Genomic DNA, 55,820 nt, shown 5'->3' on the forward strand with positions numbered 1-55,820 from the left:
GAACGCGGCAGAGCCAACCCCACCAACGACTCCGGACCCACCCCACGCCCCACCAGCACACGCGCCAAACGGTTCGCCCGAGCGTTCAACTCCCCGTACGACAACACCACATCCCCGCACACCACCGCCACCGCCCCCGGATCCACCGCCACCCGCTCCTCCACCAGAGCCGCCAACGACACCCCCGGCACCGGCACACCCGTCTCATTCACCCCCCGCACCAACCACGCACGCTCACCGGCCCCCAGCACCTCCACCCCACCCACACGACACCCCGGATCCGCCACCACCTGACGCAACACCCGAACGAACCGGCCCACCAGAGCCTCCACACTGCCCCGGTCGAACAGATCCGTCGCGTACTCGAGGGTGGCGGACAGGCCGTGGCCGGAGGCGTCCAGGCCGAAACTGAAGTCCAGGTCGAACTTGGCGGTGTGGGTGGGTACCGGCTCCAGTTCGGCCCGTACGCCGGGCAGTTCGAAGGGGATGCGGGAGGTGTCCTGCCAGGCGAACATCACCTGGAACAGCGGGTGGTAGGCGCTGGACCGTTCCGGGTTCAGGGCCTCGACGAGCAGGTCGAAGGGTGCGTCCTGGTGGTCGTAGGCGGCCAGGGCCTTGCTCCGCACCCGGCCCAGCACCTCGCGGAACGTCGGGTTTCCCGACAGGTCGACGCGCAGCACCCAGGTGTTGACGAAGAAGCCGACCAGATCGGCCAGTTCCTCGTCGGTGCGCCCGGCGATCGGGGACCCGATGGAGATGTCCTCACCGCAGCCCAGCCGGCCCAGCAGCACGGCGAGCACCGCCTGGAGCACCATCGGCGCCGACGCGTCATGGGCCCGGGCCAGCTCCTGCACGGCGGCCCAGTCCGCGGGCTCGACGCCGAACTCCACCAGGCCGCCGTCGTGGGTGGGGACGGGCGGCCGGGGCCGGTCGGCAGGCAGGTTCAGGGGCTGTGGCGCTCCTGCCAGTTCCTGTGTCCAGTAGGCGAGTTGCGCCGACAGTTCGCTCTCGGGGTCGTTCTCGTCGCCCAGTACTTCCCGCTGCCAGAGGGTGTAGTCGGCGTACTGGACCGGCAGTTCGTCCCAGGCCGGCTCGCGGCCCGCCAGCCGCGCGGCGTAGGCGGTCGACAGGTCCCGCACGAGGGGTCCCATGGACTCGCCGTCGGCGGCGCTGTGGTGCAGGGTCAGCGCGAGTACGTGCTCCTCGGCGCCGCAGCGCAGGAGCTCCGCGCGGACCGGTGCCTCGGCGGACAGGTCGAAGCGGTGGCCCGCCGCCCGGGCCACCGCTTCGGGCAGGTCGTCCGGCGCCACGTCGGCGATCGGTATGCCGAAGGCCAGTTCGCCGGCCGGTATCACCCGCTGGAACGCCTCGCCGCCGGCCTCCTCCACGAACACCGTCCGCAGGCTCTCGTGCCGCACCAGTACATCCCGTACGGCCGTCACCAACGCATTCACATCCAGCGGGCCCGCGAACCGGAGCGCCACGGGAATGTTGTACGTCGCGGACGGACCCTCGAACCGGTACAGGAACCACAGGCGACGCTGCGCAAACGACAACGGGATCATTTCGTCTCTACTCCCCTGCTCAAATCTTCGCGGGCGAGTCACTTCGGGAATTCACCCCGAGACCCGTTCGATATCCGCTGCTGTATCAGGAAAACAGAATTGTTCCGCCCGGTATTTTCGGCTTCGGTTCCGGTGCGGGGCCGTCCTGTCGACGGGACACGTTATGGGCCGGGGTCACACCCTCCATTGGCCGCTGTCGAACACTACGGTATAACGATCTGCGTATCCATAGCGGACGTCCTTTCCCGCGCCGTCTTCCAGGGGATCTCCCGGTATATCGAAGAGCGCGATCCGGTCGACGTCGGCCCACTGGCGTGTGTTCCGTTCGTGAGAGGAGCAGGAAAGTGAACCGTGCCCCCTGCCGGGACACCTCGGAACCGGAGGTCGCGCCGGTGCTGATGCCGACGGACCGACCGCGGGGGCCGGGGCTGCCGCCCCGGCGCCCCGCGGTGGAGCGCGCCGGACCCGCGGGCGAGACCGCGGCTTCCGGCGCCCGCCGGGAGGACCTGCTCCTCGCCGCTTTCGCGGCGCTGCTGCACCGCTGCACCGGTCACGAGCGCGTCGTCGTCGACCGGACGGACCGGGCCGGCCGCACCGAGCGGACCCGTCTCGTCGTCACCGGCGGGTCGACGCTGCGCGAGGTGGCGGACAGCGCGGAATCCACGGATACCGGCGGGGCCCCGCCGGTCGGCGTGCGCTTCGCGGGCCCCGGTGCGGCGCCGGGCGGTGACGGGACGTCACCGTACGAACTCCTGCTGGTCGTGGGGTCCGAGAGCCGCGGACGCCGGTCCCTGGAACTCCACTACGACGCCGCCCTGTTCGACCGCGCCACGGCCGCGCGGCTGCTCGCACACTATGGGACGCTGGTCGAGGACGCGACCCGGTTCCCGGACCGTCCGGTGGGCCGGCTGCGGCTGCTGACCGACGCGCAGCAGCGGCGCATGCTCGTGGAGTGGAACAGGACCGAGGCCGATCTGCCGCACGGCACCTGTCTGCACGAGGCGTTCGAGGACCGTGCGCGCCGCGCCCCCGACGCCATCGCCGTCGTACACGGCGCCGAACGGTGGAGCTACGGCCGGATCGACACGGCCGCCAACCGCGTCGCCCACCACCTGCGGGCGCTCGGGGTCGGCCCGGACGTGCGGGTCGGGCTGTGCCTCGACCGCTCGCCCGCCCTGCTGGTGGCCGTGCTCGGCATCCTGAAGGCCGGTGGCGCCTATGTGCCGATCGACCCGGACTATCCGGCGGAGCGGATCGCCGCGATGGTCGACGGGACCTCCTGCGCCCTGATGATCAGCCGTCGGGCGCTGACCGCCAACCTGCCCGCGGCGGGCGCCGGGATCCCGTCGCTGCTGCTCGACCGGGACGCCGGTGTGCTCGCCGCCCGGCCCGGGCACGCCCCGGACGGCACCGCGGGGCCCGACAACCTGTGCTATGTCATCCACACCTCCGGCTCCACCGGTGCGCCCAAGCCGATCGCCCTGCGTCACCGCGGGGTCATGAACAACCTCGCGGACCTCAACGGCCGGTTCGGGGTGGGCCCGGGGGACGCGGTGCTCGCGCTGTCCTCGCCGAGCTTCGACATGTCCGTCTACGAGTTCCTCGGCATGACCCTCGCGGGCGGCACCGTGGTGGTCCCCGAGGCGGAGCGCGCCAAGGATCCCGCCCACTGGACGGATCTGCTCACCGGCCACGGTGTCACGGTGTGGAACTCCGCCCCGGCCCTGCTGGGTCTGCTGACCGACCATCTGGAGCAGTCCGGTGTCCGGGAACTGCCCGGTCTGCGGCTCGCGATGCTCGGCGGCGACTGGGTGCCGGTGACGCTGCCCGACCGGGTGCGGGCGTTCGCGCCGGGGCTGCGTTTCATCGTCATGGGCGGGGCCACCGAGGCATCCATCCACTCGACCGTCTACGAGGTCGGCGCGGTCGACCCCGGCTGGGCGAGCATCCCGTACGGCCGCCCGATGGCCAACCAGCGCGCGTACATCCTCGACGAGGCGCGCCGGCCGGTGCCGCCCGGTGTGCCGGGCGAGCTGTATCTCGCGGGGATCGGTCTCGCCCGCGGCTACCTCGGCCGGCCCGAGCACACCGCGGAGCGGTTCGTGGACTGGTCGTACGGCGAGGTACGGGGCGAGCGCCTGTACCGCACGGGGGACCTGGCCCGGTTCGGCGAGGACGGTCTGATCGAGCTGCTGGGCCGGATGGACTTCCAGGTCAAGATCAACGGGCTGCGGGTGGAGCTCGGGGAGGTCGAGGCCGCCGTGCGCGCGCATCCCGGCGTGCGGGAGACGGTGGTGGCGGCCCGCGACGGGCGCCTGATCGCCTACGTCGTTCCCGTCGGGCCGGGCCGGGTGGCCGAAGGAGAGCTGCGCGCCGTTGTGGCCGGGCGGCTGCCGGAGTACATGGTGCCGCGGGCGTTCGTGACGCTCGACGAGCTGCCGCTCACCCCGAACGGCAAGCTGGACCGCGCGCACCTGCCCGAACCCGACTTCACCGGCGCCCCCTACCGGGCGCCGCGGTCGGCGGCGGAACGGTTGCTCGCCGAGGTCGTCGCGGAGGTGCTGGGCCGGGAGCGGGTCGGGGTGGACGACGACTTCCTGACGGTGGGTGGTGACAGCGTGCGCGCCGTCCAGGTGGTGACGCGGGCCCGGTCCCGGGGGTGGGAGATCACCGCCCGGCAGGTGCTCGAGCACCGGACCGTCGCCGCGCTCGCCCCGCTCGCGACCGGCACGGACACGGCCGGGGACGGCTCCGAGGACGCCCCCGGGCCGCTGCCGGCCGCGGACCGGGCCGATGTCGAGGCGTGGCGGCGGCGCCTGCCCGGGCTGTCGGACGTATGGCCGCTGACGCCGATGCAGTCGGGGATGCTGGTCGAGTCGATGCGCAACGACACCGGCGACGACACGTACCTGGTGCAGACGGTCTACCACCTGTCCGGCCGGGTCGACGCCGCCCGGCTGCGCGCGGCCGGCCAGGCCCTGCTGGAGCGGTACGCCAGTCTGCGCGTGGCCTTCGTCCCGGACGCCGCCGACAACGTGGCGCAGGTCGTGGTGGACGGCGTGGAGCTGCCGTGGCGGGAGTTCGACCTCGGCGGGGCGGCGGAAGGAGAGCGGGCTGTGGCGCTGCGGCGGTTCCTCGCCGCGGACCGGGCCGTGCGTTTCGACCCGGCCACCCCGCCGCTGCTGCGGATGGCTTTGGTGCGGCTGGGTCCCGACCGCGCCGACCTGGTCCTCACCGCGCACCACGCGCTCATCGACGGCTGGTCGGAGCAGGTGCTCGCGCGGGACCTGCTCCGGCTGTACGCCGCCGGCGGGGACGCGTCGGCGCTGGAACCGGTGCGCGGCTTCCGGGACTTCCTGGTGTGGCTGTCGCGGCGCGACCACGAGGAGAGCGCCCGGGCCTGGTCCGAGGAACTGGCCGGGCTGGACGGGCCCACCCTGGTGACCCCGCCCGGGGCGGCGCCGGATGCGGCCGCGGGGGTGGGTGAGATCGCCGTGCCGCTGTCGTCGGCGCAGGTGCGGCGCCTGGCCGGGTCCTGCGCCCGGCTGGGTGTGACGGTCAACTCGTTGGTGCAGGGGGCGTGGGCGGTGCTGCTCTCCGCGCTGACCGGCCGCACGGACGTCGTGTTCGGCGCCACCGTCTCCGGGCGGCCCGGCGCGCTGCGGGACGTGGAGTCGATGGTCGGGCTGTTCATCAACACCGTCCCGGTGCGCGTGCGTTGCGCGCCGGGCGAGACGGCGGCCGGGCTGCTGACCGGGCTGCGGGACCGGCAGACCGCGCTGCTGGACCATCACCACCTCGGGCTGGCCGAGATCCACCGGGCCACCGGACTGGACGCGCTGTTCGACACGCTGGTGGTGTTCCAGTCGTACCCGGCGGGCCGCGCCGGCGCCGGGACGGGCGCGGCGGCCGGGGTCGAGGTCACCGGCGTCGATTCACTGGGAACCGTGAACTATCCGCTGGCCCTGTTCGTGGAACCGGACCGGTTGGCCTTGCAGTACCACCGGGGCGTGTACGACGAGGAGACGGCCGGTGCCCTCATGGCCCGGTTCCGTTCGGTCATGGACCAGCTGGCCTCGGCACCCGGCGGGCGGCTGGCCGCGGTGGAGCTGCTGCTGGACACCGAACGCCGGGAGTACCCGGACCGGCCGGATGACATCACGAGGGCGGTCGCGCACCCCGGCGGCACCGTGCCCGAGCTGTTCGAGCGGCAGACGGCGGCCCGGCCGGACGCGGTCGCCGTGGTCGGTGGCGGGCACACGACGACGTACGGAGAGCTTCGGGCCCGGGCCGAGCGGCTGGCCCGCGCGCTGGCCGGCGAGGGCATCGGCCCCGAGTCGCTGGTCGCGCTCGCGGTGCCGCGCTCCGCGCAGCTGGCGGTGGCGCTGCTCGGGACGCTGATGTCCGGCGCCGCGTACGTGCCGGCCGGCACCGGCGGTGCCGGCCGGGAAGCGGAGCCCAGGGCGTCGCGAACGCTCACCCTGACGGACGTCGACACCCTGACGGACGTCGACACTCGGACGGGCATCGATGCTCTGCCGGACATCGGCACTCCGACGGACGGGGACCGAGCCGATCGGTTCGGCGGGGGGCACCTCCGGCCCCCGCGGGACGGGCACCTGGCGTGCCTGCGTCGTCCGCCCGGATCCCGGGCCGGCACGGCCGGCGCGGCGGTCGGGCACGGCGCGCTCGCGGAGGGCGTGCTGCGCTTCGCGTCCGGCGCGGGCCTGACCCGGGGGACGCGGATGCTGGCCGCCTCGCCGCACCCGGACGCGGCCGCCTTCGAGATCCTCGCCGCGCTGTGCGCGGGCGCCGGCGTCGAGTTGGCCGACGACCTCGGGGCGCTCGGCCGGCGAGGCGGCTGGAAGGGGGAGGTGATCAGCACGGCCGCGCCGCTCTTCGCCGGAGTGCTGGACCGCGCCCCGGGCACGTTCGAGGCGGGCACGGTGGTGTTCACCGGGGACGCGCTGTCCGGTCCTTTCGTGCGGCGCGTCCGCGAGGCGATGCCGGGGGCGCGGGTCGTCGGTGTGTACGGGCCCGCCGAAACGGCCGGCGCCACCGTGTCCGCCGCCCCCGCGGACGGGACCGGCGCCGGCGGCCCCGTGCTCGGCGCCCCGCTCGGCGGCGTACGGTGCCATGTGCTGAGCCCCGCGCTGCGGCCCCTCCCCGTGGGCATGACGGGGGAGCTGTACGTGGCGGGAGCGGTGGCGCACGGCTACCCGGACGACCCCGCTCTGACGGCACGGCGGTTCGTCGCCGACCCCTGCGGCCCGCCCGGCGCCCGGATGTACCGCACCGGCGACCTGGCCCGGTGGAACGCCGACGGACTGCTGGAGTACGCGGGGCCCGCCGACGCCCCGGCGACGGTGCGCGGCCGCCCGGTCCGCACGGGCGACGTCGAGCGCGTCCTGGCCGCGCATCCCGGGGTGGCGCGGGCGGTGGTCGTCGCGTACGGGCCCGCGGAGACCGGCGGTGACGACCGGCTCGTCGGCTATGTCGTGCCCCTGCCGGGCGACGGCGGCGCGACGCCCGGCGAGCTGCGCGAGTTCGTGGCCCGGCGGCTGCCGGACCACATGGTGCCCCCGGTCGTGGTGACGGTGGCCGAGCCGCCGGTGACGGCGGAGGGGACCGTGGACCGCGACGCCCTGCCCGACCCGGGGGCCGAGGCCGCCGGCGTCGCGTACCGGGCGGGGCGCACCCCGCGGGAGGAGGCGCTCTGCGCGATGCTGGCCGAGCTGACCGGCGCGGACCGGGTGGGGATCGACGACAACTTCCTCGCCCTCGGCGTCAATTCGCTGCTGGCCGCCAAGATCGTCGGCCGGCTGCACAGGACGCTCGGCGTCAAGGCGTCGATACGGCTGATCTACCGGTACCCGACGGTCGCGAAGCTCGCCGGCCGGCTCGACACGGCACCCGCCAAGGACCGTCCCCGTCTGCGCAGGATGCCCGGGCGGCAGGCGTGACGCCTGCCGCCCCGCGGACGGGGACGCGGAGCGGCCCCGGTGACCGTGGTCACCGGGGCCGCTCCCGTTCCGTCTCCCCGCCCGCTAGGGCCCGTCTCAGACGAGGAGCGAGGCGTCCTGGTAGAGCGTGGGGAAGCGCCCGCAGACCTCGGCGACCCGCTCGCGGATCTCCGCGCGGGTCCGCGGTGCCAGGACGTAGTCCCGGTCTCCGGCGGGCTCCACCGCGCCGAGGACCCGGTCGAGCAGGTCGGCGCAGGTCTCCATGTCCTCCTCCCGCATGCCCCGCTGGGCGGCGATGTTGGTGCCCAGCCGCAGGCCGCTGGTGACCAGGGCGGGCTTGCGGTCCCCGGGGATCCGGTTGCGGTTGGCGAGGATGCCGCAGCTCTCCAGGGCGGATTCGGCGACCGCACCGGTGATGCCGCGCCGGTAGGTGTCCAGCAGCACCATGTGGTTGTCGGTGCCGCCCGTCAGCACCGGCCATCCCCGCTTGTCCAGGGCGACGGCCAGCGCCGCCGCGTCCGCCGCGATGGTGCGGGCGGTCTCGGTGAACTCCGGCTGCGCCACGAGGGCCAGTGCCCGGGCCTTCGCGGCGATGCCGACCGGGTTGGGGGTGCCCTGCGACTGGGGGAACACACCGCGCTGCATCAGCTTGGCGAGGGGCGTGCCGTCGGGGCCCGGCCGCTCGAATTCCTCGCCGCTGAGGATGAGCCCGCCGCGCGGCCCCCCGAGCTGCTTGTAGGTACTGGCCGTGGTGAGGTGGGCCAGGTCGATCGGGCTGGGGTGCACGCCCGCGGCCACGAGTCCCGCGATGTGCGAGATGTCGGCGAGCAGATACGCCCCGACGGAGTCGCTGATCGTACGGAACCGCGCGTAGTCGGGTGTCCGGGGGTAGGCGCTGGCGCCGACGATGACCAGCCGGGGCCGGTGCTTCTCGGCGAGCCTGGCGACGGCGCTCTCGTCGATGTACCCGTCCCGGTCCAGGCCGTAGTGCACCACGTCGAAGTAGCGTCCCGTGACCGACGCCCGGGCGCCGTGGGTGAGGTGGCCGCCCGAGTCCAGGTCCAGGCTCAGGATGGTGTCGCCCGGGGAGAGCAGCGCGAAGATGACGGCCAGGTTGGCCGACGAGCACGAGTGCGGCTGGACGTTGGCGTAGCGCGCGCCGAACGCCGTCTTGGCGCGCTCCACCGCCAGCCGCTCCACGTCGTCGAACTGCGCGGCCCCCGGGTGGTAGCGGGCGCCCGGGTAGCCCTCGGCGGTGGTGTTGGCGAGCGCGGACCCCGCGGCGGACAGCACCGAGGGCGCGGCCAGGCTCGCGTGGGCGACGAGTTGCAGGGTGTCGTTCTGGTACGACACCTCGCGGTCGAGCAGGAAGGACAGTGCGGGGTCCTCGTTGCGGAGCTCCTCGCTGCCCCGGGCCAGCAGGTCCGCGTGGTGTGCGGCCGGGCCGTGGTTCCCCGCCCGGTTCCTGGTCAGAGCCACGTGTACTCCTCACGGTGGTGATGGGGTTCGGCCGGCGCCGGGGCGGCGGCCGGCCCGCTGAGGCGCCCCGGCTCACGCGACGGGGACAAGGGCCTCCGCCGATGCCACCTGGATGGTGGGCAGGATCTCCCGTGAGCGCAGCACCATGCCGTGGCAGTAGTTGGCGTTGTGCTCCAGGCTGCGCTGCGGCATGTACGGCATCTTCTGCCGGCCGCGGTGGTCGATGTGCAGGGTGACCCGCTCCGCTCCCGTGTCGTCGGCCTGCAGCATCTCCCGTCCCACCAGCAGGCGCAGCAGCTCCGCCGACACCTCGGCCGCGAAGCCCTGCGGGTGCGGCTGGTCGCGCAGGACGATCTCGGTGAACGCGTAGTCCGGAGTGCGCACCGGTTCCCGGTAGATGTAGGCCCGCGTGAGGAGGTCCATCTCGAACGCCTGGCGGGCCATCGGGTCGGCCCACCAGTCCTGGGCGGTGACGAAGTCGGCCAGCAGCCGGTCGAACTCGTCGCGGTGCGAGCTGAGGATCATGTGGGCGGTCTTGCCGGTGTTCAGCAGGTCGTAGTTGGCGAGGTCCTGCGTCTGCTGCACGAGGAACCGGCCCACTTCCGTGTCGGTCCTGGTGCGGAAGTAGCGGGACACCTGGGAGAACAGCTCGCCGTAGGAGACGATCCCCGCCGTGTCGAGGTATCCGGAGAGCACGAACAGGGCCCGCATGTTGTACAGCGTGTAGAGCGCGTGGTTGACCCAGTAGCCGTCGCGGCAGTCGTCCTCGGTCACCCACTTGGTGCCGAGCACCACCTCGGCCTCGGAGACGTCGCTGGGCACCTCGGCGGTCACGATGCCGAGGGCCTCCCGCTGCCCGTACATGGGCGTGTTGTGCAGGAACAGCTGCGGGTAGACGATGATGGTGTCCGCGTAGGAGCGGCAGAGCCGGGTCAGTCCGTCCTTGAACGACTCCAGGGTCTCACCGGGCAGCGGCCAGATCATCTCCACGTACGAGCTGATGCGCTTCTCGCGCAGCAGCCGCTGCAGTCCGATGTAGGTCTCCTCCCGGATGTTCTTGCGGTCCACCATCTCCAGCGTGGATTCGTTCATGGTCTGCAGCGAGATGGGCTGGCTGACCATCAGTCCGCCGCGCACGAAGATCTCGGTGATCTCCGCCATGCGCTCGGGGCGGTTCTTGGCGGCGGCCATGTGGATGATCAGCGGGTAGCCGTTCTCCTCGCTGCACTGGACGATGTACTCGCTCAGCGTGACATCGCGGGGTGACAGGCCCCAGTTGGCGTCGGCGATCATCAGCGCCGAGTACTGGTGCTCGCTGATCCACTTGAGTTCGGCCTTGATGCGGTCCTCTTCGAACTTGTTGACCTTGGAGTTGGTGGCCGCGCCCCAGTAGCAGAAGGTGCAGCGGAACGGGCAGCCGCGGTTGGTCTCCATGATGGCGAAACTGAACTCGTGGCCCTCGAAGACGCCGTTGAGGAACGGCGACGGGATGTCCATCAGGTTCTGGATCCTGGGTGCCGGCGCGGTGGTGACCAGCTCGCCCCCGGACCGGAAGCTGAGCCCGGGGACCTGCCGCAGGTCGGGGGTGTCCGAGGCGAGCTGCCGGATCAGCTCCAGGGACGTACGCTCCCCCTCGCCGTTGCACACGTAGACGTTCTCGGCGCCTTCGTCGAGGTACGTCGCCGCGTGGTTCATCACCTGCGGCCCGCCCAGCAGGTAGTGCGCGTCGGGGCGCAGGGCGCGCAGCTCCGCCAGTACCCAGCGGACCAGCTTCATGTTCCAGATGTAGCAGCTGAACGTGTAGAGGTGCGCGTCCTTGGCGGCGAGCTCCCGGACCATCCGGTGCCGGTCCTCGGAGATCGGGTAGGACACGATCTCGAAGGTGTGGGCCGCGCCGACGGCCGGGTCGTCCTGCGCGTACGCCTGGATGTACCCGGAAGCCAGCGGCAGGATGTTCTCGTAGGTGGGAAGTTCCACCAGAACGATCTTTCTGCGTTCCGGTACGGCGGTCCGGGCATCGGTTGCGACGGCGGATTCGGGACTGGACATGCTCGCGGTCTCCTATTCCTTCTGCTCGCTGTGAACGCGCGCGAGATACGTGGACAGGACGGCCGAGAAGGCGGCCGTGTCGCCGTGGTAGTAGAAGTGCTCGCCCGCCATGAGATGCGTGGCGCACTCCGCCGCGCCCAGCTCGCGCCAGCGGTCGATCTCGGCGCCCGGGACCAGTGCGTCACGGTCACCGCCGAACGCCACGATCGGAATGCGCAGCCTGCGCCCGGGCGCGCCGTACGCGTAGTTGTTGACGAGTTCCAGGTCGGCCCGCAGCGTTTCCAGGGCCAGCACCATGAGATCCGGGGAATCGAGAAGGCTCTGCGGGATTCCGTTGCAGATGTCCATCAGTTCCAGCAGGTGCTCGTCCGATATCTCCACACCGGGCGCCGGGTACGGCTGGAGCCGGTGCGGGGGGACGGCACCCGAGGCGAAGAGGACGGCGGGCGGGCGTCCCGCCGACTGCCGCCGCCAGCACAGCTCGAACCCGATGTAGGCGCCCATGCTGTGGCCGAAGACGTGCAGCGGTCCTTCGTGATCGTCCAGCGCGTCGAGGAGTTCGTCGACGATGCGGTGGAGGTCCGCCTGCGCGGGCTCGCGGGCGCGTGAGGCCCGGCCGGGGTACTGGGCCGCGAGGATGCGCGGGCCGTCGGGGAACCAGTGCGCCCACCCGGCGTAGTTCTGTGCCGAGCCGCCGGCGTGGGGCAGCAGGAGCAGCGTCTCCGGTGCGGTGTCGGGCGTCGCCTGCCGCACCTCCCACAGGCACGCTCCGGCCTTGTTCACGCGCTTTCCCGCGCGGGCGGCCGTCCCTGCCCGGCCACCAGGCGGTCGATGCGCGCGGCCAGGTCGGCGAGGACCGGTGCGTCCAGCAGGACCCGGACCGTGAACTTGACCTGCCAGGCCCGGCACGCCTTCAGGACCACCGTGGTGGCGAGCAGGCTGTCCCCGCCGATCTCGAAGAAGTCCTGGTCGCGCTTGACCTTGTCCAGCCGCAGCACCTCGGCCCAGATCTCCGCGAGCCGCCGCTCGGTCGGTGTGCTGTACTCGTTGTCTTCCATGGGGCACCCCTGTTCGGGTCGATACGGTTGTGTGCACTTCTCCGGGGACGGACGTCCCCGCCGGCCGGGTGGCGGGCGGGCGTCACGACGGCGCGAGCACGGCGGCGATGGCGTCCCGGTCGACCTTTCCGCTGGGGGTGCGCGGCAGTTCCGGCAGCACGGTGATCGACACCGGCAGGGACCGCTCGGGCAGCAGCTCGGCGAGTGCCTTGAGCACCCGGTCGCCGTCGAACTCGTCCGCGGCCACGTCCGATGTGACGGCGGTGCGCAGCTGGCGTGAGCCCTGGACGGCCTCCACCGCCACGGTGACCGCCTCCACCACGCCCGGCTGCTCCAGCAGGCAGGCGTCCACCTCGAGGGGGTTCACCCGGACCCCGCGGATCTTCACCTCGTGGTCGAGCCGGCTCAGCAGGTGCACGGTGCCGCCGTCGACGCGCACCAGGTCCCCGGTCCGGAAGAGGCGGTGGTGGCCGTACGGGGTCGGTTCGTCCAGGGTGATGTACCGCTCGGCGTTGAGCGCGGGCTGGTTCAGGTAGCCGACCGACACCGGCGCGCCCGCGACCAGCAGTTCGCCCACCGACGGCTCCTCGGGCCGGGTCGGGGCGACCAGGATCTCGCAGCCCGGCAGCGGGAGCCCGATCGGGGGGAGGGCGGGCCACTCGTCGCTGGGGCCCGTGAGCGTGTGCACCGTCACCATCGCGGACTCGCTCTGCCCGTAGTGGTTGTTCAGCCGGCAGCCGGGCAGCCGGCGGAACAGTTCCCGCACGGCCGGGGTGCACACGAGTTGCTCGCCCGCGGTGTTCACCTCCACGAGGGCGAGCCGCTCCAGCGTGTCCGCGGCCTCGGCGGCCACGGCGACCATGTGCAGGGCGACGTACGGCAGGAAGAGACGCTCGATGCGGTGGTCGGCGAGCCAGTCCAGGAGGGCGATGGGGTCGCGTCGCAGGAGTTCGGGCATGACGACGAGCGTCCCGCCGCCGCACAGCGTCCCGAGCACCTCCTGGAACCACACGTCGAAGTTGAGCGGCGTGAACTGGGCCGTGCGCAGGTCGGGCCGTACCGAGTGCCGCCACTGCCACGCCGCCATGTTGTCGACGCAGCGGTGCGGCAGGGCGACCCCCTTGGGCAGGCCGGTGGAGCCGGACGTGTAGATGACGTACACGGGCAGGTCGGGCCGGCAGGGCAGCCGGGTCAGCGCGTCGGCCGCCGCGTCGTCGGCCAGGTCCGGTGCCGCGGGGACGCGGACCGCGGGCGTCCCCGGGTCGAAGGCGGGTTCGGCACCGCTGTACAGCAGCAGGCGGGCCCGGCTGTCGGCGGCCATGTGCTCCAGCCGTCTGACCGGGTAGGCGGCGTCGAGGGGCACGTAGGCCGCTCCCACGCTCACCGCGGCCAGCATCGCCGCGACGACCGGGGCGCCGCGGGGTCCCGTGACGGCCACCCGGTCGCCCGGGCGTACGCCGTGCCGGACCAGGACCTCGGCGATCCCGGCGGCCCAGGTCGCGAGCCTGCCGTAGGTCAGCTCGTCCGCGCCGTCCCGCACCGCGACGGTGTCCGCCCGCGTTCGCGCGGTGTCGGCGAACGCGGCGAGCAGGCACCGCGTCTCGGCCTCACCGCCCCAGAGGCGGTGCGGGTCCCGGCCCGCCTCGGACGTCCTTGGTTCCTTGCTCATCGCTGCCCCCTGGGCGTGGTCACGTGGCCGGGTCCTGACCCTCGTACTGGGCGTGCTCGGGTCCGGGCCCGGTGCGGCGAGAGTGTGTGCATGGCGTCGCGAGGCAGGCGGGAGTCTGACGACAGGGCCTGGGTATTGCGCGTCGCGCACCGCGGGTCCGCCGTCCCGTCGGCGGGACAGCGGGCGCGCGCACGGGCCGGTCAGCCGGTCCGGGTGGCCGTGCCGAGGGGCGCCGCCGGTACGAGGTCCAGCCCGGCGCGCCTGCGGACGATGGAGTCGGCGATCTCCCCGCTGCGCACGGCGAGGTTGGACAGCAGCGACGACGTCAGGCCGTGGGTGTGCTCGGTGCCGCCCTGGAGGTAGATCCCGCACGGCAGCCCCGGCTCGGTGACGAGCCGGTAGTCGCGTTCCGCCCGGTACCGGCCCGCCTCGTCGCGCAGGCAGTAGGGGTCGAGGTCGCGCAGCAGCCCGGTCGGCTGCATCGCGTCGTACCCGGTGGCGAAGACGAGCGCGTCCACGTCCAGCGGCTGGGGCTCGCTGTCGAGCAGCGAGCGCAGACCGACGCGCAGCTCGCTGCCGATCCGCTGCACCTCGCCCACCCGGGTCAGGTTGAGGAAGTGCAGCCGCCTGTCGTTGCGCACGTCCTCGTCGTAGGAGCGCCGGTGCAGGTCCCTGATGATCTCGTCGTCGACCACCGAGTAGTTGGTGTTCTTGTGGTAGCGCCAGAACGCCTCGCGCGTCTGCTCGGTGCCGAAGTAGTACTGGTCCACTGCACCGGGGTCGAACACCTGGTTGGCGAAGGGCGTGTCGTCCGCGACGGAGTACCCGTACGACGGGATGACCGCGTAGACCTGTGCGTGCGGCAAGGCGTCGTGCAGGAACCTGGTCACCTCGGCCGCGCTCTGTCCGGCCCCGACGACCGCGACCTTCTTCAGATCGTGCGGATCGGTCCGGCCGTACTTCTCCAGGAACTCCGAGCTGTGCCACACCCGGTCGTCGCGCTCCACCCCGGCCGGCATGCGCGGCACCAGCCCCGTCGAGATGACCACGTTGCGGGCGCCGACCGTCCTGCGGCCGCCTCCGGCGCGGTCCCGGACCTCCACCCTGAGGTGGGCCGGCTCCGCCGGACCGGAGTCCGGTGCCAGCCGGATCGCGGTGACCTCCGAGCCGTAGGAGATCCGGTCGCTGAAGTTCGACTCCGCCCATTCGAGATACTGGTGGAATTCCTGACGCGTCGGGAAGAAGGTCTGGTTGTTGACGAACTGGACCAGCCTGCCCGATGTGTGCAGGTAGGAGATGAAGCTGTACCGCGACACCGGATTGCGGAAGGTGGCCAGGTCCTTCAGGAAAGAGATCTGCATGGTGGCCGAGGGCAGCAGCATGTTGCGGTGCCAGCCGAAGGACGGCTGCCGCTCGAAGAACGCGACGCTGATCGGACGGGCCGAAACATTCGCCTCGTGTTCTTCCAGCGCAATGGCGAGCGACAGGTTGGACGGGCCGAACCCGATTCCCACCACGTCGTAGGTCTCGCGTGCATAAGCATCCATAGACGACTCTCACCCTAGCGTCGTTGTCACAGGGGATTGTGCGGAAACCGCCGACTCTCTCCGACCGTACTCTTTGCTAGTCTCGGAATCTCTCGGCCGATGATCCGTTACGCAAATTCAGCATTACGCTGGATAACACGTGCAGCCAACGTAGAGCGTTCGGCCACTCCATTCAAGAGGCCTCGTGCCTCACCCGCTGGAGCTGTCCTGCCGACAGGACAGCAGGGAAAGGGTGAATGCCAGATGTTCGTTCCCGGCCACTACCGCGAACCGGACGGTTCCTGGATGATCGATCTGATACGGTCCAATCCGCTGGCGCTGATGACAATCAACGGCGACTCCGACCGCGGCCCGTTCGCCACGCACCTTCCAGTAATTCCGGATCCGGAGATGACCGGTGAGTGGTCCGCCGACCTGTCGGATGCCGTACTGCTGGGACACATGAACCGGGCGAATCCGCAGTGGACCGCCCTGGAAACGGGCGGTGTCGCCCTGCTGGTATTCACCGGCCCGCACGGCTACGTCTCACCGACGGTGTACGAGACGACGCCGGCGGCTCCGACGTGGAACTTCACATCGGTGCACGTGCACGGCGTGATCGAGAAATTCGATTCGATCGAGGAGACGCTGGGCGTCGTGCAGTCCACCGTGGCCGCCTTCGAGGGCGCGTTCGGCGCCGACTGGGACATGACCGATTCGATCGGCTACTTCCGCAAGATCGTGCCCGCCGTGGGCGCGTTCCGGGTGCGGGTGACCGGCGCCGAGGGCATGTTCAAGCTCAGCCAGGAGCAGCCGGCCGAGGTGCGGGACCGCGTGCGGCGGTCGTTCAGCGAGCGCGAGCAGGGGCACTACCGGGAGACGGCCGAGCTCATGCGCCGGCTGCCGGGCTGACCACCGGCCGGCGGGGCGGGTCCGGGCGGTGCCCGGTGGTGTCCCGGCGCCGCCCGCCCCGCCCCGCCGCGATGCCGCTACTCCAGTTCGGCGAGGATCTGTTCGGCCGCGCTGTCCAGGGTGGTGAGCACCCACTGTTCCAGGTCGGTGCCCGCCTGCTGCGCGGCCTTGTGCCAGCAGCGCACCCGGCTGTCCGGCACCGACAGCTGCCGCTTCGCCTCGACCTCTTTGCCGTCGTCCGGTTTCCCGCCGTCGCGGGCGAGGCTGATGGCGTTGCGCAACTGCTTGGTGGTCCATCCGTTCTGCTCGGCGCGATCGAGCCAGACGTCCTGCTCGTCGGCCCGGAGCGACGCCACTTCGGCGTGGTGCTGGAAACTCAGCGCGGGACGCCGCCGGTCGAACGCGAACCGCCGGGACACCCATGCGTAGTTCCGTAGCGTCTGGTACTGGAGTCCGGCGGACCGGATCCCGCGCTGGTAACGGTCGGTGTAGTGCTCCTTCCCGTACACCAGCCAGTCCCCCAGCCACCAGGTGGACGAATTCACCAGGCCCGATATCTGGCGCCCGGCCCGTTCCCAGTCCTCGAAGGACAGTCCGGTCGGCATGTGCAGGCCGATCCGGGTGGTGAGCACCTGTTCCTGGCCCTGTCGCTCGCCCTGGGACACCCGCTGCGCGGGAATCGCCTCGCGATGTCCGCGGAACAGTGGCTTGGTGGCCTCTAATTCGATGGCCGCAACCGCCATTACACCTCCACGTGAATGCGCGTGCGTTCTCGTATCCCCCTCCACGGCGACGGAATCACCGCTCCCCCAATGCCCCGCCCCGACTCGCCGGCCCGGGTACCGGGCCGGGCGGGCGACGGACGGGATCACAGTCCAATGCAGAGGCAGGCCGTTTTGAAGGAGCCCCGCGGGTCAGCTTGGTCAACTTGGTCAGCTCGGCCGGTCAGTGCCGTCAGCGCGCCCCGTTTCCATGAGCGGCCCCTTCACGAACCCTTCACGGACCCATTGTTGCTTTTCACTGAGTCGTCCTCGCCGGCGGAACCGACCGAGGACCGGAATTCGATCATCCGTTTTTCCTCGGACTGCCCGCGCACTGCCTCGACCGCCGGAAAGGTCTCGGGAGAGTCCCGCCGCGATCATGCCGGGAGTTCCGGCGAGCGGGTAAGCGAGTTGCGGCAGACCGTCCCCGCGCCTAGTGTTGAGCCGATCATGCCGGGAAAGTCAGCGATCCTCGCCTTCTGAAGGAGGAAAAGTGACCGCCGGATGGCTTGACAAGCGGAGCATCGGGGGCGTTCGGCCCATCACCCGCATCCCGGACGCGGAATCCACCGGGCGTGAATCCAGACGTGTTCCCGCCAGTACTCGACATGCCTCAACATCCGCGTTGATCCCCCCCACTGTCGAGGCTCCCCTTTTATGACCTGGACATCTTCACTGCTGGCCTCCTGTCTGGCCCGGCTCGGATGGTCGCCGGAGCAGCTGGCTCGCGAAATCAACAAAAGATACGGCACCGGCACGATCAGCAACAAAGCCCCCTACAACTGGTTGCAGGGCTCCCTGCCCCGGCGTCAACTGCCCCATCTGGTCGCGGAGATACTCACCGACCAGCTCGGCGAGACCATCACGGCGGAGGCTCTCTGGCCCCAGCACTTCTCCGGCGGTGACTCCCCGGAGCAGCTCCGCACCGCCCCGTCGGCCCTCCCCGCCCCCGATGTCCCCCAGACCGCGGCCGGCCCCGTCGACGCCGCTGTGGACTGGCTGGTGGACACGGGCTCCTGCTCACCGGCCCGGTCCGGCGGATCCGAGGTACCCGACTTCGCGCTCGACATGCTCGCCACCCGCATCGGCCAGCTCCGCAGAGTGGACGACATCGCCAGCACCAGGCTCGCGATGGACTGGGCCCTGCAGGACCTCCAGTCGGCCCGGAAGCTGGCCGCCGAACACTCCTACGACACCCGGACCGGCCTGCGGCTGCATCGCAGCATCGCGGAACTCGCCCAGCTCGCCGGATGGCTGGCCGCCGACCTCGGGCTGCGCCGGCGCAGCCAGTCCTGCTTCCTCTACGCGCTGGCCACCGCCCGGACCGCCCAGGACCGCCCCCTGGCCGCGTACATCATCTCCTGCATGAGCTACTGCGCCACCTGGGAGACCCGGCAGGAGGAGGGGCTGCGGCTGATCCGCATCGCGCGCAAGGGCTCGTGCAAGGAGGACTTCGGCATCGGACACGCCCTGCTGGCGACGCGCGAGGCCCGCGCCCGTGCCCGGCTCGGCGACGAGGTCGGCTGCGTGCGCGCCCTCAACGAGGCCGCCGACCTCAGCAAGGACAACGATTCCCTGGCCGCCGCGCCCTGGCTCTCCTGGGTGTCGCCCCCCGTGATGGTGGCGGACGCCGGGCGGGCCTGGCTGGAGCTGGGCTACTTCAGGCGGGCCGAGCAGTGCCTGGTGCGCGGACTGGAACTGTTCGGGCAGAGCCAGCCCCGCAACAGGATGCTGCACTGGGCGTCGCTGGCGGAGGCGCGGCTGGGCCGCGAAGAGGTCGACGGCGCCGTGGAGGCCGCCGGGGAGGCACTGTCGCTGGCGCATGTGATGACGTCGCAGCGCGCCCGGATCCGCCTCGCGGACCTGCGGCGCAAACTGAAGCGGTACGACAGTGCCGCGGCGCGCGAGGTCGTGGAACGCGTCGACGCGTTCCTGGGGACCGGGCGGCTGCGGGTCGCGAGCTGAGGATCCGGCCGCGGCGCAGGCGTGGGCGCGCCGGCCGGAACCCGCCCCGGCGGTGCCGGCTGCCCGGGCCGGGGAAGGAGGGCCGGCCGACGGCTCCGGCCGCGTGCGGGCGTGGGTACGGGCCGGGACCCGGGGCGCATGTCACGCCGGACGCGGGCGGGACGGGCCCGCCCGGGACGCGGCGCCCGCACCGCGCGGGCCGGCCCGTCAGTACTCCAGGAGGGTGCAGCCCCAGTGCATGCCGCGCCCCATCCCGGCCAGCGCGATCAGGTCGCCGTCGCGGAAGTCCCCCGAGGCGCGGTGGTGCTGGAGGTTGAGGATGTGGTCCGCGGCACCGAAGTGACCGCGCTCCAGGGAGATGTCCGCGTTCGTGCGCTCCAGGGGGACGCCCAGCCGTCCGGCCACCTTCGTCAGGGTGCCGATGTTGTCGTTGAGCAGGACCGCCCTGGCCAGGTCGGACACGGACGCGCCGATCCGCTTGCAGGCCCGGGCCACCACCTCGCGCACCCGGTCGTCCATCAGGTCGACGAACGCCTCGAAACGCTCCGCGTCGTAGTCGAAGAACTCCATCAGGTCCCAGGCGTCGCGGGCGGGACCGGGTGCCTCACCGCCGCGGAAGGGATCGGCCGCCCCGCCCTGTTCCAGCCGGAAGAGGTCGGCGTAGCGGCCGTCGCTGAGCACTTCGCTGGCCCGCCAGCGCAGCCGGGGGTGGCCGCGCCCGGCCACCGTCGCGGCGGCGCCGTCGGAGAACAGCAGCGAGTGGGTGTCCATCCGGTTCCAGTACGCCTCACACGTACGGTTCGCCCCGACCACCAGGGCCCGCCGGTACTCGGGGTGGGTCGCGAACCGGCCCGCGAGCAGGTCGAAGCAGCTGATCCCGCCGACGCATCCCTGGTCGACGAGGACGGCCTCGGCGCGGTGCGCGCCCAGCCGGTGCTGAAGGCTGGCCGCCGGGTCCCAGTACAGATACTCGGAGATGTCGGTGACGGCGAGGATCACCAGGTCCAGCTCGGCCGGCTCGGTGCCCGATTCCTCCAGGGCGGCACGGGCGGCGTCCACCGCCAGGTCGGTGAGTCCGACCCCGTCGGGGACGCGGTGGATGTGGCGGTAGCCGTACTCCCGTACGCGCTCCACGTCCTCGGTGTACTCCGAGGCTATGTCCGCGACGGCGGCGGGCTCCCCGAGTGCCGACCCGAAGGACATCAACCCGTAGTCCACGTGAGTTCTCCTCCCAGCCGCGCGGGCTCCTCCAGGTCGTCCTTGATCCGCGTGAGGAACAGGACGGCGTCCCTGCCGTTGACCACCCGGTGGTCGTAGGCGAGTCCGACGTGGACGAACCTGCGCATCCCCGCGGTTCCCGCCGCGTCGGCCCGGTACTCCTCGCCGACCGCGCCGACCGAGACCATGCACAGCTGCGGCCACAGCACGAGCGGATGGACGAGGACCACGCCGGGGTCCGGGTTGAGCGAGACGGCGATGTTCCCGCCGCTCAGGTCCCGCGCGGTGAACTCCTTGCCCAGCGCCTTCATCCGGAAGTCCATCAGGGTGTCGGCTATGTCCGCGAGGGACCGTTCGTGGGCGCGTCTGACCACCGGTACGTACAGCGAGCCGTCCACGTCCACGGTGACGCCGATGTGCGGGGCGTCCGCGAGAGCGACGGTCCGCTCGTCCACGAGGGATCCGAAGAAGCGCGGGAAGTCCCGCTGCGCCCCGGCCACCGCCTTGACCACCGCCTCGGCGAGCCCGAGGGCCGCGCCGCTCTCGTCGCTGAGGCGGTCCAGCCGGTCCAGGACGTCGTCCACCTGCACCTTGACCACGGTGAAGCCGGCCGGGACCTCGCGGTGGCTCTTGGCGACCACCGCCGCGGTGCCCTGCTGGGCCCGGTCGAGACGGTGCACCGCGACCGGGAGGTCCTCGGCGGGTACGGCGTCGGGCTCCTCCTCGGCGGCCGGGCGGGCGGGCTCCGGCGGGGGCACCCGGTCAGCGGACCGCGCCGGAAGGGCGGCGCCCTCCTGCTCCGGCGCGCCGCGCGGGGCCGGTCCGGGGAGGAGGTAGCCGAGGATGTCGCCGGCCGCCAGCTCGTCGCCCACGGCCGCGGCCCGCCGCAGGAAGCCGGAGCCGGAGGCGGCGACGTCCGCTTGGGCCTTGGAGGTGTCCAGCGCGACGACCTCGGTGTCCGCGTCCACCCACGCGCCCTCGTCCACCAGCCAGTCGGCGACCAGGTACGTGTCGTCGTTGTTGTTCAGCTTGGGCACGGTGAACGGAGTACCGGCCGCCCCGCCGGCGGCCGGCGAGCCGGGGTGCGCCGCCTCCGGCTGCCCGCCGCCCCGGCCGGCGGACCAGCCGGCGGCCCGCCGGACCGCCTCCCGGATGTCGTCGGCTCCCAGCAGCACCTCGCGCTCCAGATGGCCGGCGGTGGGGATGACCGAGTCCGCGGAACTGAGCGACAGCACCGGGCCGCTCAGCGCGGACCAGACGCGTTCGTGGACGGCCCGCGCCACTTCGGAGCCCCAGGTGCCCCCCGCCGTGCCCTCCTCGGCCACGGCCACCCGGCCCGCCGACGCGAGCAGCGGCAGCACCGGTCCGATGTCCAGCGGGTACAGCTGCGCCGGGGTCACCACGTGCACGGAGCGGCCGTGCGCCTCGCGCAGCGCCCGCGCCGCGTCCAGGGCCCGGTGGGCGGCACCGCCGGGCGCCACGACGACGAAGTCCGGGCGGTCCGCCTCGCCGTCCGGGTACGCGTGGGCCCAGCCGAGGCCCGGTCCGGTGATCCGGTAGCGGTACCCGTCGTCGATCCGGTTCTCCTGGTACATCCGCCGGGTGTAGAGGACCTTGTCCTCGAAGACGACGGCGGGCGACCCCAGGCGCAGTGCCGTGTCGAGCACCGCCTCGGCGTCGTGGAACGGCGAGAGCTCGTACAGGGCGAGGTTCGGGATCCCGATGAAGTGCTTCTGGGGGCTCTGGCTGTGCGTCGGCCCGTAGCCGCGGTTGCCGCCGACGGGGCAGCGGACCACGAGCGGGACCGGCACCGGCCGGCCGTACATCGACACCGACTTCGACGCGAAGTTCAGCAGCTGGTCGAACCCGAGCGCGAGGAAGTCGCCGAACATGACCTCGACGATGACCTGGTCGCCGCACAGGGCGAGTCCGCCGGCCACGCCGAGCATGCCCGACTCGCTCAACGGGGTGGCCATCACCCGGTCGCCGAACCTGCTCGACAGCCCCTTGGTGATCTTGAACGCGCCTCCGTACGGGTCGAGAACGTCCTCGCCGAGCAGGTGGAGCCGCTCCTCGCGGTCGAACAGGCGGTGCAGCGCGCGGTTGAGGTTCTCCGCGACGCGCGGAGCGAGGGCAGTGGCCGCTGTCCGTGTCATGCCGAACGTCCCTCCTCGGCCAGGAGCGTGCGCAGGTCGCCGACGCTCCGGCAGGAACGGGCCTGCCGCGGGGTGATCCGCAGGCCGAACTCGCGGCCGACGGCGGCGATGATCTGCACGTGCCGCAGGCTGGTCCAGCGTCCCGTGGTCGCGGTTCCGGTCGTGTCGTCGACCTCCTCCTCCGCCATCCCGAGCACATCGGCGACGAGCTTCTCCAGCGTGCTCACAGGGCGGCCCCCAGAACCGTCGAGGTGTCGGACACCGGCCAGCTCGACGGCGGCCGCGCGCTGACATCGGCGACGAGGGCGGCGATCCGGGCGCGCTGCCGGGTGTCGGCCGCGGCGAACTGGTCGCCGTACCGGCGCGCGTACTCCCCGCTCCACTCCCGTGCGCGGACGTCGGCCAGCTCCGCCGCCGAGCGGGTGTCGTCGCCCTTGCTGTGCGGGCCGAGCCTGACGGTGTGGAACTGCACGACGGCCGGTGCCCGGCGGGCCCGTACGTCGGCCACGACCGGGGCCAGTTCGGCGCGGATGACGTTGATGTCCGCGGTGTGCAGCTCGTGGTGGTCGATGCCGAACGACCAGGCGCGGTCCGCGATGGTGCCGGCCATCTGGGCCCGGGTGGGCGTCGACTGGGCTATGCCGTTGTGCTCGACCACCACCAGCAGCGGCACGCGCCACAACTGGGCCATGTTCAGGGCCTCGTAGACCGAGCCCTCGCCCCAGGTGCCGTCGCCGATGTGGGCGACGGCGATCCTGTCCTGCCCGGTGCGCTTGAAGTGCAGGGCGACACCGACGGCGACGGGCAGGCTCTGCCCCTGTACGCCGGTCGACAGATAGCCTTCGCGGTAGATGTGCTGGCTTCCTCCGACGCCCGCGCAGACCGCGCCGGCGCGCCCCATGATCTCGGCGAGCAGCCCCTCGGGGTCCTCGTACCTGGCCAGGTAGTGGCCGTGCCCGCGGTGGTTGCTGAAGACGAAGTCGTCGCGCAGCAGCGGTGCCAGCGCCACCGGCACGTACTCCTGGCCGAGGCAGGTGTGCGTCGTGCCGTTGAGTTTCCCCGCTTCGAAGAGGTCGAGCAGGGCGAGCTCGAAGTTCCTGATCAGCAGGAGGAGTTCGAGGTCCTCGTCAGCGAACTTGGTGAGGGCTGCCAACGTGTCGGATCCTTCCCGGGCATTCCGCTCCGTCAGGGTCACCGCCGGCCGGCGGTGTCAGGCGGTGTCGGCCCGCATGGCCTCGACCAGACTCTTCGGCCTCATGTCGGTCCAGTTCTCGTTGATGAATTCGAGGCAGGCCTTGCGGCTGTCCTCCTCTTTGACGACGTTCCATCCCGCCGGCACCTCGGCGAAAGAGGGCCACAGGGAATGCTGTCCCTCGTCGTTGACCAGTACCAGATAGGTGCCGTTCTCGTCCTCGAACGGATTCGTCATACGACTCTCATTTCCGTGAGCGAGTTCCAGCTGCCCGGTTCGCCGAGCCGATGGACAAAAGCCGGTGCTTGATTCACCGCGGCCCGGACAGGCTATACGGCGCCGACCGCGCTTGACCACCGCGGAACCCGGGCGTGCGACTTCGCCCCGGAATCCGCCCGGGCCGACCCGTCCGGCGACGACGGGGAGTATCCGGCACGGCACTGGTCACCTGCGGTTCCGCCGGCCGCTGTCCTGCCGACGGGACAATTGCCGAGGTGTCGCGGAGCTTGAAGAAAGCCCGCTCGGCGGCCTAGCTTGTGGCGACGCGGGATCACTCGTGCCGACCCTGGCAGGCGGAAATCCGCTGCGGGGGGTGCAGCCGGACGGCGCACCCGAGGGATCTCGGGAAACCCGCCCGCCTTTCGCCGTATGTGCCGCCATGTACTGCCGTCCCGTGTCCGCCTGCCGATGTCCGATTCCACCGCGGCGGGAACGCGGGCACGTCGAAGCGGCACGGAAAGACCGACAGGAGGAAGGTTCTATGCAGAAGCCAGGGACGAACGACGGGAAGATGCGCACGGTCGATCCGGCGGACGTCGAGCGTTCACTCGTCGAGTGGCTGCGCAAAGAACTCGACGACCCGGAGATCACCGGCTCCGATAATTTCCTCGACATCGGCGGGCATTCACTGACGTTCTCGAAGCTGAACCAGTTCCTCGGCGACTCCTTCGGGGCCGTGCTCGACATGAGGACCACGTACGAGGAGCCGCTCAACGTGGCCGTCACCAAGATCCAGCCGGTCGAAAGCGCCACGCCGACCACCAGGTAAGGGGATCCGATCATGACCAGCAGCACCGAACGCGTCGATCTCGGCCTCTCCCCCGAGGAGCTGGCGTTCTTCCACAGGAACGGCTACATCGGGCCACTGACCGTCTACACCCCCGAGGAGATGGACCGGATGTGGAAGACGGTCCAGCGCCAGACGCTCGACCGGTCCTACGCCGCCTACCCGGAGGTCGACTCCGGCGCCGGGGCGCCGAACATCTTCAACTACGACCGCCACCTCGACATCGACCTGCTGGCCCGGCACGTCTGCAACCGGAAGATCGTGGACAAGGTGGCCTCGATCCTCGGCCCCGATGTGCTGTGCTGGCGTACCGAGTTCTTCCCCAAGTACCCCGGGGACGAGGGCACCGACTGGCACCAGGCCGACACCTTCGCCAACGCGAGCGGCAAGCCCCAGCTGCTGTGGCCGGGCGAGTCCGAGGACGACTTCGGGGCGGGCACCCTCACGGTGTGGACCGCGTTCACGGAGTCGACGCGGGAGAACGGGTGCCTGCAGATCATTCCCGGCACCCAGCACACGATGAACTACGACGAGACCAAGCACATGGACTACGACCAGGAGCGGATCAACGCCGAGATCAAGGACGGCGTCCCCCGGGGCTTCTTCGGCTACGACTACCGCCAGCTCCAGGTGGACCCCTCCTGGCGGCCGAACGAGGAGGACGCGGTCTCGCTCACCATGGAGAAGGGCCAGTGTGTGATCTTCTGGTCGACCCTCATGCACGCGTCCCTGCCGAACACGGGCACCGGCCGGAACTACCGGATGGGTTTCGCCACCCGCTACGTACCGACGAAGGTGCGCGTCTATCCGGACACCGACCACATCGAGGAGTACGGCGGCAGCATCTCCCTGGAGAAGTGGGCCGCCGTCCTGGCGCGGGGCGAGGACACCTTCAAGCACAACAAGATCACCAGCACGACGCTGCGGGGCACGCCGATCCACTCGCTGTAGCGGCGCGGCTGCGACTCGGGCGGTGGAGGTGAACGACACGAGCGCGCGTACCCGTACGACCGGGGCCGGCGGCGGCCGCACGCCCGTCGTGGCGTTCATCCCGCCGTCCTGCTGCGGGTCCGGCTACTTCCGCGGACTGCGCCGGGCGCTGGGCGGACGCGTCGACTTCCGCCCCGTCGAGCTCCCCGGCCACGGCCGGCGTTACCGGGAGGCCCTCCTCACCCGGGCGGAAAGCGCGGTGGCCGATGTGACCGCACAGCTCGGCGGGCACGTGGACGCGATCTACGGCGAGAGCCTCGGCTCCTACATCGGCCTGGCGGTGGCCGCGGCCGTCCGGCAGCGCCCCTGTCCGCTGCTGATCGCCGCGTCCAACTCGCCGCCGTCGGTCCGGGAGAGGATCCGCACCGAGGAACTCGGCACCCTCGACGGCACGGTCGCCACACTGACCGCGATGGGCGGCGAGATCCCGGACGAGGTGGTGCGCACCCCGGAACTCGCCGAGCGCCTCTATCCGGTGATCCGGGACGACCTGCGTCTGTCCCAGTCCTTCATCGACCTGACCCGCGCCATGACGACGGCCGGGGACGTCCGGGTCCTCGCCGGCGCCGACGACAGCGCGTCGGTCCGCCTCGAGTCCTGGGCCGACCACACCACGGGACGGTGCGAGGTGACGATCCTCCCGGGCGGCCACCTGCTCTCGGCCGGCAACCCGGCCGGGGTGGCGGAAACGGTCCTGGCCCTCCTGCGCTCCTGACCACGGCCCCGCAAAGGCCGGACCGGCGTTTCCGGCTGACCGTACCCCCGCCCCACGTTGCGATCCGGAACGCGCCGATGTGATGATCCAGCCGTGAGTGAGCATGGGGGCGACGCCGGATCGGCGGAGCAGAAGCCGAGGTCACCGCTGTACGACTATGTGGACCTGGCGCTTGACGGCCGACGGGACACGACCGCGCCGGATGCGTCCGGGGGCGCCGGTTTGCCCGAGCGTGCGGCAACCCGCGCCGGCGCCCCGGACGACGCCGAGCGCAGGCGCCGGGAATTCGCCGTCCTGTTGGGCGAGTTCAGGCGCACGCCCGTGCTGGTGCCGGTGGACGAGCAGGGCACCCCGCTGACGGGCGATTTCGGTGGCGTGCGCTGGATCTACGCCTTCTCGGACGAGCCGGCCCTGGCCCGTTTCGCGCTGGCGCGCGGTGAGGGCGGCCGGGAGTGGCCGTACCACCGGTGGCTCGGGGCGCGCCTGCTGGACGCGATGGTGCCGGCGGTCGGGGTGCCGTGCGGAGTGGCGCTGGACTGTGCGGACGGTGAGGAAGGGATGGTCTTCCCTCCGGTGCGCGGGGTGGTGCCGGACGAGGTGGCGGTGGACGTCGACGGCGGGACGGGGGTCGCGCGGTGACGGCCGGCGGCGAGGACCTGGCGACGGGTGCGGCGAACGCGGCTACCAGGGCGCCGACCTCGTCCGCGCCGGCCGGATCCGCTACGAGCACGACGCCGCGGGACGCGTGGTGCTGCGCCAGAGGACCCGGCTCTCCCGCAAGCCGGACACCTGGCGGTACACCTGGGACGCGGAGGACCGGCTCACCCAGGTCATCACTCCGGACGGCACGGTGTGGCGGTACCTGTACGACCCGCTGGGCCGGCGCGTCGGCAAGCGGCGCATCGCCGGGAACGGGGCCGGCGTACTGGAACAGGTGGACTTCACCTGGGACGGCACCTCGCTGTGCGAGCAGACGACCAGCTGGGCGGACTCAGCCGACTCGGTGACCCTGACGTGGCACCTCAACGGGGCTGAAGCGGTCGCGCAGAGCGAGCGCCGGACCATGGCCACGGCTCCGCAGGAAGAGATCGACGCCCGCTTCTTCGCGATCGTGTCCGATCTCTCGGGCGCCCCGTGCGAGCTGATCGACGAGTCCGGCGACATCGCCTGGCGCGCCCGGGCCACCAACTGGGGAAAACTGTCCTGGTCGGTGCGGAGCCACGCTTACACTCCGCTGCGTTTCCCGGGACAGTACTTCGACCCCGAGACGGGCCTCCACTACAACTACCTCAGGTACTACGACCCCGAGATCGGCCACTACATCAGCCTGGACCCCCTCGGCCTGGCTCCGGCGGCCAACCCTGTCGGCTATGTGGACCGCCCTTCCGTCTCCTGCGACCCCCTGGGCCTCGCCCCGCAGAAGTCACCGATCCCGCCCAAGCCGTACGAGACACCCAACCTTTCCCACCTGGCACCGCATTTCAACCCGGAGGGAGGGATGAGCAACTGCACCTATGTGGCCGAGGCATTCGACCGGTACCTTGCCGGCGAGGGCATCAAACCCGTCCCCGGCAACATTCCGCTCCAATCCCTCGACCGGCTGGAGAGCGTGTACGGGCGAAAGTTCACGGAGACCGGGTTCTGGGACATGGTCGACCACATCCGGAACTCCGGCCACGGGGCACGGGGCCTGGTCGCTGCGCGACCCGAGGCAGGCGCGGCAGGCCATGTGTTCAACATCGTGAACCACCAGGGCCGGGTGCTCTTCTCTGACGTGCAGACCGGGTTCGTCGACCCCATGCTTTACAAGACATTCAAGCTGATGAGGACCAACTGATGTACACGATGGAGCAGGCGGAGCGGCTGGCGGCGGAGGCTCTGCGCCAGAAGTTCGGTGAGTGGAGCGATCAGGTCGCACTGTTCGGCAACGGAGAATTCGCCACGAAAAAGGGGGACTTCTTCTATTTCGGTTTCCAGTCCGTCAAGTACATCGAGACCCGGGACGAGAGTTACTTCAACTACGGCCCCAACTGCATCTCGGTGCACAGCGAGACCGGCGAGTGCCGATTCCTGGACATCCATGAGGTGCTGGCCTTGGATCCGTTCAAGACGGACTGATCCGAGTCGATGAGGACCGACGGTTCGGGGTGAAAAGGATGCCCAGTAGCCGTCCAGTTCCAGTCGGAAGATCAGCCCCCGGACAACGCTCCGGGCGGGGGAGGCTGGTCATCCACCGCGATCCCCAGCACAGCGCACCCAGCGGCGAGGCACACACCCGGAGCCGAATGCCAGCGTGGACACCCCCTGACCTGGGCCGGAGAGGGTGCGACAGACGAGTCGGGCTGTACGCCGGGTTCTGTTCTGGTCTAGTCGGTGGCCTGCGGCATCGCGCCGCAGGCCACCGAAAGTGCCGTTTACCTGTTGCGATACGTTGAGACGGATTGAGACATGTTGAGATGAACTACTGCTGAGCCGTTCTCCCCCACCGCTCCCCGACGGTCTCCACTCCCCAGATTCTCCCCATGAAGGCCGCTCCCCAGAGGGTCTTCCGCCTGGGGAAACGCCTACTGCGCCAGCTCGCCAACATGCCCCGGCTCGTAGGTGCATCCCGCCCGGGCCGCCATCTCCCGCCGCGCGTCCTCCACAGCGATGACGCAGTCCTCGCAGAGCCGGAGTTCGTGGTGGCGGCTATCGCGCGGACGGAGCACCGCGACGAGAAGGGTCCGCACGTCGCCCTTACCTGGGTGTCTGAAGCAGATGCCGGGCTCCCACTCGTAGCGGTCGAGGATCTGCTGCCGTTCCATGCTCGTCTCCCGGTCCCGTTGGACGCCGTTGTCGCTGCGGGGGGTGGCGTTCTTGTGCCCGGCCGCCGCGCCTGGATGCTGGCCGTCGGGGCGGTTCACCCGAAGTGGTGAACGTGTGTTCTATTACTGGACACTACATGGCCGCTTGCGGCATATGCCAGAGCGCAACGTTCCATGATCAAAAAATGCGGCAGATTTGCTGCTGACTTATGCTCATGATCGTTAAAGCGTTGGTCGAGTGCCAGCCGATCAGCCCGAGTGGGTCCTTGAGGCCCGCAGGGCCGTCGGCGACCGCATCCGCGTGCGGCGCCTGAAGCGCACCATGACCCAGGAGTCCCTCGCCCACGAGGCCGGCGTCGACCGGTCCACGATCCAGCGCATGGAAGCTGGCGCCGAGATGAAGCTCAGCCACCTGCTCCTCGTCGCCCACGCACTGCGAGTACACGTCACCGACCTCCTGCACGGCTGAGGGCCGCAGCACAGCCGCCTACCGCCCGGACATCTTGACCAGGATTCAACAACACGTTGACGGTGCACGGAAGCCTGCGGGTTGCATACATCTAAAACGTCAGCCCGGGCCGGGGCTCATGTCAGTCCCCGCGGGTGCGCTCGCGGCATGTCCACGACTCCCCCACCCCCGGGCCCGCGGCCGGCCAAGGCCGTGCAGGCGGAGATCCGCGCGCTGATGCAGGAGACGGGCGGCTGGCTGTGGGGGCCGACCCGGGACCGGTACGAGCGGCTGCGGGACGAGTGGGTCGCGGCGGTGCGCGGGGAGATGGCTGCCGCGGCGTAGGATCCGCACTCGTGAGCGACATCGACATCCCTGACGACCTGGTGCAGCTGGAGCGGTCCGCCTGGGAGGCAGCGCAGCGGGGCGAGCTCACCGCCGAGCAGGCCGCCGAGGTGCAGGCCGCGGTCACCGCGTTCGCGGAGGCGTCGGGGCTCGACCGGTACACAGTCGAGATGGCGCTCAAGCGGCTCGTCCGACACCAGGAGCCGGGCAACAGCTGACCCGCCGCGGGGGAAGGCGCTTCTGACAAGGCGCCGATAGCGTGTCACCGTCGCGGCATGGACAACGTGAAGCGGATCTACCGCGCATCCGAGAGGCGGCTCATCCCCCGCCGCCCCTGCCCTGACTGCGGCACTCTCATCCGGGGACGCTGGGTGGAACTTCCTGGCCTCGCCGCCGAAGTAGACCCACAAGGTGACGTCAGCTGGCGCTGCTCCGGTCGACTGTGCTTCAACGGACGAGACGGCTTCTGACAGCAAACCGCCCCGGCTGCATCACGGCCGGGGCGGCACCAGCACCAGAGCATGGGCTGATAGATACGACCAGCCTACGACTCGCCGCCGACAACGGGGCCGCGCGTGGACATCACGTACAGGCCAGGCCGCGCCTCAGGCATACGGGCGGCGAGCACCTGGAAGGACTGGCCCGGGAAGTCGTACTCCTCGGCAAGGCTGCCGGTCTCGGTGACCCAGCGGCGGGCGATGACTCGCTCCTTGCGGGCCAGCTGCTTCAGCGCGCGGTCGCGGTTCGGGTGCGGGCGGTATCCCATGACCCCTCCTTCGTCGCCGCCAGAATGGCAGACGCTCACGACTCCTCGGGCCAAGCTGTCAACGTCTCGCCGCTCTCCTGATCGGTGAGGGTGATGCGGGCGCCGGGCCGCCCCCAATCGCCGATCCAGCGGGTCATCTTCCGCCGGGCCGTCTCCGCGCTGTCCCACCATCCGTGCTGGACCGGCCGGCCGCCGACGGCGAGGAGGAGGTGGTAGCGGCCAGGGCTCGGGTTGCTCGTCACGACCACCATCCTATTATCGAACACATGTACGACTTGCCGCCCGACTTGCCCCGCCTCCGCACTCTGGAGACGTGGCTCGCCTACACCCTCGACCGGGTGCGGCGGCAGATCGGCGAGCTGGAGCGGCAGGAGCAGGAGCGGCAGCGGGGTGAGCAGGCCCGGCCGCCGACTCCGGACTGGGTTCTTGAGCTGGGCATCGGCCGGGACTCGCCGCCGGTGTACGTCCACGAAGGTGGCTGCTGGTCGACCGGGAAGCGGTCGCGCGGGGTGTCCCGGGACGCCGCGCTCCGGGCCCTGGTTGAGGGCGTCTCCGCCTGCCCGCACTGTCGGCCCGACAGCGCGCTCGGCTACCTGGAGGGATGACAGCCGCGAAGCCTCCCGTGGGGAGCCGGGAGGTGCGGCGGGCCCCGCCGTCCGCAGCAGACGGCAGGGCCCGAAGGGGGTGCCACCTGGGGGGTTGATCCCGTGCGCACCACCATGCACCACGATTCAGCCATGCGATAGATGCGCGGCCGAAATTCGCTGCTGTCAGTGCGATCGGCGATGATGCCCCCCATGCAGAGCTACTCCTTCACCTGGACCGACCCCGTCGGCCGCCACCGTGCCTCCGCTGTCGCCTACGACAAGGCCAGTGCCGACCGCAGACGGAAGGAACTGGAGGCCGAGGGCTGCACGGACATCGAAATCGTGGAAGTGGGCCCTGGGCAACTGCCGGAACCGCGGTCCTGACGCGACACCGCCCGCCTCGACGGGGGACGAGGCGGGCGGTGAGGTCAGTGTGGCATGGCGTAGCCCGCGAATCGGCAAATCACCTGCGGAGTTACCGCAGATAGCGGCACACTATCTGCGGTAGCAGTGATGGCGACCAGGGGAGACGGGTCCGCCGGAGGCTGCCGACTCGGGAAACTATCTGCGATAGACGAGGAGATCCCTTGGGAACCGTCCACGCCCTGCCCTCCCGCGCCCCAGCGCCGACCGTCCGCGAGGCAGCCGACACCTACCTGGCCACCATCGCCGACGCCGGCACCGCCCGCACCTACGGCGTCGTCCTCGACCGCATCGCCGCCCACTACGGGCCCGAGGCGCCCCTCGACGCGCTCACCGACCCCGACCGGCTCGCCGCCTGGTTCACCGGCCAGTGGGGCACTTCGGCGCCACGCACGTGGAACACCCGCATGAACGCGCTGCACTCGGCGTCCGGGTACTGGCGGCAGCAGGGCTGGCTCGTCGACGATCCGACCGTCCGCCTGCGGATGCGGCCCGCGCCGGCCGACCGGGACCGCGCGCTCAGCCGCGACCAGATCGACGCGCTGCTCGGTGACAGGACGCCCGCGCTGCGCGACCGCGTGCTGTGGACGCTGCTGTACGAGACCGCGGCCCGCGCCGAGGAGGCCCTGCGGCTCGACGTGGGCGACCTCGACATGCCGGCCCGGACGGCTCGCACCCGCCGCAAGGGCGGCGCCCGCGACGTCATCGCCTGGCAGACGCGCACCGCGCGGCTTCTCCCCCGCCTGCTGGCCGGGCGCCGGACTGGGCCGGTGTTCCTCACCGACCGGCGCGCCCGCCCGTCCGTCGCGCTCGCCGACGTCGACCCGACGACCGGGTGCGCACGCCTGTCGTACCGGCGGGCGGCCGAGCTGTTCGATGAGCACACGGTGCGGGTGCTCGGTGAGAAGGCAACGCTGCACCAGCTGCGACACTCTGCGCTCACGCATGCTGCGGAGGAGGGGGCGAGTACACCGATGCTGATGGCCCTGTCGGGGCACACCTCGGTGCGGTCGCTCGCGAAGTACGCGCGGCCCTCCGCCGAGGCGCTCGCGCGGTGGCAGGCCGAGCGGGACCCGGCGCGGCGCTGAGGCGGCAACGAAGAGCCCCGCTCTTGATGGAGCGGGGCCCTGATACGGCATGTCTTATCGAGGGTTCGGACGCTCAACTCGGCGGGTACGAGCGGCTGTGCGCCGAGCTGGCGCGGGTCCAGCGCGGGGACGTCGGCGCGGCGGCTTGAGGGGCCCCGCGCGACGGCGGGGTCCAGCGTCAGCGTCGGCCGTCGCGGATCTGGTAGACCCGCTCCCGGGACAGGCCGGACTTCGCGGTGATGTCCTTCACCGGCACTCCGCCAGCGATCAGGCGTCGGATCAGATCGTCTCGCTCCTCGACGGCCTCCTCGACGCAGTCCTTATAGTCCTGGATGGCCCTCGTCTTGGCGGCAAGCGATGCAAGGCCTTCCTCCCCTACCGGGCCCTCTCCGACGGGGCCGTAGCGGCGGTTGATGCTCCCGGCTGCCTGGCCAAGCTCGTAGGCGTACTCGTCGGCAGGCAGGTGCCCGGTCTTGGAGCGGAGCTGGATGGCGTTCAGTCCGTTGCCGCCGTCAATGAAGCTGATCATGTCCGGGCCGGTGATGCGTCCGCGAGCGTGCATCCACCGAGTGGAGGAGGTGGGGTTGTTGCCTTGTGCTGCGAGGACCAGGGCGTACCGGGTTCCCTGGTTGGTCTCGGTGCTGAGCACGAGGACGCTTCCGCTGACTGTCCATCCGTCAACGATGAGGTCGGCGGTGTAGGTGTCGCCTGCCTGGATCTGCTGGGTGCTCATGGGTGCCCGCTCCTCCCGCCGCCACACCGTGTAGCGCGCTACACATATAGTGCTCCCCTCGGGAAGGAATGTCAAGCGTGCTACACATTGTGGGCTTAGGGCGACAGAAGGCCCCGCCCGCGTGCTGCGGACGGGACGTTCGGCGGAGCGGCGACCGGGTACGACGAAACGCCCCCGATCCCCTGCCGGGTGGCAGAGAAGCGGGGGCGTTGTCGCGTTCGTCATCCGAGTCCGTAGTTGGCGACGAGCTGGCGCAGGCCGGGTGCCTCGATGCTGGTGAACTGGCCGCCGCCGCTGGATGTGGTGTAGCCGCCCAATCCGGGAGCGCACATGACGGGCAGGTAGCCGTAGGTGGTGCGCACGCACTCGTAGTCCTCCACCACGCCGTCGCCGTCGACGTCCGTGTTGGGATGGGCCAAGCCGACGAGATGCCCGATCTCGTGGGTGATGGCGTTTTTGATCTGAGCCGCGTTCACGGTCGCGTTGGTGGAGAACCAGTTGGCGTACCAGTACTCGGAGTCGATCCACGTCCAGCCGCCCCACGCCGCATGGTGGTCGGGGCTGCCGGGCCGGTTGGTGTAGCAGCTCCAGGCGCGCGACATGCCCTTGACGCCGGTGGGCCGGTACTTCACGCCGAGGACCATGTGATGCTCGGCCGGGCAGCTGCCCTCGGCCGGCGGGGCTTCGATGATCGTGGTGACGGTGAATGTGGCGCCGGTGACCGAGGTCAGCTGGGCTGCGACGGCCTGCGCATACGGGGTGAGCCGGGTGCGGGAAGCGCTGTCGGCGAAGGTGAAGAGGTAAGGGGCCGGGCTGAGGCTGTGGATGCCGTTGGCGGTGTCGATACGCCAGCCGGGCCCCGAGTAGACGGCGCTGGCCGCGGTGGCCTGACCGGGCGCGAGGGCGAGCAGCAGGCCGGCGAGGAGAGCAGGCAGGGTGAGGCGGACACGAAGGCGCATGCGGGCTCCGGGAATGACGAAGCCCCCGCCAGGTGCGGCGGGGGCTAAGGGGTCGGCCGGTCAGGCCGGGCTGTCGAGTTCGTACACCGGCGGCGCGGGCGGCTCCGGGTCGGCGACCGGCTGCTCCGGGATGACGCCCAGCTCTTCCAGGGTGACGGCGTCCGCCGCGGTCGGGTCGGGCTGCGGCTGGACAGGGACGGGATCGGGCATGGGTCACACTCCAGTTCGGTTACGTGACTCGCGCTGGGCCCGCAGCAGGAGCCGGGTCCGCTGCACCATCAGGCCGGCCACGGCCAGCAAGATCAGGGTGCGGAGCGATCGCAGCACAGCGAGAGCGCACGTGTCGGCCTGCCACACGGTCGCCAACACGGTGTACAGGCAGAGCAGGCCGACCGCCGCCGCGAACGCCATCAAGTTGCGGCCCACTTCGGACCGCCACCAAGCGGCGCGCAGATGGTAGGTCACGGCGAAGCCGGCGCAGGCGGCGACCGCCAGCGTCGACGCGGCAGCGTTCACCCACTCGTCGATGCCCAGGTGGCTCATTGTGCTGCTCCTCGGAAGGCCTGCTCGATCCGCTCGCGTAGGTGGTTCTCCTCGCGGGCGCGCCACCACGGGGCCATGACTGCGGCGATGACGGACTCCCGTTCCTCTACCTCGCGCCTGGCCTGCTGGGTGCGCTCGACGGCGGCCTCGGCCGCGCGCGTCCCGGCCGGCCTACGTCCGAGTCCGAGGATGCGCTTGATCCAGTGCATTGCCGTCATCCACCTCCTCGGCCGGCTCTCCAGGTTGGGGTAGCGCCGTGAGGACTCGCCCGCCCATCTCTGCCACCGTCAGCAGATTCTGGAGCTGCTTGCTTTCCATGCGCCGCACTTCTTCGGAGGCGTGGAAGGCCTGCCGCCAGTTGTCGCGGTCGGCGACCATGTCGTCGTAGGTGCGGCGGGGGACGAGCCGGCCGGTGAGGATGAACAGGATGACCAGGGTGAGGAGCGCGCCGAGCCCTGCGTCGCTCGCGTTGATGCCGAAGATCTCGCTCACCGTGCCCTCCCCTGCTGCTAAGTCGTGCACGGGTCAGACGCTCGTCGGTCCCGTCGCTGCGGTGGGGCTGGAGGGTGTCACCTGGGCCCGGGTCAGGAGGGTGAGCCCGGCGAGGACCGCGGTGTTGATGGCGCCGATGGTCTCCTGGCTGACGTCGTAGCCGAACGCGGCGACCAGGACGGCGCCGGCGGCGACGACCGCGGTGAACGCCTGCGGGGCGACCGGCCGGGTCATGGCGGCGGCGATGGCGCCGAGGATCGCGGAGACCGCGGCGACGATCGCGCCGGACTGCTCGGCGGTCAGGCTGGTGATGCCCAGGCTGACGACGAGACCGAGCGCGGCGGACAGCGTGTTAAGGACGACCACCGGTTCGCGTCCGAAGATTCTCATAAGAAAGCTCGATTCTCAGACGGGCTGTGCGAGGGAGCGACAGCCGATGACGGTTCCGGAGCTGTTCCGGACCTCGCGATAGGGCACGAGCACGTCGTCGCGTCGGTCGGCGAGAGCGAGCGCCACGACGAGAGAGACGATGTACTGATAGCCGTCCCGCCTGGGCGGCAGGTTCTGGACGTGGCCGAACTCGACTAGTTCGAAGGTGATACCACCGCCCAGCTCGATCGTCGCCAGCCGGGCAGGAACCGGCTCCGGCGGGATGACCTCACGCAGGTGCGACTCCAAGTTGTCGCTGCCGTCCTCGCGCTCGGCGGAGTACAGGCGGATCGGGTGCGGGGTCAGGTTGAGGATCAACGTCAGCTCTTTGTCTGGCTGGCGATGAGTCGGTCGACGGCCTTCTGCAGGGCGCGGACGCGGGTGGTGACGTCCTGGATGTGGGACTGCCAGGACCAGAAGCGGTTCGTCTTGTACTCAGCCGAGTCCGCGGGTGCGTCGAGGACTCCGTCCGTCTTCAGCAGCTTGATGTAGACCGCGTCGGCGATCCTCTTGACGTCGGCGTCGCTGAGTGCCACATCGTCCTCCTGTGGGGTCTTGCCGGCCGCGCGGGCGACGATGCCCGGGAACACGACCTTCTTGAACTGCTCGATGCGCGCCGCTCCAGGGCACGAGTGGGCGTTGGGATTCCACGCCGTGAACTGGGCGTGCCAACCGAACCCCGGGTCGTCAGCGGTACGGCAGATCCGCAGAGGGATGCCGTGCTGCTGGTGCAGCCACACGCCCAACTTGATCAGCGTCTCTACCTGCTCAGGCGTCCACGGATCCGACGCCTGCAGGTTCGACGCGGACTCCAGCGACACCGCGCCGGTCCCGTCCGCTCGCCGGTTTGCCGCCGCGTTGGCGTCTGCGCGGGTCTCGGTGCCGATGAACTGGGCCAGCGAACCGTCGTAGCCGAGCCCGAAGTGCGACTCCAGGTTCGTGCTGTCGCGCCAGTACTCGTAGGTGCGCTCGGGCGTCCACGGGGCGACGATGCTGTGCAGGATGAACTGCGTCGGCCTGATCGCAGGTTGGTCGTCGCTCTCCGGCTGAAGCTCCATCTTCGTGGCGCCTGGATACCAGGCCATGCGGCCCTCCTTCTGGGCATGCGGAAGGCGCCCGAGCCGGGCGCGGGCAGGTGACGTTGGGAGTTAGGGGGCAGGCTCGACGAGCAGGCTGCCACCGAATGTGGAGGCGGTCGTCGCCGACCCGGAGCTGATGTTCCACTGCGGGATGATCGTGATTGTCTCCCCTGCGGTCATGCCGGTGAGCATCAGCCGCCTGGATGCACCGACGCGGGCGCCCTGAGCGCTGATGCCCGTCTTGTTGAGATCCTGAAAGGTGAAGCCCAGGCTGCCGGTGGCCCGCCACGCTGCCCACGCGGTCGATGTGGCCGCGTTCGTGTTCGTCAGGACAGCGCTGATGGTGACGTAGGCGCGCCCCGAGGGTGGTGCGATGAACTGCGGCCGGGGCCACGCCGACGACGTGTAGTCGACCGTCGTCAACGTCACGTTGTAGGGGGCGTCGGAGACTTGGAAGGTCTGTACGGGGATCGGCGGCCAGGCCAACCATGACCCGCCGTGGTAGATCTCCAGGCGTGCCTCGCTGGTCAGCCAGGTCGCCATGCCCTCCACGGGGCTGGCCAGGGTGGCGTTGCGGGCCGAGGCCGACGCGAACCGCATGACGGTCTGGCCGACCATCGCGAGCAGGTTCTCGGAGAGCACCTTCAGGTCGGGCAAGTCGCCGTAGTCGAGGCCGCTGATTCCCTGGCCGTACTTGTCGGTGATGGGCACGCGGGCCCCCTTTCTTACGCGAGGCGGGTGACGCGCATGTAGGAGCCGGCGGCGAGACGGCTTGCTGTGGTGCTCGTGGTGGACTGGGCCCACTGCAAGGCGCACGTGCCGGCCGCTGTGGTGAACACGGTGCCCTCCTCCATGGCGAAGCACTGCAAGGTGTTGTCGTTGCGGCTGCCGTAGATGCACGCGGTGCCGAACGCGTGGACGCCCCACCGGCCGACGCCGCCGGATGATGTGCTGGACAGGATCTGACCCTGGTCGGGTCCGACCGCTGAGCGGACGCCGGTGGCCCCGGCCGGGACGGTCCAGGCGGTTCTGAAGCGGGCCGCGTCGGTGGCTTCGAAGTGGAGGTGAAACTCCACCTTGAAGGTGCCATTGGCGTCGAGCGTCATCGTGAGGTCCGGGTCGTCGGTCAGCGTCGATGTGGTGCGGTCGAGAGTGACGGTCTTCCACGCTTGTCGGGGCAGGCCGAGCGGCGGACTGGCCGAGGTTGCGGTCCGGCCGGCGGCCCACCACGATCCGCTGCCGGACTGCACCAGCAGCACCTGATCGCCGACCGCCGGCTGCTGGTACGTCTCCAGGCGGCGGGCCCGGATGCTGCCGACGTCCACCGTGCCGGGCGTGACGGCGACCGCTGTGACGATGCCGGTCTGCACCTCAGCCCGGCGCACAGCGGGGTCGTCCCGGCCGGCCTGGCGTGAGGCCTGAGCGATGCCTTGGGCGAGCGCGAATCCGTCGGTCACGTATCTTGCCTCCCGCCGATGGTTTCGATGGTGATGGAGTCGAGACCGAGGCTGATGGTGAGGCTCTGAACCTGCTGGAGTTCGCGGCGGCCGTCCTCGTAGGTGACGCGGATGACGTCGCCGGGTTCCAGGCAGGGGTTCGGCAGGCTTGTCAAGGTGACGGTGACGGTGGGTTTCACTGCGTCTCGCAGCAACTTCTGCGCCGCGGTAAGCGCCAGATTGTTGCTGGTCAGCGTGGCCGAACTGTAGAACATCGGGACGCGGCCGAACGGTCCTCCCACGTAGGTCGGCGAGGTGGGGTCCGTGTCGGAGACGGTCGCCGACACTGGGGGGGCGCCGTCCTCGGCGTTTTCCCCGCTGGCCACGACCACGTTGTACATGCCGTCCCTGCTGAACGCTCGGTTGGCGGAGATGAGGACGCCTGTCCGTCCCGCGTCGACGTCCCAGGCGACGGGCGCGGTGAGCAGGTCGGGCAGCTCAGCGACGGTGAATACGCCGTCTGCATCCGCATACACCTCGGCGCCGATCGCGGTCGCGCATTCCTGCACCGCCCCCCACCGGTCGCCCTGCGCGTCCCAGGTCCGGGTGCCGATGGTTGCGTCAGACGCCCAGTTCACGACCGTGGCACCAGGGATGGTGCCCTGTATCAGGTTGGTGATCGCAGTGACCGCGTTGGCGCCTCCCCGTGTTGTGTACGGGGCAGTGAACTTGTCATCCGCGACGACGGCTTCCAGGCCGGAGCCGGTGATGGTGACCGGGCCGAGGGCCGGGTCGCCGCTGATGGAGTCGACGCGGAACAAGCCGAGCGGCACTGCCTCTGTGCTGCCGTCGCCGTAGATGATGCCGCGGCGGATACGCAGCCGCGCTCCGTAGATGGCCAGCTGCTCGGCGGGGGTCATCGGTAGCAGGCTGACGTCGGGCACTGTGACGCTGCAGGTGCGGCGTACTGAGCTGCCGCGGTCGGCCGTCACGGACCCGTCCGTGTGGGGCAGGTCCACGACGATGCCGTCCGTGCGCAGCAGCTGCACCTGCGTGTACGGGACGTGCGACTCCCGCAAAGCCGGGAGAAACCGTGAGGACGGGGCCGGATACATGATCACCTCCCCTTCCCGGTCAGCCCTCGGCGCGCTGGTTCAGCGCCAGGTCGAGGGCGGTCGCGTAGCGGTCGAGCAGCCGGAGCACGGTTGAGTTCTCAATGCTCACGTCGCGGACCGTCCACGTAGGTGACCCGGCCATGCCGCCGGTGGGCCGGTCGACCTCGGTGAGCGGTAGCGTCCACTCGCGCCACGGCTCGGGTGCGTAGCTTGTGATCCGCGGGTACTGCACCTCGCCCACGGACACGTACACGTCGCTCTCGCCCATGCCGGGCGCCGACTGCCACAGCAGCACGCCGCCGGTCGCGAGGAGATGTCGCAGCGCCTCGCGCTCGTCGTCGGACTGCGTCCACACCACGAGCGAGCCCTCACGGCCGGACCGGACTCCGGACAGCACGACCGCGTTCGGCCGGCCGCGGGGCCGCAGCGCGTTCTGCTCAATCGGCTGCTGCCAGTCCGGCGCTGTCTGCACCAGCACCCTGCGGTTCAGCATCGGCCGGGCCGGGTCCTTCAGCCAGACGTAGGCGGCGTCCCCCGGGTCGAGCGTCACAGACGACGTTATGCGCCACTCTGTGAGCAGGCCTGTCGTGGCCGAGTAGAACTCGATTCGGTAGGAGAACGGCACTCCGAGGGGGGCCTCGTAGTCGGTGACGATCGCCGTGTCATCCGTCGACGTCACCTTGTCGAGCAGGCCTGAGGGCCCGCGGACCAGTGTCCTGGTGCCGTCGGCCAGGACCCGGTACACGGTCATCAGTCGCGATGTGTTGATCTCCCGGATCACCATGTGTACTGACGCCGAATCGTCGTCTGCTGTGATCGACTGCTGGGGCAGCACCTGATAGAGCACGACGGCATCAAGCTGGAGCGTGCTGCTGGCGGCGGTCGCTGTCAGCGTGTAGTCGATCTGGGCGTAGGCGGCGTTCGCCGGGGCGGCGAAGTCCCCCTGAAAGGCCCACCAGGCACCATCTGACGGGACGGTGATGGACGTGCTGGACGTGGTGCTGATGAGGCCGCCGGCGGGGTCGAGCCAGCGGACGCTGGGGGCAAGAGACCATCCCCCCGCGGTCCTCTTGGCGACGCACCAGAGACGCCAGTTCACGCCGCCAGTCACCGCGTACTGGCCGGAGCGGATCGTGCTGGCCGTGGCGGTGCTGCTGGTGACGGTCAGGCTGTAGGCGTCGAGGAAGGCCTGGCTCCCCCAGGGGCTGGACCGAGCGATCGTTGCGGCGCCGGACTGCACCGTCCACTGGCCAGGGCCCTGCTCGAAACTTGCGTCGGCGAAGGCGACGGCGTTCTGATTCGGCACGCTGTTGGTGACGCCCGCCGTGCGCACCTTGATGACCGCGCCCTCGGCCCGCATGACCTGCCCGGCAGTTGCCGAGGTGATGCCGACGGCCAGGGACGCGGTGGCCGCGCCGGCAGGGGCCACGCCACTCGCGATCTGCCGGTACGTGCCAGTGCCGCTGGCCGCCAGCGTCGACCGGGACGCGGACACCTGTGCACCTGAGGCGCCGTAGAACCGCAGCTCGACCCAGCAGGACGAGGCCGCGGTCGGCGGGGACAGATAGACGTAGCCGAGATACTCCACCCCAGGCGTGACCGCGGGCCGCTCTGTACACAGGGCGGAGGCGGTGCCGTTCGCGGTGACCGTCAGGGTCAGCATCTCGCCGCCGGAGTAGTACAGGTCCACCGGCCAGGACACGGCCGGGACCGTCCTGCTGAGCGTGCAGTTGGACTCGGCCGCCCACGATGTGCCGGTGATCTCCTGCTGCTCCGCGTCGAAGGACAGCAAGTTTCCCGCGTACCGCAGTGGATAGCCCAGGTACACGTTCTCGAAGAAGGTGATCTGGCCGGCCGCGGTCGCGGTCGACGAGACCAGCACCTGCGCACGGGCGGCCCCGGCCGGCGCCTGGCCGCCGATGGAGATTCGGTGCCAGGCGGATGACGCCGTGGCCGTGGTCAGCGACCAGGTGATGCTGATCTCCGCCCCGGCCGCGGACAGCCAGCGGATCCCGATCCGTTCCGGGATCGCAGTGCTGCTGGCATCGGCGAACGTCCAGTACGTCTCCCCCGGCGTGACCGCGTAGGAGGAGTATGTCCTGGCCTGCATCTCGCCTGCCGCCGTGGCCGTCATCTTGACGCAGCCGTCACCGTTCCGGCCGCCCGAACCGAGCGACAGACTGCAGTTCGTCTTCGCAGCCCAGCCGCTCGTGTTCGGGTCGACGCTCTCCGTCGTCGCCGACAGGAAGTTCCCGGGGATCGCCACACGTCACCTCACCTTCTGGGAAGGGCGTTGAGGCCGGTCAGGATCCGTCCGTTGTTGTCCCTGATGCGGACTTCGACGAACTCAGCCAGCGCCTCGTCCTTGGTGTGCACCTCAACCGTGATCGCGCCAGCGCCCACTGCAGGACGGCCAGTGCCGGGGACGACTGGGATGGCGGCCCGCGAGACCCGCGATGCGGCGGCAGCCACCTGGGATGCGGTCGAATCGAGGCCGATGGCGAAGCCCTGTCCGGTGTAGGCGCCGAGTGCGTGGGTGACCCGCGACGGCGACTTGATCTTGAGCTTCTTCCTGATGCTCTTGACCAGGGCGGCACCCAGCTTGTCCATCGCCGCCTGGACGTCCTTCTCCTGCGAGATCAACCCTGACAAGAACCCCTTCGAGGCGTTCTTGCCCGAGTCGTACATCGCGTCCGCCATCGTGTTCCCGTAGCTGACGCTGAGCTTGGTCCCACTCCGTGCGAGCGCGTTCAGCTGCTTGATCTGCGAAGTGCCCGCGGTTGCCACCATGCCTGCCAGCTGGCTGTCGGGGCCCATGGCGACGAGCTGCTGAATCAGCTCCTGCGAAAGCCCTTTCTTCGACAGCGTTTTGATGGACGACTGAAAGTTCTTCGCCGTCGTCTGCCGCTGCTGCATGGACTTGATCAGCCCGTTGACAGATGTCGCGTCCCCTAGGTTGGAAACGCCCAGGTAGTCCTTCGCGGTCTGCCGCTGGTCGACGGCTGCCTGCCGTGCCACGGCGATCTTGGATGCGATCGCGTCGCGCCGCTTGCCGAGATCCTGCAGTCTCGCGGACGTCCTCAGCGTGGACGTGGCCATGGCCCGCCCCGCTCCCCCCGCTAGCCGGAGATCCTTCGCCAGGTCCCGTGCCGCAGCCGAAATCGCCGACACCGATCCCGTCAGGGACCTCGTGAAGTCGGTCAGGTCACCGGAAATCACCCTGCGCGTTGCGGCCGACCTCGCCTTGGCGGTGCCCCGCGCGAAGCCGCGCAGACCTCCCATGCCGGCGGCCATGCGCATGGACTCTGCGTGCGAGTAGACGACCTCGCCGCCGCTGAAACGGATCAGTTCAGGGCCGCGCTCCCCCACCCATGCGATCTCCCCCGGCCGCGGGGAGCCGCCGCCGGCATACCCCTTCGGGGGCTTCGACGCGTTGGCCTGCTGGACTCGGGTGATGTTGCCGTAGGTGGCGACGATGTAGCGGATCGCGGCAGCGACGTTGGCCACCGGGTCGAGGATGCCCCGCGACCGCAGTGACGACGGCACGTAGGCGGCCCAGGTGGACGGGATGGTCTGGGCCAGGCCCTGTGAGGGGTGGCCGGCCTTCGCGTTGCTGTCGGTGCGGTTGATGGCGCTCGCGTTCCAGCCGCTCTCTCTGGTGATCAGCGTGTTGAGACCGGACAGCCACTGCCCCAGGGCGCCGGGTGGCGGCACCCCGGCCGCCTTCAGAGCAGCCGTGATGATCGCTTTGTGCTGACCCGACGGGATCTTTCCCCCACCGAACGCCGCAGTCGAGGCACCCTTCTTGTCGGCTTCGTCGGCGTATCCGAACAACGCGTCGATCATCTTGTTGGGCAGGTGGGCGATGGCCTTCCCGAAGGCCGTGCCCAGGCCTGGAATCTTCGACAACAGCGGCTTGACGACAGCGTTCACACCCGCCCGGGCGGAGGCGGCCAGCGTGTCCTTCAGCCACTTCGCGCCGGACTTCACCTTGTCCCAGGCAGCCGAGCCGTAGCCGGCCAGCTTGGAGGCGCCCTTGCCGATCCAGCCGAAGATACCGCCGCCCGCGAATCCAGGCAGGCCGAGGGCCTGCTGCACCCCACGGACACCACCGTGACGTGCAGCAGCATTCATCGCATGGACGTAGCCGGATCCGACAGCACGGGTCCACTCCGGGCGCATGATGGCCTCGCCGCCCGACAGGGCGGCCAGGTGGACGTCACGGCCCGGTGTGTACCCGGGCATCACGCCGCCCGTCGCGAAGTGGTACTCGTCCAGCTTGGGTGCACCGAAGGCGCCGGCGACCTTGTTCCAGACGCCGACGATGCCGCGGTTGTAGACCGTGTTGACGATGAAGCTCACGGGCGCCTTGGCGATGCCCTTGATCTTGTCCCAGGCGGTTTTGATCCCGGACCGGGCGGCATCGAACGCGCTCACCACCTTGCTGCGCAGAGTGTCCGCCCAGCCGGGGATCGTCTTGGTGAAGAAGGTGCCGATCGGCGTGAACACCCACGCCTTGAGGTTGCCGTAGGCGTTCCGCAGGCCGGTTAGCTCGCTGTTCCACGCCGCGACCACGGCTCGCTTCATCACCGATGCCCAGCCGGGGATCGTCTTGGTGAAGAAGTCCCTGACAGGGAAGAGAACCGCCGATTTGATCGCCGACCAGCCTGCGGAGAACCCGGCGCGCACTTGGTCCCAGTGCTTGACGATGTACACGACCGCCAAGCCGATCGGGCCCGTCAGTGCGCCCAGGATCCACGGCCAGTTCGTCTTCACCCAGGTCAGCACCGAGTTGAACGCGCTCGGGATGGTCTGCGTGAAGAATGGGACGAACGTGCCGCTGATCCAGCCGTACACCGCCAGCGCGCCGGCTTTGATGCCTGCCCACGCGCCCTGCACGATCGCACGGAAGGTTGCCGACCGCTGGTAGGCGACGACCATGGCAGCGCCCAGTGCGACGATCGCCGTGATCACCAGAATGATCGGATTGGCGTTCATCACCAGGTTGAAAGCCGCCTGCGCGATCGTTGCCGCGCGCTGCACGGCAGTCCAGGCCAGGATCGCGCCGCGGTACAAGGAGAACACCAGCGCGACGCCAGCGGTGGCGATCTGCTGGGCGAGCAAGGCGGCAGTGAGGCCGCCGACAGCGACTCCGATCGGGATCAGCCAGGTCCCCATGTCCCGCAGCCAGCTCACGACAGAGATGCCGGCCTGCCACAGCCCCGTCAGGGCAGGGATCAGCGTCGTCGCCAGTACCGTGCCGACGGTGCGAAGCGGCGGAAGCAGGTAGGTGGTGAAACCGGTTGCCAAGGTGGTGAGGGTCGGCAACACCTTGCCGCCGATGAAGTCGACGAGCCCCTGCTGCAGCGTGCGGGTGAACGTCTGGATCTCGTACTGGGGCCCGGAGCGTATCGTCTTGCCGGCCTTGTCGGCCGCCCCACCGACCTTACCCAAGGAGGCGGCGGCCTTGTCCAGGTTGAGGGAGAACAGCGACGCCCCAAGGTCCTCGCCCGGGCCTCCGAACAGCGCCTTCACCGCGCTCGCCTTGTCCGCGGACGCGGGAAGCTCCGCCAGCCTCGCCAGCACCTTCCCGACTGCCTCGCGCGCGCTGTCACCACCTGCGGCAACGTCCTTGACCATCTGCTTGCCGTTAAGGCCGATGGACTTGAACGTGTCCTCCGTCGCCTTCCCTCCCTGGCTCGCCACCAGAGAGAACTCCTTCAGTGCGTCCGCCACCTGGTCGGCGTCCCGGGCGCCGCCCTTCAGGCCTTGTTGCAGCAGGCCCATGGCGTCCTTGCCGGACAAGCCCAGGGTGCGGAACGAGGTGCCGTACTCGTTGAAAGTGTCGAGCAGGTCGTCGGCTTTGTTCGCGCCTGACTGCATGCCGCGGGTGATGACGTCGAAGGCCTCGTTCGCGTTCTTTGCCAGGCCGGTCCGCAGCATCTGCGAAACCGCGTTCGTGACCCCGCCGAGATCCTGATCGAAGACGGTGGCGACATCCGAGGCCTTGGTGGCCAGCGACTCCAGCTGCTTCGTGGTCGCACCGGGAGGCGCCAGCCCGGCCTGCATCACGGACTTGATAGCTTCCGCCGCCGACTCGAAGGAGTCGGACACACCGGTGCTGTAGAGCTTGCCGGCGAGCTTGCCCTGCTGGGCTGCGACCTTGTTGGACGTGCCCAGCTGCGCCTGCAGCTTCGAGGTGACGTTCGCCTGCTCGATGGCATCGCCCAGGCCCTTGACCAGGACGGCGCCAGCCGCCGCACCGGCCGCGGCGGCACCCACCTTCAGCTTGTCCAGCAAAGACGAGCCGGCCGCCTCACCGGCCTGCCCGCCAGCGTCACCGGCGGGGCCGGTCAGCTGGCGGCGCAGCTCGTCGGAGATGCCGCGGACCGACGGGATGATCTGGATCGTTGCGTAGCCGACGGAGGGCACCGTTCACCCCCTGCCGGTCTAGCGGATGAGTCCTGCCGCGATGGCCTGCCTGCGTTCAGCCGCCCGCCGGCGGGCCCGCTCACGGGCCGCCTGGCGCTCCAGACTGTTCTTGTCGGCGGGCTTCTTGCCGCCCACCCCGGGCCGCGGGAACGGCTTCGGGCGCGGCGAGAGCTTTGACTTCTCGGCGCCCTCGTTGGCGCGCTGCCAGTTCGCCGTCCGCAGCTCGTCGATGACGACCGCGGTGAGGTGCTCCTGCAGGCCCCAGATGCTGTCCTCGTCACCGCTGACCATACGGGTGCGGGAGCCGGCCGGAAGCTGGCGGATGTAACAGCGCAGCTCCCGCCAGGTCATCCGCGGATGTCCGTCGACGTCTCGCAGGAAGAGATCCCGCAGGCGCACGCCGTAGTGCTCTCGAAGGTCGGCTTCGACTGCCTCGCCATGCTCTCTCACGAGCTGGGCGAGGCCTCCGATTCCCCCAGGCCGCAGTGCTTCTTGTACGCCTCGAACAGGGCCTTCATCTTGTACTGCGGCATGCGGATCTTGCGGAAGTCGGCCCACTGCTCGCCGAGCGCCAGCTTGAAGATGGCGATCGTGGCGCCTACGTCGCCGCCCTCGGCTCCTTCGACGAGGCCCCACACGTCGAGGGACTCGGCGTGCTGGAACTCCCACCGGCGGCCGTCCCAGTGCACCCGCCACGGGGTGAGGTCGGCTTCGGCCTTGACGGTGTCGAGGTTGAAGTCGAACGGCTGGTCGTCCGGCGTCGCGGTTCGGGTGGTCATCGCGGGTCCTCTCGCGGTTCGGGCTTGATGATCTGGACGGCGCCTGCGAGCAGGGTCATGCGGATCGTGCTGACGCCGTCGGGGTTCAGGCGGACGTCCATGGCGTCCTTGGCGACGAGCCAGGGGAACGGCTCGCCGTCGATGAGGATCACGCCATTGGGCTGGACGACGATCTCCTGCGCGAGCTGCGGTTCTGCCGCAGCCGCTGCGGGCGCGGTCTGCTCCTGCAGCAGGGCCGCCACAACCTTGCTGCGCAGCGCGGGGGGAAGCGGTTCGCCGTCGGAGATGAGACCGAGCTGTACCGCCTTGGCGGCGATGTCGGCATCGGTGTAGGTCAGGCGCATGTCGCGGTTCCTTTCGCGGTTCGAGGTGTGGCACCGGGGCGCGGCCGAACCGCGACGAACTGCCGCGCCCCGGTGGCTGTCAGGACACCATGACGGCGCAGGTGTCGGTCTGGCCAAGGTAGGACGCGGTGATGGTGGCCGAGCCGGCGCCGACACCAGTGACGAAGCCCGCGGAGACGGTGGCCTTGCTGGTGTCCGACGACGTCCAGGCGCAGGAGGCGGTCACATTTGCCGTCGAGCTGTCGTCGTAGGTGGCGGTGGCGATCAGAGAGTCGATGTCGCCGACGGCCTGGCTGAGCGAGCCCGGAGAGACCTCGAGGGTGGTCAGGATCGGCGTGGTCTGCCGGTCGAAGAGAACCCCGTCGGACGTCGGGAAGATCGTCGCCGCGAAGGTCATGCTCTCGAGGTCGGACTCGTTTTCTCCGTGGTCACCGTCAAGGGCGATCTCCGCGTACAGGGCGGAGGCGAGGCGCCGCACCTTGTCGCCTTCCCGGGTCTCGAACGCGATCTTCACACGAGCGGGGCGGGGGACGATGATCTGCGACGGAGTCGACCCGGGCCACAGCAGGCTGTAGGTGGTGTCGTTGTCCTCCAGGGCCGTGAAGGACTTGGTGAGCTTGAAGTGCTGGCGAGAGGTTCGGACGAGGATGCCACCCCAGGCGAACTTGTCGTCGGTGTCCTCGTCCCTCGACTCGGGGAAGCCCTCGTCACCGTCGAGCAGGCCGACGAGGTCCCAGTCGGAGCCGAAGGGGGTGTGCGCGTTCGCGGGCAGGGCCGCGGAAAGGTTGGTGGAGATGTAGACGTCCGCGTCGGTCCAGAGGTTGGCGTTCAGTGGCGATCCACCCATGGTGGGGACTCTCCTTCGGAAATGCCGAAGCCCCCACCGTCAGGCAGGGGCTTCGATGAATGACGTGGGTGGCATCAAGCGCTGACGCGGATGCCTTTCGAGACGTTGCAGCGAAGGTGGGCGAGCGCAACGTTCTGCGGAACGTCTAGCCCACCTCTCGATCGAGGAACGATGTGGTCCACGCTCGGAGACATTGGGTCCGGCCAGGCGAGGGTCATATCGACGGCCTCGTCACACAGGGAGCACACTCGCCCATCGCGCTTCGCCAGTTGCTTGGTGGTCATGCACCATCGGCCTCGAGGCCGAAGCAGGAGGCATGCGCGGCACATCCTCCGTCGATTGGCCAGAAGTACGCCCGGATGTCCGGAGGCGCGGAGGTCAATCTCGCAGCCGCACGTCAGGCAGTTGACGAAGACCGACGGCTGTTTCCCGGTGGTCAGCCAGAACCCATAGTGGGTTTTGCACATCCACTGTGACTTCGCCCGCTTATCGCACGACGCGACGGTGCACTGCTGTGAGCCGTAACGCTGACTCCGATAGCCGGGCTCACCAATGCCGCCATTGAGCGAGCGCGAGTGATGCATGCCGCATAGCCCGGCGACCTCCCATGGCTTGTCACAGCCCTCAACGCAACACGCTTCCCGCTCCGCCAACAGGGCCATTCGGTAGTGCTTACGGCACTTACCGCGCCGCTCCGCGGCCGAGCTGCAGAGGTGCGCCTCGCAGGTCGATCCAGCGTTCGCGGTGCGCCGGGAGGCTCCCTCGCCTACGCTCCCCGTCCGCAGGAAGCGCGAGTGGTGCATGGAACATAGACCTCGGGATATGACCTTGAGCGGTCGCCCGCACCCATCGACTGTGCAGGTAGCATCCTTCACGTCAGCCTGCTCTTTCAGGTTGGCCACGCCTCGGGGGTGTTCCCGCACCCGCCGGGGTTCTGACTTCCCAAGCTAGCTGGTAGCGACGACAGTTGGCTTGACGTTGGCGATCGCCGTGAATGTCGACAGATCGACACCGGTTTCGTCGTCTGTCGTAGGGATGGGGCCGCTTCCCGGTCGGAAGCCGCGGATGACGGGACCGGAGTGCACCAGCCATAGGCCCTGGCAGAGCATCGCCAAATCGTGGGCCTGGTCTGCGTCCTGGTGCCACACCGTGCACCGCAGAGTGCACCTCGCATTGGCCATCGACGGGTGTGGGATGTCGGTGTCCTTGCGGACCAGGACGAACGGCAGCTGGTCGTCCTCCGGTGAGCGGATCGTGGGCACCCTCGTGCCGACGGTCACGCCTTGCGTGTACGCCTCTGACCGTTCGGCCAGGGCGGTCCGCAGCACTTCGGCGCCTGCGGCCTGCACGTCACCGAAGATCACCAGCCGTTTCACCGCTGCCACGCCTTCACTTCGAGGCCTGCGAAGCCGGCCGCACGGGTCATGATCCCGTCACGGGCCTGCCAGCCCATGGCGCGGATGTCCTCAACCACGATCGACGCAGCAGCCCGGTCGGTCGTGTAGCTGTACACCTGCACCTGCGTGCCGGAGGGGATCAGCACCTGCACGTTGGCCGCCACCTCGCCGGCGTAGTGGTCGACCACCTCCCGGACGGCATCACTCTTGAGGATCTCCCCCACGCCCCGCCGGTCCAGACGGAAGCTGGCCTGTGCCATATCGCCTCCTATCCAGTGGTACGACGCATCACGAACTCGATGTGATGGGTCGATCCGTCGCCGAAGTCGAGGTAGCGGCCCACCTCGCCGATCACTTCCAGAGTCATGCCGCCCCACTCGATGCGGTCCTTGGCCTGGATGTCGGCGTCCACGCCCGGGGCGGAGATCACCTGCCATCCGGTGATGACCTGGGAGCGGGTGGCGTCGTTGTCCTCCGCCTGCGTGGACGGCTGCACGCTGACCCGGGCTACCGGCAGGCGGGACACCTTCTCCGGTGACCAGTCCTGGACGGTGTTGCCGCCCCGGTCGGTCTTTGTGCCGGCGCGCACGCGGACGACTGTTTGATGGAACACGCTGGCCCGCCTTTCACCAGCCGTGATGCCAGTAGTGCCCGTGGTCCGGCATCCAGGCGGGACCGTTGTCGCGCAGCCCAACCGAGTAGGCGGAGTCGCCGCTGTTGCCGCTGTCGTTGGTGGTGAGCATCTCCAGCTCGGCGTCCGTGAGGTACATGCCTCCGGTTTCGCCGAGGGTCTCCGAGTACTGGCCCACCGTGCGCTGCCGGTAGCCGCCGGGGTTCGCCATGGTGCGGCGGGCGACGGCGACACTGACCGCTCTGGCCGCATCCGGGTCCGGCACGGTGCCCGCCGGAATGCTGGTGCGGATCAGAGCGGCAATGTCTTCCAGCAGCGCCTCGACCTGGGTGCGCTGCGGCTCTTGCAGGGTCACGGCTGCGCGGGCCTCGTAGTCGAAGACCGTTGCATAGGCCGCCACGGGTTATCCCTCCGACGAGGTGACGCCGGCCCGTTCGCAGGCGGCGATGATGTCGTCCCGGGACATGTCCGGGTCGACGGTGACGCCCCTGGCTTCCGCGTAGGCTCGCCACTCCTTGACGCCGGATCCCTTACCGGACCGGGCCGGTTCGGTGACTTCGCCGCCCTGGGTCTGGTCCGAGGCGGCTGTGCGGGCCTGTTGCTGCTCGCCCTGCATGTTGCGCTTGTCCAGGCGCGCCCAGGAAGGCACCTCGTCGCCGGGCTGCAGCCACTGCCGTCGCGTGCCGTCCTTGTTGGTGACGTAGACGTGGACTGCGGACCGGGCCGTCACGAGATCGTCCCGATGTCCGCGCAGAACGACATGTCGGGGTTGGCGAGGATCGGCAGACTGACGGCCGCCGCCTTCGTCCACACCGCGACCGGGTCCTTGGTGGAGTAGGCGCCGGCCACGATGCCCGGCTCCTCGCCCTCCTCCAGGGAGAACTCCGGCTCCAGGGACTCGGCGGTGGTGCCCCACAGGGTGGCGCCCATCTCCGAGGACTCCGGGTCGTTGGGGTCTCCCGCGGCCGGCAGGAGCAGAACCTTGTCGCGGGGGATGACGTACTGGCTGGTGCCGCCGACCCGGACCTGCGCGTCGTACACCTCGAACATCGGCAGGCCGTTGGCCTGGAAGATGCTCTGCACGGTGTCCTGCGGCACCACGTTCGGGGTGCCGACCACGGTGGCAGCCAGCGCCCGAATCTCCGCGTTTCGGATCAGCAGGCCCAGCGCGGCCGACGACAGCAGCACCGCACCCGGGGCGACACCGTTGGTCGTCCGGTAGACCTCCGCCCAGGCGATCAGGTCGGTGAGCGGGGTGGCGTTGGCGGTGTCCGTCCAGGCGGTGGCCGCGTTGACCGTGTGGGAGGAGGACCGGCCGAAGTCGACGGAGGCGACGATGCCGTTCTCCGCCAGGTCGATCTTCCCCTTGTACAGGGCCTCGCCGCGGGCGAGTTCGATACGGGCCGCGACCGAACGGGTCATCCGCTCGGCGTCGGTCAGGATCTGCCCGCGGACCCGGGTGTTGAGGCGCCGCTGGCGCAGCCGGTCGTACTCGCCCAGCCGGATCTTCCGCGAGACGGGGGGCAGTTCGCCGGTGACCCGGGTGATGCCCGGCCGGGAACCGATCGGGGACTCGGCGTCGTAGGCACGGAAGGTGGCGGCCTCTGCCAGCCCCTCGGCGCCGCCCCGATCGAACCTGTACTGCAGGTCGTCGATGGTGCGGTTCGGCAGCCAGGCCGCCAGGCGGAACCGGTTCATCTGCATGTCCGCCAGTGCCGCGCGCACGTAGCCGGTGAGCTCCGCGGGGGCGACATACTCATTGTTGATCAGCATGGTGGTGTGTCACCCCTCTCAGAAGAAGCTGATGCGGCCGGCGACGTCCGTCTTGCCGGCGGAGTCGACGGCGACCGGGAGCTTGGCCTCGACGACGGCGCCGTGCCAGAGCATGGCGCCCTGCGGGTCGATGGTGTTGACGCTGGGCGCCGCGATCGCGGTGACCAGGAACCCGGCCAGCACCTCGGTGCCGTCCGAGGACGCGTTGTTGTACGGCCCGTACTTGCCCGTCGCCGTGATCTTGCCGAGCGGGAGACCCGAGGGGAAGTAGCCGTTGGGGTAGTGGGTGCCCGCGGTGAACGCGGACGTGTCCAGGGTGATCGTCTTCGCGTTGTCGGTTCCGTGCGCGGACGCCAGCCACGACTGGTCGTCCTGCCCGAACCCTTCAACGTTGGGGGTCAGATTCATGTCCCATCCTCGGGAGTCAGATGCTGGTGGTCTTCTTTCGCTGCGCCCACAGCTCGCGGCCGGAAGCGACCGAGGTGGCCTTCTCGCGGCCACCCGTGCCGCGCGGCCCCTGGTCGAAGCCGCGCCCGCTGCGCGGCTTCGTCTCCGATTCGGCGTCCGCCTTCCTCTCCGGCTTCGGCGGTGCCAGACGGTCGACCAGCTCGGCCAGGCCAGACTCGTCGATCTCGCCGTCCTCGCCGACGTACTTGGAGAGGTTCAGGTCGTCAGCGACCGAAGCCGCGTTCGGCAGCCGGCCCGCAGCGGCAGCGATGAAGCCCTGCCGGGCGAGCTTGCCTGCGAGCCGGACCCGCTCTTCGGCTCGCGCCTTGGCGGATGCTTCCTCGACAGCCTTCTCTTGCTCGGACATGGACTGCTTGCGCAGTTCATCGCGCTCCTTGGCGGCAGCCGCGTTCTCCTTCGCGCGGGCCTCGTGCTTGCGCATCAGGGCCTTGTACTTCTCCGCTTCGGCCTTCCAGTCCGTCGTGTCCTTGTCCGCCTCGGCGGTGTCGGTCGACGTGTCGCCCGTGTCGGGCTTCTCGGTCTGGGTGCCGGCGTCGGAGTCGTCGTCGCTGGTGCCGCCGTCCGCGTACAGCAGCGGCGAGAACGGGCTCACCGGGTAAGGGTGGGCCCAGCCAGCGGCGGCGGCGGCGATGAGCGTCCGTCGTGCGAAGGGGTGTGCGCGCATGCGTGATGCTCCCGTGTCGGGTGGTGTGTGGTGAGCGCTGCCGTGTCGGCGACGCTGGTCACCGGCCGGGGATGTCCTTCGGGCCGGTGAAGTCCTGGCGGCGAATCGCCATGATCGGGCCGAGTTCGCCGTGTTGGCGGTCGATGATGATGTCCCTGTAGTCGGGGAGCCTTCCGCCGCGGTCGACCTTTCCGGTGCCCGCCTGTACCGCGTCGTGCGCGGCCTCCAGCAGTTCCGGATCGAGAACCTGGCCCGGGTCCTGGTCGGCAGGCAACGGCCGGGTGCCGCAGTCGCAGCCGGGGTGAATGGGCATCAGCTTCTCTTTGTGATAGCGCTGCGTGCTAGCGATGACGCAGAGGGCGCAGTTGTACGAGCCGCGCAGGACCCGCCGGTAGAACTTGACCCGGTCGTCGCCGCCGAGGACTTGGCGTGTCGCCTCGGTTCTCACCAGCTGCAGGTCCGTGCCCGTGATCGACGTCAGCCGGTTCTGCCCCTGCCGGACCGCGTCCGTCATCGACTTGCCTTCGGCCAGGGCCGACCAGATCGTCACGAAGGGCCGCCGGTACACCTCCTCTGGCGGGACGCCGCGGATCGCGCCGGGAATCTGCACTCCGAGCGTCGCCGCTGCCCCGCCGAACATGTCCCCGACCATGGATGACAGGTAGGCGTCCGTCAGGGCGCCCATCTGCTGCTGAGCCCCCAGCACTACGGGCAGGATCTGCTCGACGAACGCGGTGGCATCCTCGTCGCGGTAGCTGCTGAGGCCGCTGAAAGCCTGGAGCACGAAGCCCAGCAACCGCTGCCGCAGCGCCACCGTCACCGACGTGTACCGGGCATCGAGCGCTGCCTGCGTCGCCTCGCTCACAGCCCGGTCCGCTCTGGGTTAGCGGTTGTGGGCTGCTGCCCGGTCGGAGCCGCCGGCAGAACTGTGCTGGCCAGCAGGGCGGCACCCGCCGCCTCCGAGGTGATGCGGCGCACCCGTTGCGGGGACTCGCCCATGTCCTCAGCCAGGATCGCCAGCGGGTAGCCGACGCTCGCCTTCTTCGTCGCCGCGTCCGCGATGACCGACGGGTTGAGTCGGCGCGGATCCGCCCAGCGCACCTCAGACTGCGAGTAGTCCCGGTCCACACCAGCCTGCGCGGCGGCCAGAGCGAACACGTCCTCCCACGACTCGCCGAACGTCGCCTGATGCTCCCCCACCTTGGCCAGATGGTTGACGTCCAGGGCATTCACCGTATCCGCGGAGATGTTCACCAGGTCGGAGGCGAAGTAGTAGGCCGGGGTGTGCGAGAGAACCAGCATGTCCCGCACGTCTGACTCGTGTTCCTTCAAGAAGCCAGACAGGTCGGTGGCGTCCAGCTGCCCGAACTTGACGTTCTCGCCCTCGCTCGCCCAGAGCGCCGACGGCGACGGCACGAACGGCTGCTCCACCACTTCGAGCCCGGTCGCCGGGTCTACCCGCTTGCGGAACTTGTGGCCCGTCACATAACCCTGCCTGAACGCCGAGTAGCGAGCCGCCGTCATCCGGTTCAGCACACCGAGGTTGACCCGGTCCTGGATGTCCAGCACGCAGCCGAACTCGGGCTCCGGGTCCTCCATCAGATCCGGGCGGCACTCGAATGGCACCACCGGGACCGCGCCCAGGTCGTGCTCCTCGAACTCGCCGTCCAACTCCCACGACTCCCGCCCCCACGGCAGAACCGCACCTGAACGCCGCGGAGTCACGTACCGCTGTAGGCCATCCGGTAGATACACGGTGGCCCGGCCGATCCGTTCGATGTCGTCCCACCACGCCTTCAGCGCGGCAGCCCGCTCCCCTGTCGCCGGATCGTGCTCGACGATGACCTGCCTTGGATGCTCCGCCGTAATCAACGGAGACGGCGTCTCGCCGTCCGGCTCGGTGCGGGTCGGATGCGGGCCGACGATCACATAGGCCTGGGCCTGCGCCATCACCGTCCGGTACAGCAGCTTCTGCCGCGAGTCCAGCTTGTTGGACTGCCACCAGCGCAGCGCGTCATCGTCCGGCTTGCCCTGCGCGTCCGTCACACCGAGCACCTGAAGCCGGTGCACCGGCGCGTCCGCGACCGGCCGGCAGAAGTTCGTCCGGCTCTTCCGCTGGAACTCCAGGAAGGCAGCGGCGGCGTTCTTCGGCAGCGACGGCAGCGGGTGGTGGCCACGGTAGTAGTCCCACCAGCGGTCGAGTTCCTTGCGCCGGTCCCGCATCCTTCGGCCGAGCCGGAGCAGCCACCAGTCCGGCGTGCCAGGGGTGTCATCCAGCACGAAGTCACCCCCGCATCTCGTCAGAACGTGAAGCCGCCCATCGGCTCCTCTTCCTCGGCCAAGCCCTTGGCCACCGCATCCAGCCGGGCCTGCCAGGCCAGCACCGACGCAATCGCCGCGTCGATCTTCCGCGCGGAGTCCGGGTGCTCCTTCATGATCTGAATGCCGGAGCGGCCCTTGCGGCGCCGAGCATTGAGCACGTGCCGGGTCAGGACGCTGGATCCGTCGTGCGTCAGTTCGCGGTCCACGACCGCCGAGTGGAACTTGTCCAGGGCTCGGACGATGAGACTCGACCGGCCGCCCGTCATCCACCACTCGATGGGGTGATCGCGGGTGGCCTTCACCTGCAGGCCCGTACCCCAGCGGGCTTCCCAGTCCGCGACGTGCCCCTCCCACTTCGCCGGGTCGGCATACATGCCCACCACCCGGTAGCGGTTGAAGGCCTCCTCGACTGTGGCCAGTACTTCGAGCACCGGCACCCGCCAGTTGTCCCCAGCCGGGCCGTCCGGTTGCTCCCAGCAGCCCAGCAGGAAGACGTGGCCATCCGAGACCCGGCAGCCGACCAGCGCCGTCGCATCCGTCACGCCGCGGGCCCGTGCACGGGAGCCGTCGAACCCGAGCGTGATCGCATCGCCGTCGGCGAGCACCTTCCCGGCGTCCGCGCAGCCCGCCCA

At 70.1% G+C, this 55,820-nt stretch carries 60 protein-coding genes and 1 pseudogene (1 of these 61 running past the window's edge); 15 read left to right on the forward strand and 46 right to left on the reverse strand.

Annotation, left to right across the window (positions count from 1 at the left end):
* Nucleotides 1-1,565: condensation domain-containing protein (locus AB0E62_RS33825; protein WP_362202716.1), on the reverse strand; the 1,565-nt coding region annotated here is incomplete at its 3' end.
* 344 nt (nt 1,566-1,909) lie between these two features.
* Between AB0E62_RS33825 and AB0E62_RS33830 the strand changes: the two genes are divergently transcribed.
* Complete coding sequence (locus tag AB0E62_RS33830) at nt 1,910-7,528, forward strand: amino acid adenylation domain-containing protein (RefSeq protein ID WP_362202719.1); 5,619 nt, start codon at nt 1,910-1,912, stop codon at nt 7,526-7,528.
* 96 nt (nt 7,529-7,624) lie between these two features.
* Here AB0E62_RS33830 and AB0E62_RS33835 read toward each other — a convergent pair whose 3' ends face one another.
* The 6 genes from AB0E62_RS33835 to AB0E62_RS33860 form a co-directional block, all read right to left on the reverse strand.
* Nucleotides 7,625-9,007 carry a serine hydroxymethyltransferase gene (locus AB0E62_RS33835; RefSeq protein ID WP_362202722.1) on the reverse strand — a complete coding sequence of 461 codons (1,383 nt, stop codon included), beginning with the start codon at nt 9,005-9,007 and terminating at the stop codon, nt 7,625-7,627.
* Between the two features lie 72 nt (nt 9,008-9,079).
* Nucleotides 9,080-11,056 (reverse strand): radical SAM protein, encoded by a 1,977-nt coding sequence (locus AB0E62_RS33840; protein WP_362202725.1) that lies wholly within the window; start codon nt 11,054-11,056, stop codon nt 9,080-9,082.
* 12 nt (nt 11,057-11,068) lie between these two features.
* The gene (locus tag AB0E62_RS33845) at nt 11,069-11,839 is read right to left on the reverse strand and encodes an alpha/beta fold hydrolase (RefSeq protein WP_362202728.1); all 771 of its coding nucleotides are present in this window, start codon (nt 11,837-11,839) and stop codon (nt 11,069-11,071) included.
* Entirely contained in the window at nt 11,836-12,114 is a 279-nt protein-coding gene (locus tag AB0E62_RS33850) for a phosphopantetheine-binding protein (RefSeq protein WP_362202731.1), read from the reverse strand. Before AB0E62_RS33850 ends, AB0E62_RS33845 begins: the two co-directional genes overlap by 4 nt.
* Before the next feature lie 82 nt (nt 12,115-12,196).
* Nucleotides 12,197-13,783 (reverse strand): AMP-binding protein, encoded by a 1,587-nt coding sequence (locus AB0E62_RS33855; RefSeq protein ID WP_362202734.1) that lies wholly within the window; start codon nt 13,781-13,783, stop codon nt 12,197-12,199.
* A gap of 200 nt (nt 13,784-13,983) precedes the next feature.
* Nucleotides 13,984-15,330, reverse strand: a complete 1,347-nt coding sequence (locus AB0E62_RS33860; RefSeq protein ID WP_362202737.1) for a lysine N(6)-hydroxylase/L-ornithine N(5)-oxygenase family protein — start codon at nt 15,328-15,330, stop codon at nt 13,984-13,986.
* A 243-nt stretch (nt 15,331-15,573) separates the two neighbouring features.
* On the opposite strand from AB0E62_RS33860, the gene AB0E62_RS33865 reads away from it, so the two are divergent.
* Nucleotides 15,574-16,221, forward strand: coding sequence for an FMN-binding negative transcriptional regulator (locus tag AB0E62_RS33865; protein ID WP_362202740.1), 648 nt, complete (start codon nt 15,574-15,576; stop codon nt 16,219-16,221).
* A 77-nt stretch (nt 16,222-16,298) separates the two neighbouring features.
* On the opposite strand, the gene AB0E62_RS33870 is transcribed toward AB0E62_RS33865, so the two are convergent.
* The gene (locus AB0E62_RS33870; protein ID WP_362202743.1) at nt 16,299-16,964 is read right to left on the reverse strand and encodes an LmbU family transcriptional regulator; all 666 of its coding nucleotides are present in this window, start codon (nt 16,962-16,964) and stop codon (nt 16,299-16,301) included.
* A gap of 675 nt (nt 16,965-17,639) precedes the next feature.
* Here AB0E62_RS33870 and AB0E62_RS33875 point away from each other — a divergent pair.
* Entirely contained in the window at nt 17,640-18,947 is a 1,308-nt protein-coding gene (locus AB0E62_RS33875; RefSeq protein ID WP_362202746.1) for a hypothetical protein, read from the forward strand.
* Between the two features lie 207 nt (nt 18,948-19,154).
* Here the strand turns inward: AB0E62_RS33875 and AB0E62_RS33880 are convergent, their stop codons facing one another.
* The 5 genes from AB0E62_RS33880 to AB0E62_RS33900 are packed head-to-tail and all read right to left on the reverse strand — an operon-like array spanning nt 19,155 to nt 23,750.
* Nucleotides 19,155-20,165, reverse strand: coding sequence for a 3-oxoacyl-[acyl-carrier-protein] synthase III C-terminal domain-containing protein (locus tag AB0E62_RS33880; RefSeq protein ID WP_362202748.1), 1,011 nt, complete (start codon nt 20,163-20,165; stop codon nt 19,155-19,157).
* On the reverse strand, nt 20,150-22,321 hold the full coding sequence (locus AB0E62_RS33885; protein WP_362202750.1) for a 2-oxo acid dehydrogenase subunit E2: 2,172 nt from the start codon (nt 22,319-22,321) through the stop codon (nt 20,150-20,152). Before AB0E62_RS33885 ends, AB0E62_RS33880 begins: the two co-directional genes overlap by 16 nt.
* Nucleotides 22,318-22,548, reverse strand: a complete 231-nt coding sequence (locus AB0E62_RS33890; protein WP_362202753.1) for an acyl carrier protein — start codon at nt 22,546-22,548, stop codon at nt 22,318-22,320. The genes AB0E62_RS33885 and AB0E62_RS33890 overlap by 4 nt, the downstream gene beginning before the upstream one ends.
* Entirely contained in the window at nt 22,545-23,474 is a 930-nt protein-coding gene (locus tag AB0E62_RS33895; RefSeq protein WP_362202755.1) for a thiamine pyrophosphate-dependent dehydrogenase E1 component subunit alpha, read from the reverse strand. The genes AB0E62_RS33890 and AB0E62_RS33895 overlap by 4 nt, the downstream gene beginning before the upstream one ends.
* A gap of 57 nt (nt 23,475-23,531) precedes the next feature.
* Nucleotides 23,532-23,750 carry an MbtH family protein gene (locus AB0E62_RS33900; protein ID WP_362202758.1) on the reverse strand — a complete coding sequence of 73 codons (219 nt, stop codon included), beginning with the start codon at nt 23,748-23,750 and terminating at the stop codon, nt 23,532-23,534.
* 523 nt (nt 23,751-24,273) lie between these two features.
* On the opposite strand from AB0E62_RS33900, the gene AB0E62_RS33905 reads away from it, so the two are divergent.
* From AB0E62_RS33905 to AB0E62_RS33930, 6 genes and pseudogenes are all read left to right on the forward strand, one after another.
* Nucleotides 24,274-24,561: an acyl carrier protein gene (locus tag AB0E62_RS33905; RefSeq protein ID WP_362202761.1), complete on the forward strand. Its 288-nt coding sequence runs from the start codon at nt 24,274-24,276 to the stop codon at nt 24,559-24,561.
* 12 nt (nt 24,562-24,573) lie between these two features.
* Nucleotides 24,574-25,530 carry a chlorinating enzyme gene (locus AB0E62_RS33910; RefSeq protein ID WP_362202764.1) on the forward strand — a complete coding sequence of 319 codons (957 nt, stop codon included), beginning with the start codon at nt 24,574-24,576 and terminating at the stop codon, nt 25,528-25,530.
* A 28-nt stretch (nt 25,531-25,558) separates the two neighbouring features.
* Nucleotides 25,559-26,284, forward strand: coding sequence for an alpha/beta fold hydrolase (locus AB0E62_RS33915; protein ID WP_362202767.1), 726 nt, complete (start codon nt 25,559-25,561; stop codon nt 26,282-26,284).
* A gap of 222 nt (nt 26,285-26,506) precedes the next feature.
* The gene (locus AB0E62_RS33920) at nt 26,507-26,923 is read left to right on the forward strand and encodes a hypothetical protein (protein WP_362202998.1); all 417 of its coding nucleotides are present in this window, start codon (nt 26,507-26,509) and stop codon (nt 26,921-26,923) included.
* A 58-nt stretch (nt 26,924-26,981) separates the two neighbouring features.
* A pseudogene (locus tag AB0E62_RS33925) lies at nt 26,982-28,121 on the forward strand (RHS repeat-associated core domain-containing protein); the annotation flags it as partial.
* Nucleotides 28,121-28,402: a hypothetical protein gene (locus AB0E62_RS33930; protein WP_362202770.1), complete on the forward strand. Its 282-nt coding sequence runs from the start codon at nt 28,121-28,123 to the stop codon at nt 28,400-28,402. The pseudogene AB0E62_RS33925 and the gene AB0E62_RS33930, both read left to right, overlap by 1 nt.
* A 446-nt stretch (nt 28,403-28,848) precedes the next feature.
* On the opposite strand, the gene AB0E62_RS33935 is transcribed toward AB0E62_RS33930, so the two are convergent.
* Entirely contained in the window at nt 28,849-29,088 is a 240-nt protein-coding gene (locus AB0E62_RS33935; protein WP_362202773.1) for a hypothetical protein, read from the reverse strand.
* A 238-nt stretch (nt 29,089-29,326) separates the two neighbouring features.
* Here AB0E62_RS33935 and AB0E62_RS33940 point away from each other — a divergent pair, with 238 nt between their 5' ends.
* The 3 genes from AB0E62_RS33940 to AB0E62_RS33950 all read left to right on the forward strand — a co-directional run bounded on the left by AB0E62_RS33940 (nt 29,327) and on the right by AB0E62_RS33950 (nt 30,099).
* Entirely contained in the window at nt 29,327-29,557 is a 231-nt protein-coding gene (locus AB0E62_RS33940; protein ID WP_362202776.1) for a helix-turn-helix transcriptional regulator, read from the forward strand.
* Between the two features lie 147 nt (nt 29,558-29,704).
* A complete protein-coding gene (locus AB0E62_RS33945; protein ID WP_362202779.1) occupies nt 29,705-29,881 on the forward strand; it encodes a hypothetical protein in 177 nt (58 codons plus the stop codon).
* Nucleotides 29,882-29,892: 11 nt separating this feature from the next.
* The gene (locus AB0E62_RS33950) at nt 29,893-30,099 is read left to right on the forward strand and encodes a hypothetical protein (RefSeq protein WP_362202782.1); all 207 of its coding nucleotides are present in this window, start codon (nt 29,893-29,895) and stop codon (nt 30,097-30,099) included.
* A 326-nt stretch (nt 30,100-30,425) separates the two neighbouring features.
* Here AB0E62_RS33950 and AB0E62_RS33955 read toward each other — a convergent pair whose 3' ends face one another.
* A complete protein-coding gene (locus tag AB0E62_RS33955) occupies nt 30,426-30,647 on the reverse strand; it encodes a hypothetical protein (protein ID WP_362202784.1) in 222 nt (73 codons plus the stop codon).
* A 35-nt stretch (nt 30,648-30,682) separates the two neighbouring features.
* Entirely contained in the window at nt 30,683-30,889 is a 207-nt protein-coding gene (locus AB0E62_RS33960; protein WP_362202787.1) for a hypothetical protein, read from the reverse strand.
* 24 nt (nt 30,890-30,913) lie between these two features.
* On the opposite strand from AB0E62_RS33960, the gene AB0E62_RS33965 reads away from it, so the two are divergent.
* The 3 genes from AB0E62_RS33965 to AB0E62_RS33975 all read left to right on the forward strand — a co-directional run bounded on the left by AB0E62_RS33965 (nt 30,914) and on the right by AB0E62_RS33975 (nt 32,745).
* Nucleotides 30,914-31,252 (forward strand): DUF6233 domain-containing protein, encoded by a 339-nt coding sequence (locus tag AB0E62_RS33965; RefSeq protein ID WP_362202790.1) that lies wholly within the window; start codon nt 30,914-30,916, stop codon nt 31,250-31,252.
* Between the two features lie 192 nt (nt 31,253-31,444).
* A complete protein-coding gene (locus AB0E62_RS33970) occupies nt 31,445-31,618 on the forward strand; it encodes a hypothetical protein (RefSeq protein ID WP_362202793.1) in 174 nt (57 codons plus the stop codon).
* A gap of 203 nt (nt 31,619-31,821) precedes the next feature.
* Nucleotides 31,822-32,745 (forward strand): site-specific integrase, encoded by a 924-nt coding sequence (locus tag AB0E62_RS33975; RefSeq protein WP_362202796.1) that lies wholly within the window; start codon nt 31,822-31,824, stop codon nt 32,743-32,745.
* Nucleotides 32,746-32,923: 178 nt separating this feature from the next.
* Here the strand turns inward: AB0E62_RS33975 and AB0E62_RS33980 are convergent, their stop codons facing one another.
* The 30 genes from AB0E62_RS33980 to AB0E62_RS34125 form a co-directional block, all read right to left on the reverse strand.
* Nucleotides 32,924-33,478, reverse strand: coding sequence for a hypothetical protein (locus tag AB0E62_RS33980; protein WP_362202799.1), 555 nt, complete (start codon nt 33,476-33,478; stop codon nt 32,924-32,926).
* 221 nt (nt 33,479-33,699) lie between these two features.
* A complete protein-coding gene (locus tag AB0E62_RS33985; protein ID WP_362202802.1) occupies nt 33,700-34,437 on the reverse strand; it encodes a hypothetical protein in 738 nt (245 codons plus the stop codon).
* Between the two features lie 60 nt (nt 34,438-34,497).
* Nucleotides 34,498-34,647 (reverse strand): hypothetical protein, encoded by a 150-nt coding sequence (locus tag AB0E62_RS33990; protein WP_362202805.1) that lies wholly within the window; start codon nt 34,645-34,647, stop codon nt 34,498-34,500.
* A 3-nt stretch (nt 34,648-34,650) separates the two neighbouring features.
* Nucleotides 34,651-34,980 (reverse strand): hypothetical protein, encoded by a 330-nt coding sequence (locus AB0E62_RS33995; protein ID WP_362202808.1) that lies wholly within the window; start codon nt 34,978-34,980, stop codon nt 34,651-34,653.
* Nucleotides 34,977-35,189, reverse strand: coding sequence for a hypothetical protein (locus AB0E62_RS34000; RefSeq protein ID WP_362202811.1), 213 nt, complete (start codon nt 35,187-35,189; stop codon nt 34,977-34,979). Before AB0E62_RS34000 ends, AB0E62_RS33995 begins: the two co-directional genes overlap by 4 nt.
* A complete protein-coding gene (locus tag AB0E62_RS34005) occupies nt 35,152-35,472 on the reverse strand; it encodes a hypothetical protein (protein ID WP_362202814.1) in 321 nt (106 codons plus the stop codon). Before AB0E62_RS34005 ends, AB0E62_RS34000 begins: the two co-directional genes overlap by 38 nt.
* Nucleotides 35,473-35,505: 33 nt before the next feature.
* Nucleotides 35,506-35,862, reverse strand: coding sequence for a hypothetical protein (locus tag AB0E62_RS34010; RefSeq protein ID WP_362202817.1), 357 nt, complete (start codon nt 35,860-35,862; stop codon nt 35,506-35,508).
* A 15-nt stretch (nt 35,863-35,877) separates the two neighbouring features.
* Nucleotides 35,878-36,219 (reverse strand): hypothetical protein, encoded by a 342-nt coding sequence (locus AB0E62_RS34015; protein WP_362202820.1) that lies wholly within the window; start codon nt 36,217-36,219, stop codon nt 35,878-35,880.
* Nucleotides 36,220-36,221: 2 nt separating this feature from the next.
* On the reverse strand, nt 36,222-36,986 hold the full coding sequence (locus AB0E62_RS34020; protein WP_362202823.1) for an N-acetylmuramoyl-L-alanine amidase: 765 nt from the start codon (nt 36,984-36,986) through the stop codon (nt 36,222-36,224).
* Nucleotides 36,987-37,049: 63 nt separating this feature from the next.
* Complete coding sequence (locus AB0E62_RS34025; RefSeq protein WP_362202826.1) at nt 37,050-37,691, reverse strand: hypothetical protein; 642 nt, start codon at nt 37,689-37,691, stop codon at nt 37,050-37,052.
* A 14-nt stretch (nt 37,692-37,705) separates the two neighbouring features.
* On the reverse strand, nt 37,706-38,437 hold the full coding sequence (locus AB0E62_RS34030; protein WP_362202829.1) for a hypothetical protein: 732 nt from the start codon (nt 38,435-38,437) through the stop codon (nt 37,706-37,708).
* A complete protein-coding gene (locus AB0E62_RS34035; protein ID WP_362202832.1) occupies nt 38,434-39,465 on the reverse strand; it encodes a DUF5047 domain-containing protein in 1,032 nt (343 codons plus the stop codon). The genes AB0E62_RS34030 and AB0E62_RS34035 overlap by 4 nt, the downstream gene beginning before the upstream one ends.
* Nucleotides 39,466-39,550: 85 nt before the next feature.
* The gene (locus tag AB0E62_RS34040; RefSeq protein WP_362202835.1) at nt 39,551-41,797 is read right to left on the reverse strand and encodes a hypothetical protein; all 2,247 of its coding nucleotides are present in this window, start codon (nt 41,795-41,797) and stop codon (nt 39,551-39,553) included.
* Between the two features lie 8 nt (nt 41,798-41,805).
* The gene (locus tag AB0E62_RS34045; RefSeq protein WP_362202838.1) at nt 41,806-45,963 is read right to left on the reverse strand and encodes a phage tail tape measure protein; all 4,158 of its coding nucleotides are present in this window, start codon (nt 45,961-45,963) and stop codon (nt 41,806-41,808) included.
* Between the two features lie 18 nt (nt 45,964-45,981).
* Entirely contained in the window at nt 45,982-46,413 is a 432-nt protein-coding gene (locus AB0E62_RS34050; RefSeq protein WP_362202841.1) for a hypothetical protein, read from the reverse strand.
* Nucleotides 46,410-46,742: a hypothetical protein gene (locus AB0E62_RS34055; protein WP_362202844.1), complete on the reverse strand. Its 333-nt coding sequence runs from the start codon at nt 46,740-46,742 to the stop codon at nt 46,410-46,412. The genes AB0E62_RS34050 and AB0E62_RS34055 overlap by 4 nt, the downstream gene beginning before the upstream one ends.
* Entirely contained in the window at nt 46,739-47,086 is a 348-nt protein-coding gene (locus AB0E62_RS34060) for a hypothetical protein (RefSeq protein ID WP_362202847.1), read from the reverse strand. Before AB0E62_RS34060 ends, AB0E62_RS34055 begins: the two co-directional genes overlap by 4 nt.
* A 79-nt stretch (nt 47,087-47,165) precedes the next feature.
* Nucleotides 47,166-47,933 carry an Ig-like domain-containing protein gene (locus AB0E62_RS34065; protein WP_362202850.1) on the reverse strand — a complete coding sequence of 256 codons (768 nt, stop codon included), beginning with the start codon at nt 47,931-47,933 and terminating at the stop codon, nt 47,166-47,168.
* Nucleotides 47,934-48,007: 74 nt separating this feature from the next.
* A complete protein-coding gene (locus AB0E62_RS34070; protein WP_362203001.1) occupies nt 48,008-48,736 on the reverse strand; it encodes an HNH endonuclease in 729 nt (242 codons plus the stop codon).
* Nucleotides 48,737-48,880: 144 nt separating this feature from the next.
* Nucleotides 48,881-49,309 carry a hypothetical protein gene (locus AB0E62_RS34075; RefSeq protein WP_362202853.1) on the reverse strand — a complete coding sequence of 143 codons (429 nt, stop codon included), beginning with the start codon at nt 49,307-49,309 and terminating at the stop codon, nt 48,881-48,883.
* Entirely contained in the window at nt 49,306-49,590 is a 285-nt protein-coding gene (locus AB0E62_RS34080) for a hypothetical protein (RefSeq protein WP_362202856.1), read from the reverse strand. Before AB0E62_RS34080 ends, AB0E62_RS34075 begins: the two co-directional genes overlap by 4 nt.
* An 8-nt stretch (nt 49,591-49,598) precedes the next feature.
* Nucleotides 49,599-49,919: a hypothetical protein gene (locus AB0E62_RS34085; RefSeq protein ID WP_362202859.1), complete on the reverse strand. Its 321-nt coding sequence runs from the start codon at nt 49,917-49,919 to the stop codon at nt 49,599-49,601.
* A gap of 37 nt (nt 49,920-49,956) precedes the next feature.
* A complete protein-coding gene (locus AB0E62_RS34090; RefSeq protein WP_362202862.1) occupies nt 49,957-50,361 on the reverse strand; it encodes a hypothetical protein in 405 nt (134 codons plus the stop codon).
* Nucleotides 50,362-50,364: 3 nt separating this feature from the next.
* Complete coding sequence (locus tag AB0E62_RS34095; RefSeq protein ID WP_362202865.1) at nt 50,365-50,691, reverse strand: hypothetical protein; 327 nt, start codon at nt 50,689-50,691, stop codon at nt 50,365-50,367.
* Entirely contained in the window at nt 50,688-51,734 is a 1,047-nt protein-coding gene (locus tag AB0E62_RS34100; protein WP_362202868.1) for a major capsid protein, read from the reverse strand. The genes AB0E62_RS34095 and AB0E62_RS34100 overlap by 4 nt, the downstream gene beginning before the upstream one ends.
* An 18-nt stretch (nt 51,735-51,752) precedes the next feature.
* On the reverse strand, nt 51,753-52,142 hold the full coding sequence (locus AB0E62_RS34105; RefSeq protein WP_362202871.1) for a head decoration protein: 390 nt from the start codon (nt 52,140-52,142) through the stop codon (nt 51,753-51,755).
* 16 nt (nt 52,143-52,158) lie between these two features.
* Nucleotides 52,159-52,794, reverse strand: a complete 636-nt coding sequence (locus AB0E62_RS34110; protein ID WP_362202874.1) for a hypothetical protein — start codon at nt 52,792-52,794, stop codon at nt 52,159-52,161.
* A gap of 130 nt (nt 52,795-52,924) precedes the next feature.
* Nucleotides 52,925-53,731: a hypothetical protein gene (locus AB0E62_RS34115; protein WP_362202876.1), complete on the reverse strand. Its 807-nt coding sequence runs from the start codon at nt 53,729-53,731 to the stop codon at nt 52,925-52,927.
* The gene (locus tag AB0E62_RS34120; protein WP_362202879.1) at nt 53,728-55,146 is read right to left on the reverse strand and encodes a phage portal protein; all 1,419 of its coding nucleotides are present in this window, start codon (nt 55,144-55,146) and stop codon (nt 53,728-53,730) included. Before AB0E62_RS34120 ends, AB0E62_RS34115 begins: the two co-directional genes overlap by 4 nt.
* Before the next feature lie 20 nt (nt 55,147-55,166).
* On the reverse strand, nt 55,167-55,820 hold the 3' portion of the coding sequence (locus AB0E62_RS34125; RefSeq protein WP_362202881.1) for a terminase. Its footprint extends 975 nt past the window's final position; only the last 654 of its 1,629 coding nucleotides appear in the window; the start codon falls outside the window, past its right edge — the gene reads right to left on this strand; the stop codon is at nt 55,167-55,169.

It is taken from the genome of Streptomyces sp. NPDC038707, assembly GCF_040636485.1.
Classification (GTDB): Bacteria; Actinomycetota; Actinomycetes; order Streptomycetales; family Streptomycetaceae; genus Streptomyces.

Excerpts from the sequence above, each read along its gene's own strand:
- AB0E62_RS33840 (WP_362202725.1), bottom strand. The coding sequence starts at position 11,056 with ATGTCCAGTCCCGAATCCGCCGTCGCAACCGATGCCCGGACCGCCGTA.
- AB0E62_RS33850 (WP_362202731.1), bottom strand. The coding sequence starts at position 12,114 with ATGGAAGACAACGAGTACAGCACACCGACCGAGCGGCGGCTCGCGGAG.
- AB0E62_RS33855 (WP_362202734.1), bottom strand. The coding sequence starts at position 13,783 with ATGAGCAAGGAACCAAGGACGTCCGAGGCGGGCCGGGACCCGCACCGC.
- AB0E62_RS33860 (WP_362202737.1), bottom strand. The coding sequence starts at position 15,330 with ATGGATGCTTATGCACGCGAGACCTACGACGTGGTGGGAATCGGGTTC.
- AB0E62_RS33865 (WP_362202740.1), top strand. The coding sequence starts at position 15,574 with ATGTTCGTTCCCGGCCACTACCGCGAACCGGACGGTTCCTGGATGATC.
- AB0E62_RS33870 (WP_362202743.1), bottom strand. The coding sequence starts at position 16,964 with ATGGCGGTTGCGGCCATCGAATTAGAGGCCACCAAGCCACTGTTCCGC.
- AB0E62_RS33875 (WP_362202746.1), top strand. The coding sequence starts at position 17,640 with ATGACCTGGACATCTTCACTGCTGGCCTCCTGTCTGGCCCGGCTCGGA.
- AB0E62_RS33885 (WP_362202750.1), bottom strand. The coding sequence starts at position 22,321 with ATGACACGGACAGCGGCCACTGCCCTCGCTCCGCGCGTCGCGGAGAAC.
- AB0E62_RS33900 (WP_362202758.1), bottom strand. The coding sequence starts at position 23,750 with ATGACGAATCCGTTCGAGGACGAGAACGGCACCTATCTGGTACTGGTC.
- AB0E62_RS33905 (WP_362202761.1), top strand. The coding sequence starts at position 24,274 with ATGCAGAAGCCAGGGACGAACGACGGGAAGATGCGCACGGTCGATCCG.
- AB0E62_RS33910 (WP_362202764.1), top strand. The coding sequence starts at position 24,574 with ATGACCAGCAGCACCGAACGCGTCGATCTCGGCCTCTCCCCCGAGGAG.
- AB0E62_RS33930 (WP_362202770.1), top strand. The coding sequence starts at position 28,121 with ATGTACACGATGGAGCAGGCGGAGCGGCTGGCGGCGGAGGCTCTGCGC.
- AB0E62_RS33935 (WP_362202773.1), bottom strand. The coding sequence starts at position 29,088 with ATGGAACGGCAGCAGATCCTCGACCGCTACGAGTGGGAGCCCGGCATC.
- AB0E62_RS33945 (WP_362202779.1), top strand. The coding sequence starts at position 29,705 with ATGTCCACGACTCCCCCACCCCCGGGCCCGCGGCCGGCCAAGGCCGTG.
- AB0E62_RS33955 (WP_362202784.1), bottom strand. The coding sequence starts at position 30,647 with ATGGGATACCGCCCGCACCCGAACCGCGACCGCGCGCTGAAGCAGCTG.
- AB0E62_RS33965 (WP_362202790.1), top strand. The coding sequence starts at position 30,914 with ATGTACGACTTGCCGCCCGACTTGCCCCGCCTCCGCACTCTGGAGACG.
- AB0E62_RS33970 (WP_362202793.1), top strand. The coding sequence starts at position 31,445 with ATGCAGAGCTACTCCTTCACCTGGACCGACCCCGTCGGCCGCCACCGT.
- AB0E62_RS33980 (WP_362202799.1), bottom strand. The coding sequence starts at position 33,478 with ATGAGCACCCAGCAGATCCAGGCAGGCGACACCTACACCGCCGACCTC.
- AB0E62_RS33985 (WP_362202802.1), bottom strand. The coding sequence starts at position 34,437 with ATGCGCCTTCGTGTCCGCCTCACCCTGCCTGCTCTCCTCGCCGGCCTG.
- AB0E62_RS33990 (WP_362202805.1), bottom strand. The coding sequence starts at position 34,647 with ATGCCCGATCCCGTCCCTGTCCAGCCGCAGCCCGACCCGACCGCGGCG.
- AB0E62_RS33995 (WP_362202808.1), bottom strand. The coding sequence starts at position 34,980 with ATGAGCCACCTGGGCATCGACGAGTGGGTGAACGCTGCCGCGTCGACG.
- AB0E62_RS34000 (WP_362202811.1), bottom strand. The coding sequence starts at position 35,189 with ATGCACTGGATCAAGCGCATCCTCGGACTCGGACGTAGGCCGGCCGGG.
- AB0E62_RS34010 (WP_362202817.1), bottom strand. The coding sequence starts at position 35,862 with ATGAGAATCTTCGGACGCGAACCGGTGGTCGTCCTTAACACGCTGTCC.
- AB0E62_RS34020 (WP_362202823.1), bottom strand. The coding sequence starts at position 36,986 with ATGGCCTGGTATCCAGGCGCCACGAAGATGGAGCTTCAGCCGGAGAGC.
- AB0E62_RS34055 (WP_362202844.1), bottom strand. The coding sequence starts at position 46,742 with ATGACCACCCGAACCGCGACGCCGGACGACCAGCCGTTCGACTTCAAC.
- AB0E62_RS34060 (WP_362202847.1), bottom strand. The coding sequence starts at position 47,086 with ATGCGCCTGACCTACACCGATGCCGACATCGCCGCCAAGGCGGTACAG.
- AB0E62_RS34065 (WP_362202850.1), bottom strand. The coding sequence starts at position 47,933 with ATGGGTGGATCGCCACTGAACGCCAACCTCTGGACCGACGCGGACGTC.
- AB0E62_RS34070 (WP_362203001.1), bottom strand. The coding sequence starts at position 48,736 with ATGCACCACTCGCGCTTCCTGCGGACGGGGAGCGTAGGCGAGGGAGCC.
- AB0E62_RS34080 (WP_362202856.1), bottom strand. The coding sequence starts at position 49,590 with ATGGCACAGGCCAGCTTCCGTCTGGACCGGCGGGGCGTGGGGGAGATC.
- AB0E62_RS34100 (WP_362202868.1), bottom strand. The coding sequence starts at position 51,734 with ATGCTGATCAACAATGAGTATGTCGCCCCCGCGGAGCTCACCGGCTAC.
- AB0E62_RS34105 (WP_362202871.1), bottom strand. The coding sequence starts at position 52,142 with ATGAATCTGACCCCCAACGTTGAAGGGTTCGGGCAGGACGACCAGTCG.